The sequence below is a fragment of the Gracilibacillus sp. JCM 18966 genome (assembly GCF_055392695.1).
Map to the genome: position 1 here is coordinate 2537547 of NZ_AP043883.1, position 57671 is coordinate 2595217.

General features: G+C 36.3%; 62 protein-coding genes, 1 pseudogene and 1 riboswitch (1 of these 64 only partly in view). Of the genes and pseudogenes, 48 read left to right on the forward strand and 15 right to left on the reverse strand.

The genetic code is table 11. The annotated features are described in order from the left end of the window. Positions 1-336, reverse strand: partial view of a TetR/AcrR family transcriptional regulator gene (locus ACZ5N5_RS12130; RefSeq protein ID WP_277679141.1) — the 5' portion only. Its footprint begins 240 nt before the window's first position; 336 of the gene's 576 nt are visible here — the first part of the coding sequence; its start codon is at positions 334-336; the stop codon falls past the left edge of the window. A 615-nt stretch (positions 337-951) separates the two neighbouring features. Between ACZ5N5_RS12130 and ACZ5N5_RS12135 the strand changes: the two genes are divergently transcribed. The 7 genes from ACZ5N5_RS12135 (at position 952) to ACZ5N5_RS12165 (ending at position 6554) form a co-directional block, all read left to right on the forward strand. Next, the gene (locus ACZ5N5_RS12135) at positions 952-1539 is read left to right on the forward strand and encodes a PadR family transcriptional regulator (protein WP_464372556.1); all 588 of its coding nucleotides are present in this window, start codon (positions 952-954) and stop codon (positions 1537-1539) included. After that, on the forward strand, positions 1496-2416 hold the full coding sequence (locus ACZ5N5_RS12140) for an alpha/beta fold hydrolase (RefSeq protein WP_277679143.1): 921 nt from the start codon (positions 1496-1498) through the stop codon (positions 2414-2416). Before ACZ5N5_RS12135 ends, ACZ5N5_RS12140 begins: the two co-directional genes overlap by 44 nt. Positions 2417-2824: 408 nt before the next feature. After that, complete coding sequence (locus ACZ5N5_RS12145) at positions 2825-4327, forward strand: malate:quinone oxidoreductase (RefSeq protein WP_464372557.1); 1503 nt, start codon at positions 2825-2827, stop codon at positions 4325-4327. Positions 4328-4568: 241 nt separating this feature from the next. Next, the gene (locus tag ACZ5N5_RS12150) at positions 4569-4805 is read left to right on the forward strand and encodes a YozQ family protein (protein ID WP_054787380.1); all 237 of its coding nucleotides are present in this window, start codon (positions 4569-4571) and stop codon (positions 4803-4805) included. 1 nt (position 4806) lies between these two features. Continuing rightward, positions 4807-5073 (forward strand): small, acid-soluble spore protein, alpha/beta type, encoded by a 267-nt coding sequence (locus tag ACZ5N5_RS12155; protein WP_054787381.1) that lies wholly within the window; start codon positions 4807-4809, stop codon positions 5071-5073. Between the two features lie 116 nt (positions 5074-5189). Continuing rightward, positions 5190-5918, forward strand: a complete 729-nt coding sequence (locus ACZ5N5_RS12160) for a YqcI/YcgG family protein (RefSeq protein ID WP_277679146.1) — start codon at positions 5190-5192, stop codon at positions 5916-5918. Positions 5919-5993: 75 nt separating this feature from the next. Then, positions 5994-6554, forward strand: coding sequence for a thioredoxin family protein (locus ACZ5N5_RS12165; RefSeq protein ID WP_109984981.1), 561 nt, complete (start codon positions 5994-5996; stop codon positions 6552-6554). 29 nt (positions 6555-6583) lie between these two features. Here ACZ5N5_RS12165 and ilvB read toward each other — a convergent pair whose 3' ends face one another. Continuing rightward, positions 6584-8227 (reverse strand): biosynthetic-type acetolactate synthase large subunit, encoded by a 1644-nt coding sequence (gene ilvB / locus ACZ5N5_RS12170; protein ID WP_464372558.1) that lies wholly within the window; start codon positions 8225-8227, stop codon positions 6584-6586. A gap of 188 nt (positions 8228-8415) precedes the next feature. Between ilvB and ACZ5N5_RS12175 the strand changes: the two genes are divergently transcribed. From ACZ5N5_RS12175 to ACZ5N5_RS12185, 3 genes are read left to right on the forward strand one after another with little or no spacing between them, the layout of a single operon-like run. Continuing rightward, complete coding sequence (locus tag ACZ5N5_RS12175) at positions 8416-8670, forward strand: thioredoxin family protein (RefSeq protein WP_245902354.1); 255 nt, start codon at positions 8416-8418, stop codon at positions 8668-8670. Further along, positions 8663-10606 carry an anaerobic ribonucleoside-triphosphate reductase gene (gene nrdD / locus ACZ5N5_RS12180; protein WP_464372559.1) on the forward strand — a complete coding sequence of 648 codons (1944 nt, stop codon included), beginning with the start codon at positions 8663-8665 and terminating at the stop codon, positions 10604-10606. The genes ACZ5N5_RS12175 and nrdD overlap by 8 nt, the downstream gene beginning before the upstream one ends. A gap of 13 nt (positions 10607-10619) precedes the next feature. Further along, positions 10620-11273 (forward strand): 4Fe-4S cluster-binding domain-containing protein, encoded by a 654-nt coding sequence (locus ACZ5N5_RS12185; RefSeq protein ID WP_109984978.1) that lies wholly within the window; start codon positions 10620-10622, stop codon positions 11271-11273. A gap of 95 nt (positions 11274-11368) precedes the next feature. On the opposite strand, the gene ACZ5N5_RS12190 is transcribed toward ACZ5N5_RS12185, so the two are convergent. Further along, positions 11369-12058, reverse strand: a complete 690-nt coding sequence (locus ACZ5N5_RS12190) for a Crp/Fnr family transcriptional regulator (protein ID WP_464372560.1) — start codon at positions 12056-12058, stop codon at positions 11369-11371. Between the two features lie 228 nt (positions 12059-12286). Here ACZ5N5_RS12190 and ACZ5N5_RS12195 point away from each other — a divergent pair, with 228 nt between their 5' ends. Next, the gene (locus tag ACZ5N5_RS12195; RefSeq protein WP_054860615.1) at positions 12287-12820 is read left to right on the forward strand and encodes a hemerythrin domain-containing protein; all 534 of its coding nucleotides are present in this window, start codon (positions 12287-12289) and stop codon (positions 12818-12820) included. A 42-nt stretch (positions 12821-12862) separates the two neighbouring features. On the opposite strand, the gene ACZ5N5_RS12200 is transcribed toward ACZ5N5_RS12195, so the two are convergent. Then, positions 12863-13588 (reverse strand): YwiC-like family protein, encoded by a 726-nt coding sequence (locus tag ACZ5N5_RS12200; protein WP_109984976.1) that lies wholly within the window; start codon positions 13586-13588, stop codon positions 12863-12865. 43 nt (positions 13589-13631) lie between these two features. After that, positions 13632-14306, reverse strand: coding sequence for an iron-sulfur cluster repair di-iron protein (gene ric, locus ACZ5N5_RS12205; protein WP_277679151.1), 675 nt, complete (start codon positions 14304-14306; stop codon positions 13632-13634). 198 nt (positions 14307-14504) lie between these two features. Here ric and ACZ5N5_RS12210 point away from each other — a divergent pair, with 198 nt between their 5' ends. The 5 genes from ACZ5N5_RS12210 to ACZ5N5_RS12230 are packed head-to-tail and all read left to right on the forward strand — an operon-like array spanning position 14505 to position 18022. Continuing rightward, positions 14505-14633, forward strand: coding sequence for a cytochrome c oxidase subunit 2A (locus tag ACZ5N5_RS12210; RefSeq protein WP_245902349.1), 129 nt, complete (start codon positions 14505-14507; stop codon positions 14631-14633). Positions 14634-14688: 55 nt separating this feature from the next. After that, positions 14689-15108 carry a cytochrome c oxidase subunit II gene (locus ACZ5N5_RS12215; RefSeq protein WP_277679157.1) on the forward strand — a complete coding sequence of 140 codons (420 nt, stop codon included), beginning with the start codon at positions 14689-14691 and terminating at the stop codon, positions 15106-15108. Positions 15109-15146: 38 nt separating this feature from the next. Beyond that, a complete protein-coding gene (locus ACZ5N5_RS12220; RefSeq protein ID WP_109985104.1) occupies positions 15147-16802 on the forward strand; it encodes a cbb3-type cytochrome c oxidase subunit I in 1656 nt (551 codons plus the stop codon). Positions 16803-16835: 33 nt separating this feature from the next. After that, the gene (locus ACZ5N5_RS12225) at positions 16836-17468 is read left to right on the forward strand and encodes an SCO family protein (protein WP_347403257.1); all 633 of its coding nucleotides are present in this window, start codon (positions 16836-16838) and stop codon (positions 17466-17468) included. After that, the gene (locus ACZ5N5_RS12230) at positions 17465-18022 is read left to right on the forward strand and encodes a hypothetical protein (protein WP_464372561.1); all 558 of its coding nucleotides are present in this window, start codon (positions 17465-17467) and stop codon (positions 18020-18022) included. Before ACZ5N5_RS12225 ends, ACZ5N5_RS12230 begins: the two co-directional genes overlap by 4 nt. Before the next feature lie 107 nt (positions 18023-18129). On the opposite strand, the gene ACZ5N5_RS12235 is transcribed toward ACZ5N5_RS12230, so the two are convergent. After that, the gene (locus ACZ5N5_RS12235; protein ID WP_109984972.1) at positions 18130-19248 is read right to left on the reverse strand and encodes a TIGR04053 family radical SAM/SPASM domain-containing protein; all 1119 of its coding nucleotides are present in this window, start codon (positions 19246-19248) and stop codon (positions 18130-18132) included. Positions 19249-19506: 258 nt separating this feature from the next. On the opposite strand from ACZ5N5_RS12235, the gene ACZ5N5_RS12240 reads away from it, so the two are divergent. From ACZ5N5_RS12240 to ACZ5N5_RS12285, 10 genes and pseudogenes are all read left to right on the forward strand, one after another. After that, positions 19507-20199 carry a Crp/Fnr family transcriptional regulator gene (locus ACZ5N5_RS12240; protein WP_464372562.1) on the forward strand — a complete coding sequence of 231 codons (693 nt, stop codon included), beginning with the start codon at positions 19507-19509 and terminating at the stop codon, positions 20197-20199. 96 nt (positions 20200-20295) lie between these two features. After that, positions 20296-21330 (forward strand): annotated as a pseudogene (locus ACZ5N5_RS12245) (IS3 family transposase). Between the two features lie 132 nt (positions 21331-21462). Further along, entirely contained in the window at positions 21463-22083 is a 621-nt protein-coding gene (locus tag ACZ5N5_RS12250; RefSeq protein WP_109984970.1) for an NUDIX hydrolase, read from the forward strand. Positions 22084-22164: 81 nt separating this feature from the next. Beyond that, positions 22165-22377 (forward strand): DUF6366 family protein, encoded by a 213-nt coding sequence (locus ACZ5N5_RS12255; protein ID WP_054787393.1) that lies wholly within the window; start codon positions 22165-22167, stop codon positions 22375-22377. Positions 22378-22455: 78 nt separating this feature from the next. Beyond that, entirely contained in the window at positions 22456-23208 is a 753-nt protein-coding gene (locus ACZ5N5_RS12260; RefSeq protein ID WP_464372563.1) for a lysostaphin resistance A-like protein, read from the forward strand. A gap of 96 nt (positions 23209-23304) precedes the next feature. Further along, positions 23305-23523, forward strand: a complete 219-nt coding sequence (locus ACZ5N5_RS12265; RefSeq protein ID WP_054860623.1) for a hypothetical protein — start codon at positions 23305-23307, stop codon at positions 23521-23523. A 228-nt stretch (positions 23524-23751) separates the two neighbouring features. Then, positions 23752-24006 (forward strand): DUF2249 domain-containing protein, encoded by a 255-nt coding sequence (locus ACZ5N5_RS12270; RefSeq protein WP_109984968.1) that lies wholly within the window; start codon positions 23752-23754, stop codon positions 24004-24006. Continuing rightward, entirely contained in the window at positions 24006-24212 is a 207-nt protein-coding gene (locus ACZ5N5_RS12275) for a DUF2249 domain-containing protein (RefSeq protein ID WP_054787469.1), read from the forward strand. The genes ACZ5N5_RS12270 and ACZ5N5_RS12275 overlap by 1 nt, the downstream gene beginning before the upstream one ends. 12 nt (positions 24213-24224) lie before the next feature. Next, positions 24225-25460, forward strand: a complete 1236-nt coding sequence (locus ACZ5N5_RS12280) for a hypothetical protein (protein ID WP_109984967.1) — start codon at positions 24225-24227, stop codon at positions 25458-25460. A 17-nt stretch (positions 25461-25477) separates the two neighbouring features. Beyond that, a complete protein-coding gene (locus ACZ5N5_RS12285; RefSeq protein WP_054787398.1) occupies positions 25478-25777 on the forward strand; it encodes a metal-sulfur cluster assembly factor in 300 nt (99 codons plus the stop codon). Between the two features lie 52 nt (positions 25778-25829). Here ACZ5N5_RS12285 and ACZ5N5_RS12290 read toward each other — a convergent pair whose 3' ends face one another. Beyond that, entirely contained in the window at positions 25830-26807 is a 978-nt protein-coding gene (locus ACZ5N5_RS12290) for a family 43 glycosylhydrolase (protein WP_054787399.1), read from the reverse strand. Positions 26808-26997: 190 nt separating this feature from the next. On the opposite strand from ACZ5N5_RS12290, the gene ACZ5N5_RS12295 reads away from it, so the two are divergent. Together ACZ5N5_RS12295 and ACZ5N5_RS12300 are read left to right on the forward strand one after the other, a co-directional pair. Next, a complete protein-coding gene (locus ACZ5N5_RS12295; protein ID WP_109984965.1) occupies positions 26998-27357 on the forward strand; it encodes a VOC family protein in 360 nt (119 codons plus the stop codon). Continuing rightward, positions 27358-27927, forward strand: coding sequence for a winged helix-turn-helix transcriptional regulator (locus tag ACZ5N5_RS12300; protein WP_464372564.1), 570 nt, complete (start codon positions 27358-27360; stop codon positions 27925-27927). 72 nt (positions 27928-27999) lie between these two features. On the opposite strand, the gene panF is transcribed toward ACZ5N5_RS12300, so the two are convergent. Both panF and ACZ5N5_RS12310 read right to left on the reverse strand, forming a co-directional pair. Continuing rightward, the gene (gene panF, locus ACZ5N5_RS12305; protein WP_054860627.1) at positions 28000-29427 is read right to left on the reverse strand and encodes a sodium/pantothenate symporter; all 1428 of its coding nucleotides are present in this window, start codon (positions 29425-29427) and stop codon (positions 28000-28002) included. Beyond that, entirely contained in the window at positions 29424-29711 is a 288-nt protein-coding gene (locus tag ACZ5N5_RS12310) for a DUF997 family protein (RefSeq protein WP_054860628.1), read from the reverse strand. Before ACZ5N5_RS12310 ends, panF begins: the two co-directional genes overlap by 4 nt. Before the next feature lie 193 nt (positions 29712-29904). Next, positions 29905-30006, forward strand: a riboswitch (purine riboswitch). A 141-nt stretch (positions 30007-30147) separates the two neighbouring features. On the opposite strand from ACZ5N5_RS12310, the gene ACZ5N5_RS12315 reads away from it, so the two are divergent. From ACZ5N5_RS12315 to ACZ5N5_RS12370, 12 genes are all read left to right on the forward strand, one after another. Continuing rightward, positions 30148-30735, forward strand: coding sequence for a xanthine phosphoribosyltransferase (locus ACZ5N5_RS12315; protein ID WP_109984963.1), 588 nt, complete (start codon positions 30148-30150; stop codon positions 30733-30735). Further along, positions 30732-32030, forward strand: coding sequence for a nucleobase:cation symporter-2 family protein (locus ACZ5N5_RS12320; protein WP_109984962.1), 1299 nt, complete (start codon positions 30732-30734; stop codon positions 32028-32030). The genes ACZ5N5_RS12315 and ACZ5N5_RS12320 overlap by 4 nt, the downstream gene beginning before the upstream one ends. Positions 32031-32218: 188 nt before the next feature. Then, entirely contained in the window at positions 32219-33568 is a 1350-nt protein-coding gene (locus ACZ5N5_RS12325) for a VWA domain-containing protein (RefSeq protein ID WP_464372565.1), read from the forward strand. A 154-nt stretch (positions 33569-33722) separates the two neighbouring features. Continuing rightward, positions 33723-34346, forward strand: a complete 624-nt coding sequence (locus ACZ5N5_RS12330) for a TetR/AcrR family transcriptional regulator (RefSeq protein WP_464372566.1) — start codon at positions 33723-33725, stop codon at positions 34344-34346. Next, positions 34343-34750, forward strand: a complete 408-nt coding sequence (locus ACZ5N5_RS12335; protein ID WP_054860633.1) for an OsmC family protein — start codon at positions 34343-34345, stop codon at positions 34748-34750. The genes ACZ5N5_RS12330 and ACZ5N5_RS12335 overlap by 4 nt, the downstream gene beginning before the upstream one ends. Next, a complete protein-coding gene (locus tag ACZ5N5_RS12340; RefSeq protein WP_464372567.1) occupies positions 34743-36080 on the forward strand; it encodes a purine-cytosine permease family protein in 1338 nt (445 codons plus the stop codon). Before ACZ5N5_RS12335 ends, ACZ5N5_RS12340 begins: the two co-directional genes overlap by 8 nt. 13 nt (positions 36081-36093) lie before the next feature. Further along, entirely contained in the window at positions 36094-38190 is a 2097-nt protein-coding gene (locus ACZ5N5_RS12345; RefSeq protein WP_109984960.1) for a hydantoinase/oxoprolinase family protein, read from the forward strand. Further along, positions 38187-39653, forward strand: a complete 1467-nt coding sequence (locus ACZ5N5_RS12350; protein ID WP_109984959.1) for a hydantoinase B/oxoprolinase family protein — start codon at positions 38187-38189, stop codon at positions 39651-39653. Before ACZ5N5_RS12345 ends, ACZ5N5_RS12350 begins: the two co-directional genes overlap by 4 nt. 2 nt (positions 39654-39655) lie before the next feature. Then, on the forward strand, positions 39656-41380 hold the full coding sequence (locus ACZ5N5_RS12355) for a hydantoinase B/oxoprolinase family protein (protein ID WP_464372568.1): 1725 nt from the start codon (positions 39656-39658) through the stop codon (positions 41378-41380). Between the two features lie 221 nt (positions 41381-41601). Next, positions 41602-42621 (forward strand): ABC transporter ATP-binding protein, encoded by a 1020-nt coding sequence (locus tag ACZ5N5_RS12360; RefSeq protein WP_464368204.1) that lies wholly within the window; start codon positions 41602-41604, stop codon positions 42619-42621. Then, positions 42621-43406: an ABC transporter permease gene (locus tag ACZ5N5_RS12365; protein ID WP_277678925.1), complete on the forward strand. Its 786-nt coding sequence runs from the start codon at positions 42621-42623 to the stop codon at positions 43404-43406. The genes ACZ5N5_RS12360 and ACZ5N5_RS12365 overlap by 1 nt, the downstream gene beginning before the upstream one ends. A gap of 28 nt (positions 43407-43434) precedes the next feature. Beyond that, complete coding sequence (locus tag ACZ5N5_RS12370; protein WP_464372569.1) at positions 43435-44223, forward strand: ABC transporter permease; 789 nt, start codon at positions 43435-43437, stop codon at positions 44221-44223. 65 nt (positions 44224-44288) lie between these two features. Here ACZ5N5_RS12370 and nagB read toward each other — a convergent pair whose 3' ends face one another. Then, entirely contained in the window at positions 44289-45026 is a 738-nt protein-coding gene (nagB, locus tag ACZ5N5_RS12375) for a glucosamine-6-phosphate deaminase (RefSeq protein ID WP_464372570.1), read from the reverse strand. Positions 45027-45477: 451 nt separating this feature from the next. Here nagB and ACZ5N5_RS12380 point away from each other — a divergent pair, with 451 nt between their 5' ends. Next, positions 45478-48621 (forward strand): rhamnogalacturonan lyase family protein, encoded by a 3144-nt coding sequence (locus ACZ5N5_RS12380; protein ID WP_464372571.1) that lies wholly within the window; start codon positions 45478-45480, stop codon positions 48619-48621. Between the two features lie 134 nt (positions 48622-48755). Here the strand turns inward: ACZ5N5_RS12380 and ACZ5N5_RS12385 are convergent, their stop codons facing one another. Further along, on the reverse strand, positions 48756-49310 hold the full coding sequence (locus ACZ5N5_RS12385; RefSeq protein ID WP_054860638.1) for a hypothetical protein: 555 nt from the start codon (positions 49308-49310) through the stop codon (positions 48756-48758). 93 nt (positions 49311-49403) lie between these two features. Between ACZ5N5_RS12385 and ACZ5N5_RS12390 the strand changes: the two genes are divergently transcribed. Then, entirely contained in the window at positions 49404-50318 is a 915-nt protein-coding gene (locus ACZ5N5_RS12390) for a phosphatidate cytidylyltransferase (protein WP_109984953.1), read from the forward strand. Between the two features lie 66 nt (positions 50319-50384). On the opposite strand, the gene ACZ5N5_RS12395 is transcribed toward ACZ5N5_RS12390, so the two are convergent. Continuing rightward, positions 50385-50870: a universal stress protein gene (locus ACZ5N5_RS12395; RefSeq protein ID WP_054787413.1), complete on the reverse strand. Its 486-nt coding sequence runs from the start codon at positions 50868-50870 to the stop codon at positions 50385-50387. Positions 50871-50889: 19 nt separating this feature from the next. After that, entirely contained in the window at positions 50890-51180 is a 291-nt protein-coding gene (locus tag ACZ5N5_RS12400; protein WP_109984951.1) for an HPr family phosphocarrier protein, read from the reverse strand. A gap of 228 nt (positions 51181-51408) precedes the next feature. On the opposite strand from ACZ5N5_RS12400, the gene ACZ5N5_RS12405 reads away from it, so the two are divergent. The 5 genes from ACZ5N5_RS12405 to ACZ5N5_RS12425 all read left to right on the forward strand — a co-directional run bounded on the left by ACZ5N5_RS12405 (position 51409) and on the right by ACZ5N5_RS12425 (position 54236). After that, positions 51409-51894 carry a hypothetical protein gene (locus tag ACZ5N5_RS12405; RefSeq protein ID WP_054787415.1) on the forward strand — a complete coding sequence of 162 codons (486 nt, stop codon included), beginning with the start codon at positions 51409-51411 and terminating at the stop codon, positions 51892-51894. Positions 51895-51912: 18 nt separating this feature from the next. Then, positions 51913-52941 carry a DUF3231 family protein gene (locus ACZ5N5_RS12410; RefSeq protein WP_464372572.1) on the forward strand — a complete coding sequence of 343 codons (1029 nt, stop codon included), beginning with the start codon at positions 51913-51915 and terminating at the stop codon, positions 52939-52941. Positions 52942-52950: 9 nt separating this feature from the next. Beyond that, a complete protein-coding gene (locus ACZ5N5_RS12415) occupies positions 52951-53451 on the forward strand; it encodes a fluoride efflux transporter FluC (RefSeq protein WP_464368201.1) in 501 nt (166 codons plus the stop codon). Continuing rightward, positions 53448-53834, forward strand: coding sequence for a fluoride efflux transporter CrcB (gene crcB / locus ACZ5N5_RS12420; RefSeq protein ID WP_464372573.1), 387 nt, complete (start codon positions 53448-53450; stop codon positions 53832-53834). Before ACZ5N5_RS12415 ends, crcB begins: the two co-directional genes overlap by 4 nt. Positions 53835-54047: 213 nt before the next feature. Next, positions 54048-54236 (forward strand): aspartyl-phosphate phosphatase Spo0E family protein, encoded by a 189-nt coding sequence (locus tag ACZ5N5_RS12425; RefSeq protein ID WP_109984947.1) that lies wholly within the window; start codon positions 54048-54050, stop codon positions 54234-54236. Between the two features lie 262 nt (positions 54237-54498). Here ACZ5N5_RS12425 and ACZ5N5_RS12430 read toward each other — a convergent pair whose 3' ends face one another. Further along, the gene (locus ACZ5N5_RS12430; RefSeq protein ID WP_109984946.1) at positions 54499-55365 is read right to left on the reverse strand and encodes a Cof-type HAD-IIB family hydrolase; all 867 of its coding nucleotides are present in this window, start codon (positions 55363-55365) and stop codon (positions 54499-54501) included. A gap of 188 nt (positions 55366-55553) precedes the next feature. Between ACZ5N5_RS12430 and ACZ5N5_RS12435 the strand changes: the two genes are divergently transcribed. Beyond that, the gene (locus ACZ5N5_RS12435) at positions 55554-56351 is read left to right on the forward strand and encodes a methyltransferase domain-containing protein (protein ID WP_054787419.1); all 798 of its coding nucleotides are present in this window, start codon (positions 55554-55556) and stop codon (positions 56349-56351) included. A gap of 96 nt (positions 56352-56447) precedes the next feature. Here ACZ5N5_RS12435 and guaC read toward each other — a convergent pair whose 3' ends face one another. Next, on the reverse strand, positions 56448-57431 hold the full coding sequence (gene guaC / locus ACZ5N5_RS12440; RefSeq protein ID WP_109984944.1) for a GMP reductase: 984 nt from the start codon (positions 57429-57431) through the stop codon (positions 56448-56450). Positions 57432-57671 lie beyond the last annotated feature (240 nt).

Consider the following 57671-nt stretch of genomic DNA (forward strand, 5'->3'; position numbering starts at 1 on the left):
GTAATGTTTCTCTAGCTCCTTATAGAAATCTTGTTTGTACCACTCTCTTAGGATAGGATTTGCATGGATCGCTTCTTGATTCTCTTTGAGCAATTGACTGATTAGAATAACCGGCTCCTGGTTTAAATCCAACGATTCGATCAGCCGGTTCTTAAGTTTCTCATTTTCTTGCTTATAGATTTCAATAAATAATTGTTCTTTAGAATCGTAGTAATTATAAAACGTTCCAACACCTATTCCGGCTTGCTCAGCTATTTCTTTAATATTTGTTTTTTTAAATCCCTTTGTACAGAACAGTTCCTTACCGCATGTGAAAATTGTGAATTTTATGTCCACATATCTCAATCCTTTATGAATGAATTAAATTATATTCATTCATATTTAAACACAAAAATATATTACTGTCAACAGGGCGGGCAAAAATCTCCTTTGCTACAGCGATCCGTATAAAACGAACTGCTTCGTATCCAAAATATCCCGACGTCCCAAAAACTCGTCAAACCCGACCGCATAGCTATCGTGATGACTCGTGTCACTTTTCGAACATCGACTGAAACACTCATGGTGTAAGGAGGTGGGAGGTTGAGGTAACTACACCCGCGGAAATATTTCTGTTAGCTGCAAACAAGAAACTCGAAAAAGATATTCGGAACCTTTGAGCGGAGGGGGGCACTACAGAGGCAAGCAGTGTAGTCGAGTGTTTGACCTCTGCTGTGGCGAAAAGGAAGAGAACATCGAATATTGTGTAGTGGATAAAAGAGGTAACGTAGTGGTAGTGGAACAGGTAATTATTTGAAATAAAATTATGTCAAAATCTCGAATCATTTTGTTTTTTCGTTGACGATTGTTGAATACGGATAATACCTTCTTGGCCTTTCTTATTGAATCATAATACCGTTCATGATAACATGTCTATAAAATATATCTTAAAGATATGTTAGGAGATTAAAAATGAAAACTGAAACGAAATTTATCATTCTTGGGATGTTAACAATTGGATGTAAAACTGGATATGAGATTAAGAAATTAATAGATACGAGTTTCAGTTATTTCTGGAAGATGAGCTATGGTCAAATATATCCGGCTCTGAAAAAACTTGTTGATGAAAATCTTGCAATCGTTATTCAAGTTGATGGTGATCCATTAGAACGAAAACATCATGAAATTACGGAAAAAGGGAGCGAAAAGCTTTTGCAATGGCTTGAAATGCCTGTTTTAGAAACAGACATTCAACGAAAAGAACTTCTTGTAAAAATATTTTTTGGGAGGCATCTTTCCTTTGAAAAAGTATTGGCACATCTTGACATGCAAAAAGAACTTCTGAAAGCGAAGCAAGTCATCTTTATGGAGATCGAAGAAAGTATTTTGGAACAAAAAGAAAGTGCCGATACACCCTATTGGCTGTATACATTGGACTATGGTAAACGCGTGAATGAAACAGCACTTGCATGGTGTGAGGACACAAAAAGAGCTATTTTAGAGAGGAGAAATAGGGTTGGTTCAAAAAAGAGAACAACTACAAATAACGAAGAGTGCTGAACAGAAAAATACTGTTGGACATTTTATTAATAAAGAAGCAGAGATAAAGTTCCTAAGAATTTATGACAAAGCAATGGAACAATGGCCTGATTCACGTCAGGAAATAAACATAGGAACAAGTTACGGTCCGACACTTGTATATCGTTTTGGGGCACAGGACGGGATTCCCATTGTTTTACTTCATGGAGCGAACGGCACTTCCGCATCCTGGGCAAATTTTGTTGTAGAATTGGGAAAAAATCATCCAGTTTTTGCTGTGGACACAATTGGCGATGCAGGGAAAAGTATACAAAAATTACCTATTCAACGTGCAGAAGATTATAGTTCTTGGTTAGACGAAGTATTGAATGCTCTTGATGTGACAAAGGTGCATTTAATTGGTGCATCCTATGGTGGCTGGATAACCCTGAATCAAGCAGTGCATTCACCACAGTTGCTTCAATCTATTACACTAATCGAACCAGCTCGTGCACTCGCCGGTTTAAAGTTTATAGCGTGGCCGTTTATGATTTGGGCAAGTATGATTGGACCTGACTTTGTTCGTCGAGCATTTATCTATTGGAGCAGTGTAGGTTCGTCTTCCAACGAACTACAGCAGCAGTTAGTGGTTTCAGCTATGCGAGATTACAAGATGCAACGCATTCCTCCGCAATATATCAGTGATGAGGAGCTTCAATCTGTGAAAGTACCAACTCTAGTGCTTTTAGGAGAGAAAAGTCCTATGCACAATTCCAAACGTGCAGCCAACCGAGCAAAAAAGCTATTGCAAAATGTTGAAGTAGCAATTCTACCAAAGGCAGGACATCAGTTGCCAGCGGATTTAGTTACTGATCGAATTTTGAGGTTCGTTGAATATGAAAAGAAATCTTCCAAATGAAAATCTGTTCCCGTGTTCCACAATGAAAAGGTTATCCATAAGGTGGATGGCGCTTTAGTTTTATATCAAGGGATGGTTCCCTGGATCATGTCGCTTCTCGGTATCCTATCAAAAAATGCGACCCTCACACTTTCGCATAAAACTCATGTCCCTAGAGGCTTCGTGTCAAGCCAAGAACAATTTATTAAGTTTGTAAAAAAACCTATTTTATTAAGTTTCTCCTGTGTCTTTTAAATAATTTTCATCTATTATATAATATTAGGTAAGCATTTTAATTTCGAAAACATAGTGTTACACTATGACAAGATAAACCGGTCCAGAAACGATGTGTGACTAGATACCATCTTAGCGAGACATGGCGCTTCATGCATCCTTTCTGCAATTTAATAGGGGATAAGGAAGGTAAAAATGAGTAACACACAGACAAAAACAGACGTTATCTTAATTGGTGCAGGAATCATGAGTGCAACTTTAGGTGCTTTATTAAAAGAGCTAGCACCAGACTGGAAAATCAAAGTATTTGAAAAGCTTGGCAAGGCAGGAGAAGAAAGCTCGAATGAATGGAATAATGCAGGTACAGGTCATTCTGCACTTTGTGAGCTTAATTACACTTCGGAAAAACCCGATGGTTCCATAGATATGACAAAAGCAATCAAGGTAAATGAGCAGTTTCAGGTTTCGAAACAGTTCTGGTCTCATCTTGTTAATAGCAATTTGATCGAAAATCCACAAGATTTTATTGTGTCCCTACCTCACATGAGCTTCGTACAAGGGAAAAGCAATGTCGAATTTTTAAAAAAACGTTATGAAGCGCTTTCTGAAAATCCTTTGTTTTATGGGATGGAATATACTGATGACCCAGTCAAATTGATGGAATGGATTCCATTAATGATGCAAGAGCGTAAGGTGGATCAACCTATAGCTGCTACCAAAATCGAATCTGGTACGGATGTTAATTTTGGTGCCTTAACCCGTAAATTATTCGAACATTTAGAAGCAAATGATGTTGATTTAAAATACAAGCATAGTGTTGAATCATTGAAACGGACGGAAGATGGGGCCTGGGAAGTAAAGGTTAGGGATTTAGAGACTGGTACGACTGAGCGACAAACTGCGAAATTTGTCTTTATTGGAGCAGGAGGCGGAAGTCTACATCTACTCCAAAAATCTGGTATTCCTGAAGGGAAACATATGGGTGGTTTTCCTGTAAGTGGTATATTTATGGTCTGTAAAAACCCTGAGGTCATTGCCAAACATCATGCTAAAGTATACGGAAAGGCAAAGGTTGGTGCACCACCGATGTCCGTTCCACACCTTGATACACGCTTCATCAATAACAAAAAATCATTATTGTTTGGACCTTTTGCAGGCTTTTCGCCTAAGTTCTTGAAGACGGGATCCATGTTTGATTTGATCACCTCAGTAAAACCAGATAATCTTTTCACCATGCTATCAGCAGGTGCGAAAAACTTGTCATTGACTAAATATCTGATTCAACAAGTGTTGCTATCTAAAGAACAACGAATGGAAGAATTACGTGAATTTATTCCAGATGCAAAAAGTGAAGATTGGGATTTAGTTATTGCAGGCCAACGAGTACAGGTGATAAAAGATACGGAAGCAGGAGGGAAAGGAACGCTCCAATTCGGTACGGAAGTAGTAAGTGCAGAAGATGGTTCGATAGCGGCCTTACTAGGGGCTTCACCTGGTGCATCAACGGCGGTTTCCGTGATGCTACAGGTTTTGGAAAATTGTTTCCCTCAACAAATCAAACAATGGGAGCCAAGGATCAAAGAAATGATCCCATCCTATGGAGTGAGATTGTTGGATCATCCCGAGTTGATTCAAGATATTCATCTAAAGACGTCAAAAGCACTTGGATTAGTAAAGGAAATGGAAAGTCTAGAATAACGGCGTCTAGATTACATTCAAGAAGTTTACTATAAAAAACACAGATGAAACCCCATCAGAATTTATTGGATGGGGTTTGTTTTCTGCCTTTATTAAAATCTTGTAGACACTTCTATCAGTTCAAATATCTGATCGGTTATTTTTGCCTGTTCTTTATTTAACTATTCCTTTAAATTTTTTCTTCCAAATAATCATTCATAATTTTAGTCTAATTGCAAATGCTAATTATGGAGGGATTGATATGTCGAAAAATAAAAGGAAGCCAATATCAAGTAGTGAAAAAGTAGCGAACAATCATTATAATGTTAACCATTACAATAGCCAGGATCAAACAGAAAAAGGGTTAGCAATTACTCATGAACAAGCATCTGACAATTACATGGAAGGTACAATAGACGCTAAGATTGACGAAACTAATGAAAACGATGAAGTAACAAGTCATGATGGGGAAGAAATTCCTAGAAAAGGATATGAATAAAATGGCTAAAAGAAATAAAATTTTAGTTCCAGAAGCCCGTCAAGGTTTAGATCTGCTCAAAGCAAAGGTTGCCAATACAAATGATCCTCAACGAGCGAAATATGAAATAGCGGAAGAACAGCATGTTGAGCTTAATCAAGGATACAATGGTAATATAAAAGCTAAGGATGCTGGGAAGGTCGGAGGTCAGCTTGGTGGTAAGATGGTCAAGGAATTAATTAAAATGGGCCAAGAACAGCTCCAACAGAAACAAAATGATTCTAAATAATATTAGAAAAAGATCGGTTTAACTGGAATAAGCTAAACTGGTCTTTTTATTATTTTCGAGACATTCACCCAAACGAACTTGCACGAATATAGTGGAGTATGCGTGAGGTGATCTAAATGAAGCAATTAAATTGTCAGGATATTGCTGTAGAAGAGTCCCTTTCCACTTGGCAAAAAGAAGTGCTCGAACAATTTAAAGCGAAAATGACTGATAAGAACGATCTTTTCCCATGTATTCCTGCTACAATAGGATTCTCATTGAATCAGTTAAGATATGGCTTTTTAAAAGATTCAATTAAGCACAATACGGTGCAGGAACTGGCAAAACTATTAGGGAATTTTACTGAACATGCAGATGAATACGGGGATTATACATCACTGATTGTTTTTTATGATTTACCAGAAGAAGTAAAGAAAACATATACGGTGGAGCAATATGAACAATTATTTTGGCAGCAGCTTAACGAGCTAGTAGAATATGATGAGATAGAGTGGCCAAATGAAATTCCGAGAGAAGCTCAGCATCCACTGTGGGAGTTTTGTTTTCATGGAGAAAGATATTTCATGTATTGTGCAACCCCAGCGCATAGTAATAGAAATAGTCGATCCTTCCCTACACTAATGCTGGCAATTACTCCAAGATGGGTTTTCCAAAAGTTTAATAAAACAAAACATGCAGATAAGATCATTCATCAAGTAAGAACAAGATTACAAGAATATGATACGATTTCAAGACATCCGGAATTAAGAACTTATGGAGATGAAGACAATTTTGAATGGAAGCAATATTTTCTGCGAGATGAGAACATTACTTTAGCAAAATGTCCATTTCATAATAAAAAATAGTAACAGGCATCCCTCTGTACTTTTTCGCTTGAATGTGCTACTTTTTGGACATAACGATCGGAAAGGGATGGAATGATGAAAACAGAAGAGCAATATTTTCAAGAAGGTAGAACCATTCAAGCATATATGAATGAAATGAGTAAATTAAAAGAGGAAAGCTTTTACGTATATGAAAATTTCCAGCTACCAAATGACGGATTAATCGAACAATTAAAAGGGAGTAGTATTCATTTTTTAACGATTACCGAGGATTGGTGCGGAGATGCGATGATGATTAATCCAGTTATTCGCAAAATTGCAGAAGAAGCTGATATTGATTCAAGAGTTACTTTAAGAGACCAAGACACAGCATTAATTGACCGTCATTTAACAAATGGTGGGAGGGCGATTCCAATTGTTTTAATACTAGATGCTAAGGGTGAACTAATTGGTAAATGGGGGCCAAGAGCACCAGAAGTACAGAAATTAGTCGATCAATTAAGAGCACCATTACCACCAAAGGATGATCCGACCTTTCAGGAAAAAAACAAGGAAGTAATCACTATATTAACAGAAAAATATCAGCATGATGAATCTCTTTGGTTGTATGTGTATCAAAGCTTTATGAATGAAGTGTTATCCTTGTTAAGGAAATAAATAGGTGGGGTCAGTGCTAGACCCCAGCTCTATTCTCCACTGATCGCATCCGTGTTATTTCCCCCAGGAGGTACGATCGGATAAACATTGACCTCTTCTTCTATAAGAAAATCCAATAGTACAGGTCCATCGATTTGAAAAGCTTCTTCCATTATTTTTTCCAGATTATCTTTAGCTGTTATTTGAAAGGCCTTAATCCCGAAGCTTTTCGCTAATAAAAGAAAATCTGGTGAAGCTATTTTTACTTGAGAATATTTATGCTTATAAAATAATTGCTGCCACTGGCGAACCATGCCGAGATAGCCATTTCTTAGAATCGCAATTTTGATATTTAATCGGTACTTTGCAACAGTGAGAAGCTCTTGGATATTCATCTGGATACTTCCATCACCAGATACACACACAACAGGTTGGTTTGGTTGGCAAACTGCTGCCCCTATTGCTGCTGGTAATCCATAGCCCATTGTCCCAAAACCACCAGAGGTAAGGAAATGTCTTGGCTGCTGGAAAGGAAAATGAAGTGCTGTCCACATTTGATGCTGCCCGACATCTGTTGTAACGATGACATGATCCTCCGCATTTTTGTACAAACACTGGATAATGCTATCTGGCTTTAACTCACTCGTCGAATAACTAAATTGAGGAGAGGTTTTTTTCCAAGTTACTACCTCTTCTTGCCAATGCCCAGCTTTCAAGGTGGATAGTTGTTGATTAACGGCTTCTAAAACTTCTTTAACATCCCCAATGATAGGTAGATCGACCATAATATTTTTATTCACTTCAACCGGATCTATTTCAATTTGAATTTTCGTTGAATGGGGAGAGAATCCTTTGGTCTTGCCGGTGATTCTGTCACTAAAACGGACACCGAGACAAATAAGAAGATCACATTGATGGACAGCTTTGTTTGCTGCAAAGGTTCCGTGCATTCCCACCATTCCTAGATGAAGGCGGTTTCCCACATCTATTGCACCTAATCCCATAAGCGTACTGACAAAGGGAATTTCCGTCAAGGTTAGAAATTCATTTAATGCTTTGCTAGCACCAGATATTATGGTACCACCTCCGACCAATAGGACTGGTTTTTTCGCTTTTTTTATCTCCTCAACTATCCGTTTGATTTGATGATTTTGTATAGTGAGTGATTTAGGTGGTATTATGTGCATTTGTTTAATCGCACCATTTTCCTTCCATTCTTGCTGAAAAAGCTTGTTATCGTATTCGACAATAACGACTCCAGGTCTACCAGCATTGGCAAGCGTACATGCTTTTTCTACAATAGGGGGAAGCTCAGTTAATTGTTGGAGCTTAAAATAGTGCTTGCAAATAGGATTCATTATTGCTTCTACATCTAGAGCATGTTCCTGCTGAATAAATACGACCATTGGTACACTATCTAATTGAGCAGTTGCTATACCCGTCACAGCATTGGTGATTCCGTATTTTGTTGGGATAAAAGCAATACCTACTTTACCTGTAGCTCTTGCATAACCATCACCGGCATGAAGAATGGCTTGCTCATGTGTTAACAAATATTGTGTGAAATCCTTCTTATTAGAAGTAAACATTGGATGGCTTCTTGATCCAAAAATTGTATCGACATGTTGTTTCTCTAAGGATTGTATGAAGAGTTCTTCCCATTTTTGATATTGTCTTTCCTCCACTCGTTGCATCCTATTTCGACTCCTTTAATGATTTCATTTCATTCTATATCCTTCCTTTTCGATCTTGCAGTGATTTTTGTCACTTCCTATCTATTATGAATCGTCTATTATATCTATATATAGTTATTTATTTGTTTTAAAATACTATATATTGTGTTTATATTATGCTATAGAAAGGGGTTCTAGGATTGAAGCTAATGTTGCTAAAGACAAAGGCCTGTCCAAAATGTGAAGTAGTCTATCGATTTTTAAGCCAAATGGATGTGCCATTTCAAGTCATCGATTTGGTAGATCAACAAGAAATGGCAGAAAGCTATAAAGTAATGTCTGTACCAACTACCATTTTATTGGACAATCTCAATAGGGAGTTGAACAGATGTATAGGTGTTAATCCTATGGAGCTAGAAGAAATGGTACATATAATGAAAAAAGGAGAAGAGAGTCATGTTTAAAAATTCCAAACAAATCATCCAAAAATTCACCATGAATGGGGAGGATAAGCAAACCGATTTCTTGAAACATGAAAATAGCAATTATGTGTATTCCCTCCCATTACTCCGACATAATTTAAACAATTATGCTGAGGAGGAGTATTTGTTCACACATATTTTACCGAAAGAAATAAAAACACTCTATGATGATGGGGTAGTATATGTTCATGACAAACAGCTTGCCCCGTATTGTGTATCGATTAGCTGTTTAGATATCGCAACGAAAGGTATTCCATCTCTTGCTAAGAATATGATTTCATCAAAACCAACAAAACGATTAGCCACATTACTTCGCCACTTTAGCAATGTTGTCACTTTAATTTCACAGCAAGTGTCAGGTGCAGTGATGCTAGCACAGTTATCCACGATTGCCGCATCTTATTTACATGATGAAGCGCTACGTGGAGTAAATTATTCAGATGATGAATTAAAGCAATTGTTTCAAGGGTTAATCTGGGAATTGAATATGCCTCTTCGTTCAGGGGCTCAAAGTAGTTTCTCTAATATAACATTGGAATTTGGAAAGCCTTCAGAAGAAATTAAAGAAGAATATATTATCATTGGTGGGGAAATAAGATTTATCCAGTACAAGGACATTCCAAGCAGCTATTTTGATAGAATCAATCAAGCCATCATCGATGTGATGAGTGAGGGAACAGGTAGTGAGGGTATTCCATTTACTTTTCCTTTATTAACCGTACAAATAGATGATGCATTCAATTATCAAAATCCTCTGTTTCTCGAGCTATTGGACAAGATGTACAACTGGGGTGGAGTTTATTTTGAAAATTTTAAAACTAGTCCGTTCCAGGATCCTTATTATAAAAAGTTCAATCCATTGATTCAACCGAAGGATCAAGAGGTTAGTCGTAGTCTCTGTTGCCGTCTTCAGATTAACCTTGAGACATTGTCCAAGGCCGGTGGGGGTGTCTTTGGTTCCTCTACTGGATCTACTGGAGCAGTTCAAGTATTAAACTTAAATATGAATCGAATGCTAATAGAGTTTGGTCATGATCATGATTTGTTGAAGAAGAAAATGAGGGACTATTTAGAAATTATGCAAGCGGCCCATATGGCAAAACGCCATTGGATTGAACAGAATAAAGAGTTATATCCTACCTTTTTTGCTTACAATGATAATCTGAAAAACTATTTTAATGTTTTTGCTATAACAGGCATGAATGAAGGGCTGATAAACTTTGGATTTACAGAAGGAATAAAAGACGAAGACGGGAAGATGCTTGCCCATGAATGGATGCAATATATGACAGAGATCATTAATGAATTTATTGTACGGGATAAGGTTGCATGTGGAATCGAATACGCACCAGCGGAAAATGCGGCAATCAAATTGGCACGTCATGATGTGAAGTGGGCAGCTAAACATGACCGTGAAATTTTTGTTCAAGGAGAAGGGGAGAATCCATACTTAACGAGTGGGTGTATGACTCCATTTTCTGAGGAGAATTTTCTAGCTCAATTGGAAAATAGTGCGGAATTCCAAGGCTATGCTACATCGGGAAGTGTGCTTCACCATTTCCTAGAATCAAAGGTAACACCTGAACGTTTAGCCACTTATCTCGATAAAATTTTTCAAAAGCCCATTAACTATATTACATTAACTCCAACCATTACTTCTTGCATGAGCTGTGGTCAAAAGATTATTGCAGATGATGCGAAGAATATAAAGAAATGTCCTACATGTCATTCCGTTGATATTGCTACATTTAGTCGAGTTATTGGATATTTGAAAATGATTGCACGTAATAATATCCATGTTGATCAAAAAGGGTATTATGAAGGGAAATATAATTTTTGGTCTAAAGCGAGAAGACATGACTGGACTGTACGAAACCGTGTAAAAGACCATACATTGGAAGAGGTTGTCCGTCAATAGTAGGGGGAACACTATGAAATTTTATCAGAATTTTATCCGAACCTTTTCGGATTTACCAAATCATACGACATTACTCGTTCATTCTTTATCTGGTTGTCCACTGCATTGCTTTGGATGTCATAACTATGACGAAATCATAGCCCAGACACCGAGTGTGTATAAAACTACCGATGATTATTTTCTATACTTGAAAAAAAGTGGGTTTTTGTTTGATGCAGTTATGTTTAGCGGAGGAGAATTTTTAATCGATAGTATGAAGGAGATTCGTCCATTGCTTCTGGAAACTAGAAAGCTATTTGATGGCAAGATTATTGTGACAACAAGCGGTATCTATCAAAAGAAGGTTCAACAATTATATGATGAAAATCTTGTAGATGGCATTCATATAGATATGAAGCTTCCCTATCATGCTCTTGATGTGAAAAAGGACAAGCAAATCTATCAAGATATTATGGGAATATCTCCTTCTAAGAAAATAATAGAGAATTTACTTACCAGTATTGATTTAGTAATTGCTCATAATTCCTATCTTGATCAACTTCGAACCGTTAAATATCCCATATTAGATGATGGTTTTTTTAAGAGTATTCGAGATTATATTGAAGAACGAAAAGCATATTTTCAAAGTGAAGTCCCCTATTTCTTAAATGAATTTTTGCCCCATTAGGGCAAGTATCAGTAAGAGGCCCTGAAAAAGCATTTGGATATAGAGGTGCTTGAAAGGGCCTCTTTAGTTTGAAAGCTCTTGCTGCAAACGAACCACTAATCTTGAAGATACTGCTTCAATTGCCAAAAATCATAGATTAGTATTTCCTTTCGATTGTAAGTCATTATCCCGGTTTTTTTTAATTGGTTAAAGACTCGATTAACGCTTTCTCTCGAAACACCGATCATATTGGCTAATTCAGAATTTGTAATTGGTAGATGAAGTTGAATCGTATCTTCCTTCTGCCTAATCCCGAGATCACAGACAAACTGGACTAGTATGAGCACAACTTGATGAAAGACATCCTGAGTTTGCCTATATAGTAATCGATCCTGTGTTTCTTGATAATTTTTTTCTATTATACGAATCACTTTTATTAATAGCCCTGGTTTTTGAATAAGTAAAAGCTCGAATTCCATTATCGGAATAGATAACACATGCACATTGGTAAGAGCAATAGCAGATGATGGATATGGAACATTCTCAAAAAAACCTACATATGGAAACATATCATTAGTGTGAAGAACATGTAGTATCTGTTCATGGCCGTTTCTATTTATTTTAATCATCTTGACTAATCCTGATAAGATAAAATATACATTGGTTCGGGATTCGTCTTGGTGAAACAAAATTTTGCCTTGATTATAGCTGCGTTCCATTGAAATCTCGCTCAAATGAATTAATTCATCTTCTGTAAGATTTTGAAATAAAGGAAAATGGATATAAGGCGTGCTTGTTTGTGACATCTATACTCCCACCTCGATCGAAAATTCTAAAATGAATTCTTTGTTACCATCCTAGCAAATAATTCATCATAAAATAATGAGGAGAATCCCTAATTTGTTTTAAATGAAATAGATAAAAAGGAAAATTAGAGAGAATAAAATCATTAAATCAAGGGAATTCCCCAATGTTGTATTAGGTCTTTCTTTCTTATAATAGTGTTGACAAATGATACAGAAGTAGGTGTTTACATGTGGACAGAAAGAGATCTGAATAGTCGTAATAAAGCAATGAAAATGCTCGAAAATGAACACCACTATTTAAGATATTTAATGGAAGAATGGCATCCGATTGTATTAGACTTTGAGAATGATCGATTTGAAGAAAAAGAGGATGCTGTGCTAGCGTTTCAAGCTTTGAGAAACAAATTAAAGGATTTCATTGAGCCATGGAAAAAACATACGGATAAAGAAGAGAAGTATTTTTTTCCTGCTCTTGGCATGTATATAGGTAAAGAACAAGGTCCGATTGTATCGATCGAAGAAGAGCATCAAGAAATTGATGGTTATATTGGACATTTCTTCTATCATTCCCGAGGAAATATAGAGGAGATGTCATATCAGGAGCTGAAAAAAGTGGTCCAGGATGCTGGTGAAGCGTTTGAGGTGATCATGATTCATTTTGTTAAAGAAGAAACCGTTTTGTTTCCAATGGTCGATAAAGTCATGAAGATAGACGACCTTCAGCAATTAACAGCTAATCTCCATTCACTTATTACAAAATAAATGCAAACAAAAAAGAGGAGTCGTCCCTGTGACAGCTCCTCTTTACATTATTAGAACGAGAATAAAGAATAGAATGGAATTAACAATTTCAACAATTCCAGAATGGATCGGCTTGACTTGGCCATCTCTAGGTGTCAGCCAATCCTTAAGTACTCCAGGAAGAAAAGCAATCGCTAAGGACTTCCAATTTAGGAGTATCGGTAGAAGTAATAACAGGGCGTGGTAAATATTAGATTTGTATTGAAAGGATCGATTTTTTAACTCACGAATCAATGATTTCACATAAAAGGCACTACCCATAAAATAAGCAGTGATTATGAACAAAAGGATCAATAGGTCCATAGTGAACTGTTCAATCCCGATGTAGTAGCTCGCCATACCCCCAATCGCAAAAATAATGATCCCACTTAAGTCATTCCACAGTGATCGTTCATTTTTAGTCTTAATAAAATACACATTAACTGCAAAGAGTGGGAGCATAAACGAACCAAATAGTAGAAGACTTGGCATAATGATCACTAATGGAATCAAACATAGTAAGGATGGTATACCATACCACAGCATCCATGGAAGCATCTTTTTCTTCTTGCGTTTATTCCTTACCACATTAAGTAATGGGGTTGACATTAAATATAGAAAAAACCAGCCAATCAAAAAGACAACATGTAGCCCTCTAGGGTTAGATAAAAAGATGCCAAGTAATGTGGGAAGAAGGAACATGGCCCACGAACCATGTTCTTTTGGTAAAATTATTTTTGTTTTTGCCATTGTTATCACCTTATCTCTAGATTGCCCTGCTATATATCGTCTTTTATGAAGCAGTAAAACGTGGGAAGAGTATATTGTTCTCTAGATGAATATGCTGAAATAGATCTGACTCTAATTCATCTAATTTTAAATAAGTTAGCTGGTACGTATTACATGCCCCTGTTGGAATAGCGTAATCGTCTGTTACTTCACGCATCAGCTCTAGCAATCTGCCCTCATGCTCATGTTCTTCCTCGAAATGATGAATGATTGCAGCTGCTGCCTCTACATCATTATCCATTAATTTAGGAAATAGCGTGCTTTCTTCCTTTTCAAGATGTGATTCTAGTTCACTTTTTAATTGATGGAATACGGTGTAAACGGTCGTAAGCTCTGGATGTGCTTCTCCATGCACGCGTTGAACCTTTGTCACATATTTGCTTAATTCAGGTAGAACTTGTTTCAAATAACCATGATGTTTTTCCACTATATGTTCAATGAGCTCTAGATTGCTTTTGCTTGTCCAATCGATTTCATCTTGATTATTTGTTTCCTCATATAGCTGGTTTATTTCAGTCAAAACCGCTTCTTTGTCGAGCTTTCTTTTTTCTAGAGCCTCTCCAATCGGACGATTCCCTCCACAACAAAAATCTATTTTATACTGTTTGAATAGGGAACTAGCCTTTGGGAATTGTGTAACTATGTCTCCTGTCTTCATTTCTAAATCAAATCTATTCATGAAAATCCCTCCAATTTAATTGTTCATGCTAACTATATCGTTATCCAATAGTAGACTCTGTGAGAAAAATCACATTTAAATATATTATCCTAATTCTTTGTCTAAAAAATGAACATTAGAGGAAAGTGATTTACCTCACTGCGAATGATTATCAGTGAAAATACAATGAAGCTAAATAAGAAAAAGGAGGCAAATACGGTGGGAAAACAAGTGGAGAATAATAAAGAAGCTTCATTAAAAGGTGCATTCGTATCTGTATTATTTTTAGGTAGTTTCATTGCATTATTATGGTTAGGTATTTGGAGCTTATTTATGGCAAGAGTTTAGAGGAGGGAATCTCGTGCATCGTTATGAAAAAATATGGTTAATTTTAAGTTCTGTTATGATTTTAGGGTTTATGTTTATTATCGGTTATCAAGCCTTTGCAGATGAGCTTGGTCCTCCCAGCAATCAAGAGACGATTGATCCACAAAAAGTCGAGCAACAAGAGCCCTTTAATAATCCTGGCGTAAAAAAAATCGGGGAAAAGGAATATGAAGTTGTCATGACTTTAGAAATTTTTAGCTTTGACCCCATGGAATTAGAGTTTCCAGCTGGTTCAACCGTGCATTTTGTCATGACATCTAAGGATGTGGTTCACGGAATAGAGATTGCCAATACCAATGTTAATACAATGGTGGTTCCAGGTTATATCCAGAGAATCACGCAAACCTTTGATAAACCAGGAAATTATTTAGTGCTTTGTAATGAATATTGTGGAGCTGGCCATCAAGTGATGTCAACAACGATTCAGATTAGTTAGTAGAGAGGGTGAGAGGATTGACTGTACTTAAAAAAAGTATGATAGAAAGAGTAGAGAACAAGCTTGGTGCAATTCCAGAAGATGTTAAAATATCAAAATCCTACATGGTGGTCACATTCATTGCCTTGCTTGTAGGTGGAATACTCGGATTAGTGCAAGGCTTAAATCGTGCAGGTTTACTCGAAATACCGAATGGATTCAATTATTATCAAATTCTCACAGCACACGGTATTTTATTAATTCTCATTTTTACTGCATTTTTTACTATTGGTTACTTTTATGCTGGTTTGTCTCATACTTTAGGTGGTTTATCACCAAAGGTAAGAAAAATGGCTTGGATCGCCTTTGGATTAAAGATAATCGGCTTTATTATCGCTCTAATTCCTATTCTGCAAAATGAAGCATCTGTTTTGTATACCTTTTATCCACCAATGGCTGCATCTCCGATTTTTTATATTGGGCTTGTATTGATTGTATTAGGAATTTGGGTCAGTGCATTTGGCGTATTTATTAGTGTGGCAAAATGGAGAAAACAACACAAAGGTCAAAACATACCGATCTTAGCTTTTTTTGCTACAGGTGTTTTTGTTTTATTATTTTTCTCCAGTATTTTTGTTGCAGTCGAAGTATTCATGATTATCCCATGGGCTATCGGATGGGTAGAAACCATCAATGTCATGCTAAGTCGGACACTGTTTTGGGCGTTTGGACATACACTCGTTAATATTTGGTATATCACGGCTATATCTGCATGGTATGTGATCATTCCCAAAATTATTGGAGGAAAAAGATTTAGTGATACGTTAACTAGAGTTGTAGTTATTTTACTTGTTATTTTAAATATTCCAGGTGGATTTCACCATCAAATTGTGGATCCGGGAATATCAGAACCAATTAAATATATGCATGTATTTATGAGTCTTGCGATAGGATTTCCATCATTAATGACCGCCTTTGCGATGTTTGCCGTTTTCGAGCGCACAGGCCGGAAGAAAGGTGGTAGAGGGCTATTTGGCTGGTTCACCAAGCTGCCATGGAAGGATGTTCGCTTTTTTGCACCGTTTGTAGCAATGGTTGCTTTTATAGCTGGTGGAGCTGGTGGGATTGTGCAGACGATGCATCAATTAAATCAAGTGATCCATAACACACTTTGGGTTGTTGGACATTTTCATCTAACGCTTGGGATGACGGTTGCTTTAACCTTCTTTGGAATTAGTTACTGGCTTATACCCTATTTATCTGGTAGAAAGTTAACCGCAAAAGTTAATACATTAGGGATCTTGCAAACTATTCTATGGACTGTCGGTATGTCACTCATGTCTATAGCCATGCATTTAGTTGGATTGATTGGCTCACCAAGGCGTACTTCATTTTCTAATTATGGGGAACATGAGGTGGCCTTATCCTGGGATCCTTATTTAATTATTCTAGCTATTGGAGGAACCTTATTAATTATTGCGGTAATCATTCAGGTCTATGCTGTATTTCATATGATGTTTCTCTCACCTAGAGGAGAGGAAGGGTTTCCAATCGCTGAAGAGGAAGAACATGCAACACCTACGCCTTATTGGACGGAAAGATGGGGAACATGGGTATTCCTGTTATTAATAACAGTAGCCATGGGCTATGTAATTCCACTCGTTGAATTTATTGTCAATGCACCACCAGGCTCACCCCCTTTTAAAACATGGTAAGAGCGACTCCGAAAATCAGGAGGCGAATTATATTTGAAATCAAAAAACACTTTCTCCTATGTGATAGTTCTTATTGTTTGTTTCCTTATTTATTTTTTAGGAACGGATGGCTTTCGTGCTTTCACTGCCGAGACCGCAAGGGTGAATCAATTAAAGGATCAACAACCAAAATTGCCGGAGGTTATGTTAGAGGATCATCTGAATCGAGTTTATGGATTTGATCAGTTTGAGGGAAAATACTTATTTATCACCTTTTTTTATGCATCATGTTCTTCCATATGTATTGAATTGGAAGGGAATATGGCAAAGGTTTATGAGGCAATTCCTAAAACGTACTTAGGTAAGGATATCGTTTTTCTAAGCATTACCTTTGATCCAACAAGAGATCTACCAGCAAGATTAAAATCGTATCATGATTATTTTACCGATGAACACGACTCATGGCGAATGGCCCGAATTAATAATCATGAAGAGCAAGAGCGATTATTGGAGAGGTTGGGTGTGATTGTCATTCCAGATAATCAAGGAAATTTTGCACACAATTCGGCTTTTTATTTGATAGATCAACATGGTGAGTTACTAGATGTATTGGATTATAAAAATGTCGAACAAGCGATACAAAAGGTAAAGCATATCTTGAATAGTGAAGGTGGGGAACAAGTATGACTCAACCATTCATTGGTATGTTGTTATTTATATTTTTAATTATACCGCCAATTGCTCGTTTTTTTGAATCGATTATGATCCTACACATGCATATGCAGATGCCCTTATTTATCCTATCAGGATTTTTAATGTATCCATTCCTGCGTGAGAAGGCTCCAAATTTTTTTTTAGAATGGAACAAAAATGGTAAGCCAGGACTGTTATTGTTTTTATTGATTACTGTATATTGGACAATTCCTCGCACAATGGATGATGCGTTACAAAACTATTTGGTCGAGTGGTTTAAATTTGTTAGTTTAACCTTTTTTGCAGGAATCCCACTTCGAGACAGCTGGTCCAAGGTCCCTTCATCAGCTAAACAATGGTTGTTTGTTCTTATATTAGTATTGTTTACAGTAATGGGAGTTCTTTATATTCTATCCCCTGTTCAGCTTTGTAATAATTATTTGCTAGTAGAACAAGTTACACTAGGATGGGGCTTTATAACAATGGGAATATGTATCATGATTTATTTAATCCAGAAATGGTTCATCAATCCAGGAGATTATGAATGAAGATTTTGATGAAAGCCTGCTCTTAGTCGAACAGGGCTGGTGCTCGTTTACTTAAAGGAAATAGCTCTACTATAATCAAAAAAGCTCGGCTTTTCACCGAGCTTTTTTTAGATGGGTTTTTTCTTTCTCATTGCTTTGGGAATATATACACAATATGGCTCACTTTCCAAATAGTCTCCGGTGGCAGCATACGCTCGAGAGCGTGATCCTCCACATACATGTCGAAATTCGCAAACACCGCATTTCCCCTTGTAAAGGTCAGGATCTCGTAATTCTTTGAAAATGGTGGAATTCTGATAGATATTTGCAAGAGATGATGATCTAACATTTCCAGCTTTTATCGGCAATAAACCGCTTGGGTAAACATCTCCAATATGGCTAACAAAAACAAAGCCATTTCCATCATTTACTCCCTTAGGTGCACGTCCAAGACCATCAATTGTACCAGTTGCCCCTTTTATTAAGGCATCCTCATAATCAATATGGTCATGCCGATTTTTATGTTCCCTCATTTTTTGCTGGATTACAACTCGTCGGTAATGCTGTGCTGCTGTTGTTTTAATATCAAAATCCACTCTTTTACTTAACTGGTATAGCCAGCGCAAAACCTTTTCATGCTCTGCAGGAGAGATCATATCCTTCGCTTGTCCCCTTCCAATCGGGACAAGAAAAAAGACACTCCAAAGCACACATTGCAGTTTTTTTACTAATTCTGCCATCTCATCTAGTACCTCATAATTATATTTGGAGATAACCGTGTTGATCTGAACAGGTATTTCTAATTCATGTAAGTATTGAATACTTTGTATCGTTAAGTCAAATGAGCCATTTGTTCCTCTAAAATGGTCATGAATTTTTGCAGTTGGACCATCTAAACTAAATGCCCATCTTGATAAGCCGACCACCTTTGCTTTTTGAATAGCTTCTTTCGTCACGTTTGGTGTTGCACTTGGTGTCATCGACACTCTGACACCCTTCTTTACGGCATATTCTGCTAGAGCATAAACATCGTTACGCATTAAGGGATCACCACCAGTAAATACCAAAAGTGGATTATCCATCAAGTGAATCTGATCAATTAGATTTATACCTTCCTCATAGCTGAGTTCAAGAGGATGGCGTTTATATTGTGCTTCTGCTCGGCAATGAAGACATTTTAGTTCACAGGCGCGAGTTAGTTCCCATATAACGATAAATGGATTTTTATGATAATCTCGAGTAAACATTGATGAACTCCTTCTTGTGAAAAATTTAAAATATAGATGCAGTGTAATCCGAAATGGATGTCATAATAGTGAAAAAAATCACTTTTAAAGGAAAACTTTATGACAATTTATTGAATTAGCCCTAAGAATCGATAATAATAGTGTTAGATTGTGATTTGAATCACAAAGTTATTTGATAAACTTTTCTACAATAAAGAAGAGATCTCCATCAATTGGTTACTTAGCTAAGACAATGTCTGTGGGAAGGAGCAGGTTTGGATGTCTACAAATATCATTCAGGATGTTTTATGGAATGTGCCATTATTTAAAGAATTGACCAGAGAAGAAATTGGGGCTATAACGGAAATTGCTAAAATTAAACAATATGCAACCAATAGTTATGTTTTTATGCAGGGCGAGTCCTTAGAACGAGTTCATTTCATCCATAAAGGTAAAGTCAAAATATATAAAACAGATATTAATGGAAAAGAACAAATTGTATCGATCCTCAAATCTGAGGATATGTTTCCACATGCTGGTTTCTTTAGAAAAGGTAATTATCCGGCACATGCCGAGATTATAGAGCCAGCTACTTTAGTGGAAATACCAATTCTTGCATTTGAGCAATTACTATTACAATACCCATCATTAAGCATTAAATTGTTCCGAGTAATGGGTGATATTATTGTAGATTTACAAAAACGCTTAGAAGAACTAGTACTCCATAATACGGAAGAACAAATTATCATGCTATTAATTCGCCTTTCCAAGACACATGGGAAGCAATGTACGGATAAAAATATGATCCTCACCACTCGTTTTACGAATCAAGAACTAGCGAACATGATCGGTTCCTCAAGGGAAACCGTCAGTCGAACAATTAATAAATTGAAAAGAGAGGGACTCGTCAAAGGCACGAAAGGAGGCTATCTATTATTAGATATGGATTGTCTACAATATTACGATTGTTAAATAGAAGGAGTAAAAAGTCGATCAATAAATGATATGCTCCCCTTAAGGTAGACAGATTAAAAAATATAAATCTGTTTTGCCTTAAGGGGAGTTTCTATGTCAAATAAATCTTATTCAAGTAAATTTAAATATGAAGTAATAAAGGACTATCAAAACGAAAATTATACATTGAAGGAATTATGCTCAAGATATCAAATTTCAAAATATACTCTTTATAAATGGATACAGAAATTTGAAAAGGAAGGTATAAGAGGGTTAAAAAACTCAAAAACATGGAAAAGGTATTCTAAAGAATTAAAGGTAAGAGCTATAAAGAGTTACGTATCCGGAGAGTTTTCCCAAGAAGAGATTGTTCGAAAATTTGAAATTTCGAGTCGGTCGGTATTACGTAGATGGATAAAGCAGTATAATGGTCATAGGGAATTAAAAGATACGGGAAAAAGAAGGACGAGCTCTATGACCAAAGGAAGAAAAACGACTTGGGAAGAACGTATTGAAATTGTACAAGACACTTTAGCGAACGGGAAGAGCTATCAACAAACAGCGGAGAAATATCGAGTTTCTTATTAACAAGTTTATCAATGGGTACGTAAATACGAAAATGGTGGATGGGTGCTTTACAGGATAGACGAGGACGTTCTAAGAGCTGAAAAGCCGAATGAAAAATGGGGAACCGATGTCACCGAATTCAAATATGGTTCCTCAAAGAAAGCGTATTCAAGTGCCATACTAGATTTGTATGATGGTTCGATTGTCAGCTATGTTTTAGGTCATTCTAAAATAATAAACTTGTATTTAAAACCGTTGATCAAGCTATTAATCTATTAGATGGGGAACATCCTCTAATTCATAGTGACCGTGGATTTCAGTATACCTCACAAGGGTTTAAAAGAAGGATAGATAATGCAGAGATGACACATAGTATGTCTCGAGTTGGAAAGTGTATTGATAATGGTCCGATGGAATCATTTTGGGGAACTCTTAAATGCGAGAAGTATTATATACATAAGTATGAGACATTTGAGGATCTCTCAAAGCAATTGATGAATATATTCACTTTTATAACAATGAAAGATATCAAGAACGACTAAACGGCCTTAGCCCTAGGAATATAGAGCTAAAGCCGCTTAGGTCAGTTTTTATTATTTCCGCTGTCTACTTGACAGGGGGCAGTTCAAAATTTGATTGGCTTTTCCTATGTCTTTTGTTGGAATATTATGTTAACCTTTATATGAAATTCCGTAAGCTCAAGGAGGAAATAGCTTGGAAGAAGAACAGCTTAAAATCTTTGATATGAATAAAAATGAGATAGGTATCGCTACTCGAGACAATGTACATAAATTCGGCTATTGGCATGAGGTATTCCACTGTTGGTTTGTCAGTAAGGAAGAAGATACCTACTATATTCATTTGCAACGAAGGAGTAAAGAAAAGAAGGACTATCCTAACCTTTTAGATATTACAGCAGCTGGTCATTTATTGGCAGATGAAACCGTTCAGGATGGAGTAAGGGAGATAAAGGAAGAGCTAGGTATGGATATAGCTTATGAAAAATTGGTTCCATTAGGCGTATTTTCCTATAGTGTCAAGCATGGAAACCTAATCGATAACGAATTTGCTAATATTTTTTTATATAATAGCGAACATCATCTGAATGATTTTATTCTGCAAGCTGAAGAGGTGTCCGGTATGGTGAAAGCTAGAATAAAAGATTTTGAACAATTCTGGTTAGGTAAAAAAGAGAAAATTAAAATTACAGGATTTGTTTTTACTAAAGGAGAAAAGGAATGGATGGAAAAATATGTAGGAAGAGATCAGTTCGTTCCACATCAAGATTCTTTTTATCGATTCATTATTGAGAAAATAAAAGCTCAATTAACTTAACTTCGTATCCCAATAATAATGATCTTTATAATTATATAATGAAAATGATATAAATCAGAATTAAGTAAAGGGGAGGACTTGATGAGCAATAGAGAAACAGCTGAACAAAAAAGAGAAAGGCTAAGGCAATCGGAATTAAAGAATAATCCAACAACTAATGTGAGTGATGGTTTTAGTAGAGCGCAGAATGGAAGTTTGGTTGATTTGGTCGGAAGCTTGGGCTGGAAAGGGACTGGTATTCTTCTTATTATTATGGTCGTGGGTTTTATTATTTTTCTAGTCTTCTTCCGTTAACTTTGTTAGGAGTAATTCTTCCAATTGTAGGAGTAGAGGCTGATGTATAAATAAAGCAGGGGAGCAGGTGTCTATTTCATGAAAAATGCATGGATTATCTCATTTATTCGAATTCCGTTGTTGATTGTTACGTTATTTTTTGTTTTCATACTATTAAAAATATTTGGCTTTGAACCTAATTTTTTCTTTTTACCTGATTTATCGGTCATTTACTTTACTGTTGTCAATTTGATTTGCTACGTGCTTTTATATCGAATACTTAAAAAAGAAGGACGTTCTATAAAAAATTTATTAGATTTTCATCCAAATCGTATAGGGAAAGATATTTTGTACGGTTTATTTTGGCTTTTTATTTTGTATATTCCATTTGTGATAGCTGTTATTGGAACCATGTTTATTATGTATGGCACTGAGTTTATCCACCATTTTCAAACGGTTTTTGCTGGAAATGTGGAGAATTATTCTTTCACACGACCAAGATGGCTTATATGGTTTGCCGCATGTATATCATTAATTTTCCCTTTTCTAAATGCACCGATTGAAGAGCTAATGTACCGTGGATATGCACAACGAAAGTTTATAATAAAATATAAAAGAGTATGGATTAGTATTATAATTCCTTCCATTGGTTTTGCATTACAGCACGTTATGCTAGCAGCAAGTATACAGGGTGCTATTGTCTATGCAGTGGCATTCTTTGTATGGGGATTAGGCAGTGGGTTTATTTACCTTAAACAAAAAAGATTATTTCCTCTAATCATTTGTCATTTTATTGTAAACATCGCATTTAGTATACTTCCAATTATTTTTCTTATAACAGGAGTTTATTAACAATCAAGGATTTGTGCTCTTATGGACATATTTGTTGTGAAACCTGTTGCTTAGGCTACTCGTATGCAATAGTATAAATATTAAGGAGTGAAGTAAATGAGTATTGTATCTAGTCAAGGAGATTCTATAACTGTTGTATTTGTGTATCAAAAAAATGAACAAACTGAAGAGTTGACACTTCATTCTGCCCAACTATTAGCATTATTAAACTCAAAACAAGTTTGGATTGAAGCATTTCATGCTAACTTAAAAGTAGAAAACACTGTTTGGTCTTACGCCAATGGAAAGGTTTCATTACAAGTTTATCTAAAATAAATACTAAGTATTTTAGCAAGTAAATGATAAAAAACCGTGTTGGTAGAATATCTCGATTTATTTAAAAAGTTTACTGGAAATGTGTTATCAAGAGACTGTTCCCTTTAGGAAAGTCTCTTTTTTCTTTAGAAGTATGATGATATTGATGTCATCTTTAAGTGACAAAAATCACATCGAATTTCATCGAGAATGATTATCATTAATGAAAGAACTTCTGGAGGAATAATGATGAGGGAAAATCAAAATAGCTATATTGAACTGGATGTTAGAGAAGATCTTCGATTAAATAAAGAACCCTTTCAAAAGATTATGAATGCCGTCAAGTCGTTAGATCACGACCAGGCTTTTATTTTACATGCCCCATTTAAACCATTTCCTCTCTTTAAGATAATGGAGAGAAGAGGTTTTACCTATGAGGCAGAAAAAATCGGTCATAAGCATTGGGTTGTCACATTTCGTCATAGGGGAGGTGAAGGGGAATGATTCAATTAGATAACAGAGGTCTTCAACCACCTCAGCCGATGATTCGAACATTGGAAAAATTAGAGGAATTAACATCTGGTGAAAAGCTTATGATCATCAATGATCGCAGACCAATGTTTTTGTTTCAAGAATTGGATGAACAAGGAATCCATTATGAATGTGAAGCACAATCGGATGGTAGCTACATTATCACGATTTATAAATAAAGGTGATGAACGATGAATAATTCCTTTTCTCATGTAAATATAAAACTAGCACTAGCCTTTATTCTAACAAGTTTACTAGGACTGGTAGCTTCGCAATTTATTTTATTTTGGAATTCAGAATGGTTGATCCATGGCTATTTTCGAATTCCGAGCTTATGGATGGCGTTTCATTTATTAATATTAGGCTTTGCTGTAATGGTTGTCATGGGCGCTATGTATCAAATGATTCCAGTGGTACTGTTGACGCCCATTTGGAATGAACGTTTCGGATTTTATCAATACATTATCACTATATCCGGTATCCTAATATTAAGTATTCAGCTTGGTCTTAAGCCTAGTATCGCTTTCTATGGCGGGGCAATAACGATAATTGGAATTCTAATGTTTTTATTTCAAATGTACCTGACAATAAAAGCACAGAAACAAAAAAATAGGATAACAGGGCTAGTGGTCGGGGCACTAACTTTCCTTTTTCTCACGATAATAGCTGGATTCCTGCTTGCTTGGAATATTGGCAATGGGGAGATTCTACGTCATGAAAGTATTTTTTCGTCCCATTTATTGTTTGGGCTTACCGGGTGGTTTACTCTATTAATTATTGGTTTTTCCTATAAGCTTGTTCCGATGTTTAGCCTTGCTCACGGGTTTTCGATGAGGTGGATAAAAAAAGCTTATTTTATCTATCTTCTTGGTATGTTCTTTTTAATTCTATCCTTTTGGATGAATGATTCAACCTTAAGCCAAATCGGTTGGTTATTACTATGGATCGGCTTTACGTTATTTTTATTAGATATTCGAGAAATGCTTGCAAAAAGATTACGAAGACAATTAGATAGATCCTTTCGATTTGCTTTAATGGCAATATATTTTGGCTCGGTTATTCATTTCCTAGCATTTATAGTTAGTTTAATGAAAGCAAATGCCGTTATATGGGGAGTGCTTATTTATCTATATATAATGACATGGATTATTTTTAGTATATTAGGTTATTTAAAGAAAATCGTTCCCGTTCTATGGTGGACATTAAAATATGATAAAAAAATAGGCAAAGAACAAGTTCCAGCCTTAAAAGATTTAATAAATGAAAAGAATGACATCATCATCTATTGTAGCTTTCTCATTGGAATAGTTGGAACAGTAATAGCTTTCTTGACTGAAAATATTCTGCTTATGCAGGTTTTTCAAGGTTTATTATTTGTGTCCATTGTTTTATATGGTATCACAATTATTCAAATTTTGAGGAAATAGTAGAAAGGACAGAAGCGATGAGCATAAAAGATAAGGTAGAAGCAGCCCTTTATGAGGTCATCGATCCAGAATTGAATATTAATATCATGGATCTTGGTCTCGTGTACGATATCAGTGTAGAGAGTAAAAATGTCTCAATAAGAATGACACTTACTACACCAGGCTGTCCTCTCCATGCAACCATTGTTACAGGGGTAAAGACAGCTATCGAAAAAGTAAATGAAGTGGAAAATGTCGAGGTAGACTTAGTTTGGACACCAGCATGGTCACCAGCTAACATGAGTGATTACGCGAGAGTGCAGTTAATGCATCGGTAGTTGGTACAAAAACACCCTGTTCCAGTAAATGGACAGGGTGTAATCATTGGAATTAGTCTTCTGGATAGGGATCAATGGTTTGGATCGTTCCATCCTCATTATAAGTCAATTCAGTAAATTTAACAGAGCGCTGATGATTCAATCCTTTAGATAAGGAGCTGTCATGATAGAACAGATACCACTTTCCTTTAAACTCTACAATAGAGTGGTGAGTGGTCCAACCAATGACAGGCTTCAGAATCGTTCCTTTAAAGACAAACGGTCCTAGAGGATTTTCACTAACAGCATAAACTATTTTATGTGTCGTTCCTGTTGAATAGGAAAGATAATAGAGGCCATTATATTGATGCACCCATGGTCCCTCGAAAAATCTTCGATCCTCATCGCCTGCAAGAATTGGATGACCATCTTCATCGACGATGGAAATTTCTTTCGGTTCTTCTTTAAATGTAAGCATATCCTCACTTAATTCTGCAACTTGTGGCCCTAAAGCAGGTTCAGTAGGTGCTGGCCCTTCCGCATCAGGATTAAAGCTTCCTGTTTGCCATTTTTCTAGCTGACCGCCCCATAATCCCCCGAAATAAACATATGCTTTCTCATCGTTATCAATAAAGACAGCTGGATCAATGCTGAAACTTCCAGGAATATAATTATCTTCTGCCTTAAAAGGTCCAGCAGGGCTAGAGCTTGTGGCAACACCAATTCTGAAAATGTTCTCATGATCTCTAGCAGGAAAGACAAGATAATATTTGCCATTTTTGTAGGCAGCATCTGGTGCCCATAGCTGTTTGCTTGCCCATGGTATATCTTTAACATGAAGTACCTCTCCATGGTCCTCACATGCAGCGCTTACATCATTCATTGACAAAACATGATAATCTTCCATCGCATATTGATCACCATTATCATTAGATGGACGATCATGCTCCAAATCATGTGAAGGATAAATATAGAGTTTTCCCTCAAAAACATGTGCAGAAGGATCTGCTGTATAAATATGTGTCACAATAGGTTTATTAGGCTTTGTCATCGTATTCCTCCTGTTTCATAAATAATTAGATATAATGCTAGTATACTAGAGGATTAGAACTTTGTATAGTCGAAAAACAAACTTTTCAGAAGAATAATAGTGGAATGGTATTTCATTTATCAATTTTATTCATTGACTTCCGTTTTTATAGTTAATATAATATAGGTATTAACTATGAGGAGTGGGAAATATGTATAAGCCTGGTCTAACGATTTGGTACAATGTCAAAAGTTTTGAGCGATCTGTAAAATATTTTACAGAAGGTTTGGGATTTTCATTAGACTTTAAGGATGAGGATCAAGGAATAGCGATAGTAACAACTAATACAAAGGATTGTTGTATTGGCTTTGCTGAGTCAGAGACAGTTGTTCCTGTTACTTCTTCCGCCGTTTTTGAAGTAGAAGACATTGATTTAGCATTTTCTGAGTTGAAAAAGAAGGGTATTCAGTTCACAGGGGACATAGAAGTAATTCCTGGTTTTGTAAAGCTTGCTACTTTTCAGGATCCAGATGGTCATAGTTTTGAATTATCCCAGACGATAGTGGATTAAATGAATTTAGAAGAGGCGATTCAACATACACAACAACTATCTGGACGGTGGATAATGCCCATTTTACTTCATCTAAAGTCATCAGGAGGGCGTTTTACTCCTTTGCAAAAACAGTTACAAATATCGCCATCTCGATTAAGTGATAATTTTTCTAGACTTGTTTCGAAACAAATTGTGAAGCGGTTATCTCCATATGAAAGGCGACATCCTTTGTTACCTGAATATGAATTGACAGAATATGGGGAATTATTATTTGTGATTACACAATGCCTTCAAAAAGCAGAGGAGGCTATAGAAGCTGGTCCATTACACCGCAAATCCTGGACATGGCCACTAATGATTTCCTTATACCACGATTACACCCGCTTTCAAGCTTTACAAAGACTTTTAGGTAACCCTTCACCACGAATCTTATCGATGAGATTAAATGAGCTTTGTGATCTAAAACTAGTAAAAAAAGAGATAACAGAACAACCGAGCCTTCGCTATACCTATCAATTAGAGGATAGATTGTATCCGATTGTTGATATGCTATGGGGAGAATTATTAAAAATAGAAATTATTCAATAGAGCATAACGAATAAATCTATAGGTAAATGACAAAGAACCCTGTTGAAAAATACAAGGTTCTTTGTCTGTTTATCATTGAATACGGTTTTTCATCACTAAACTAAACCCAATATAAGACACAAATGATAAAACAATAGAACTTACCACTGTATGCATCCCAAATGGATCAGGGTAGTAGGCCTGAAATAAAATATAAGAGCTAATCCCCACTATCATCGAAGCAAGTGCCCCAAAACGATTTCCTTTATCCCAATAAAGTCCCATAACGATTGGCCAAATAAAAGCAGCCTCCAGTCCACCTATTGCAAATAGATTTAACCATATAATTAAATCAGGTGGATTTATAGCAAGTAAAAAAACGATAATACCTAAAATTGCTGTGATCGACATACTTAGTATTTGAACTTTTTTTCTAGTTACATTGGGATTTATGTAGTTGATATAAATGTCCTTTACGATGGTTGAGCTAACTAATAATAACAGTGAATCTACCGTAGACATAATGGCAGCGAGTGGTGCGGCTAATACAAACCCTGCTACCCAAGGTGGCAATACATCTAAAGCGATTAATGGCATCACCTTATCTCCAACTTCGATGCCAGGTAATACAGCACGTGCAAAGACACCAATTAAGTGCATATTCAACATAATAAAACCAACAACAATTGTTCCAATAATTAATGCTCGGTGAAACGATTTCGTTGACCGATAGGACATAGCACGAACGGCGATTTGTGGTAAAGCAACGACACCGACCCCTACTAAAACCCAATAGGAGGAGACATATGCCTTGGTCAGGGTTCCATCAGCTCCAAAAGGTGTAATTAAATTTGGATTCTCTACTTGAAGCTTTGTCATAATTTCTGTTACTCCTCCGCCAGCAATAATCACAGCGATTAACAAGACTAGTGTACCGATAAACATAATCGTTCCTTGGATCGAGTCTGTTAAAGTAACCGCACGGAACCCACCAAATGTAACATAAATAAGTACAGTGATAACAAAAATAAATAACGCTCCATCGTAAGAGAGTCCTGTAAGGGATTGAATTAGACGTCCACCACCGATCCATTGAGCTGCCATTGCAGAGAATAAGAATATTACGATACTAAAAGACGATAATACAACCACCCACTTTGATTGATAGCGTTCCTTCAGAAAATCGACCATGGTGACCGCATTATATTGTTTGGTGATAATCGCGAATTTTTTTCCTAGTATCATTAAGGTAAAATAACCGGTTGCTACTTGTGTAACGGAAAGCAATACCCATCCTAGTCCTTCATTATAGGCGACACCAGGACCTCCGATGAAACTACTGGCACTTCCATAGGTTGCAGTCATTGTCATGGCAAGCACAAACCCACCTAAACTACGGCCACCTAAATAGTAATCTTGTATAAAAGATGTACTTGTTTTACTTTTTCTGCTAGCAAATAATCCGATGATAAAAATAATAGCAACAGAACCAAATAATGAAATAGTCGCATGCCAATTCATTTATCTTCAAACCCTTCCTCATCAAATGACACATCCACGAAAAAAAATTTTACCATAATAAATACAAGTATTGCCATGATGGTTACCCCGATAATACAGCTGTAAAAAAACCAAGCTGGGAAACCAAAGACATAGTTATACTCATTAACATCTTGGCTTCCTAATCCATAAGCAAAGCCATACCACCAGATAAAATTAAAAAGTACTAGTCCAATTCCTACCAGTGCTTCTCTGTTGGCGATTTTAAACCGAGGATCTTTTTTGTTTAGGTTAGGCTTATTCAAAAAAATACCTCCCTTATTGAAAAAAATATATAAGAATAAATTACATGATCCTCCATTGCAATTCAAATGATCGCAATTATAAATGGCGTACATCATAAAAAAATTAAATGAGACTAGTATCTAGAATTCTAATAAACCACATAAATCTTACAAAAAATCGCTTGTCAACAGCTGATAACATGTTACAATATAGAATATCATTATACAAATCACTCGTATAATCGTAGGGATATGGCCTACAAGTTTCTACCAGATTACCGTAAATGATCTGACTATGAGTGAGCAATGAAGGTTTTACTAGTATAGCTATGCTGTTCTATTCGAATCGATGCCCAAAGATCATTGCTCATCACATAGGATGAGTTTTCGATCTTTGGGTTTTTTGTCGTTCTATTTTGCAAGAATTTAAGGAAAAAATATAGAAGAGGTGAGCATCGTGGAAAAACTACAACAAAAGATTTTAACAGAAGGGATAGCATTGTCTAATACTGTTTTAAAAGTCGATAGATTTCTTAATCATCAAATAGATCCTCATTTAATGAAAGAAATTGGGGAGGAGTTTGCTAATCGATTCAAGAATGAAAAGTTAACCAAAATTGTCACACTGGAATCATCTGGTATTGCGCCAGCTGTGATGACAGGCTTAATCCTAGATGTACCCGTGATTTTTGCTCGAAAGAAAAAGTCATTAACTTTAACAGAAGGTTTGATTACTTCGAAAGTTTATTCCTATACGAAGCAAGAAACGAATGATATTTCGATATCGAGTAAATTTTTAAACAAAGATGATCGAGTTTTAATCATTGATGATTTTCTAGCAAACGGACAGGCAGCACTTGCCCTAATTGACATTATCGCTAAAGCGGAAGCAGAAGCTGTGGGACTTGGAATTGTCATCGAAAAGGCATTCCAGGACGGAGGAGAGCTCTTAAGAAAGAAAGGATATCGGGTGGAGTCATTAGCAAGAATCAAATCCTTAGAAAACAACACGATTCAATTCATCAATGAGGAGGAAAAAATATGAATTTATCAAAAGGTAAAATGGCCTCACTAGGCTTTCAGCATGTATTGGCAATGTATGCTGGTGCTGTTATTGTTCCATTAATTGTTGGTGCAGGTATTGGGCTGACAAATGAACAGCTTACTTATCTAATTTCTATTGATATTTTAATGTGTGGAGTAGCAAGTATTCTGCAGGTATGGAAAAATCGCTTTTCTGGTATTGGACTACCAGTGGTACTCGGTTGTACCTTTACAGCGGTTGGACCAATCATTGCAATAGGAAATGAATATGGGGTTACATCTGTATATGGTTCCATTCTCGTTTCAGGGCTAGTAGTGGTTGTTATTGCAAAGTTTTTTAGTAAACTAATTAAGTTCTTCCCACCTGTCGTAACAGGAAGTGTTGTGACAATTATTGGGATTACATTAATACCTGTTGCCATGAATGATTTAGCAGGCGGAGAAGGAAGCGAGAACTTTGGTAGTTTGACGAACTTAGCACTAGGCTTTGGGACATTACTGATTATCTTACTTATCTTTCGTTTTGGTAAAGGTTTTGTTCAAGCGATTGCGATTCTAATCGGTATCCTCCTAGGAACGATAGTAGCATCCTTCTTTGGACAGGTCGATTTAAGTCCAGTGGCGGAAAGCTCCTGGTTCCATATGCCAACACCGTTTCACTTTGGTGTTCCAGAATTCCATCTTACCCCAATCCTAACAATGATCTTAGTTGCGATAGTTAGTTTAGTAGAATCTACTGGTGTATACTTTGCATTAAGTGATATTTGTGATAAAAAGATTGAAGATAAAGATTTGGAAAGAGGTTATCGAGCAGAAGGGTTAGCGATTATTTTTGGTGGAATCTTTAATTCTTTTCCATATACTACCTTTTCTCAAAATGTTGGCTTAATCCAATTATCTGGTGTAAGAACGAATAATGTTATTTATACTGCCGGATTCATGCTTGTTCTACTTGGACTTGTTCCTAAAATCGGTGCCTTAACCTTAGTGATTCCCAAATCAGTACTAGGTGGAGCGATGATCGCGATGTTTGGTATGGTTATTTCTTACGGTATAAAGATGTTGAGTAAGGTGGACTTCTCGTCACAGGAGAATCTTCTCATCGTCGCTTGTTCTGTCGGAATGGGGCTAGGTGTAACCGTGGTTCCAGAAATCTTCGCAGATTTTCCTGAAAGTGTACAAATCCTGACAGATAGTGGGATCGTGCTTGGCAGTTTAACTGCTATATGTTTAAATATTGTTTTTAATGTCAGAAAATCAAAAAAAGCAATCCTAGCAGAAAAGAAAACAGCATAAATAGCTTATCACCAGTGGTTAGAGAACTCTGGTGATTTATTTTTGTTTCATAAGAATGCTTTTTCACAAATTATAGGTCTAATGACACCTAAAAAAGTAAAATGAAGGGAGATAAGAACCATTGAACAATATTACCAAGTTATGAGAAAATATGTTGGTATGTTAATTAAAGTGGAGGTTAGATTGGTGTGAAAAAGCATGTCAAATGGATTTCTCTTCTAATTGCTTTATTGCTAATGACAGGTTGTGGTGGTAAAGAAGATGCTTCCTCGGAGGAACAACCTAGTAAGAAAAACTCAGAAGAAGGAACGAACGAAGAGATCGATAATTTAAACTATGAAACATATTTAGTATCAACTGTTGAAGAAAGGATGCAATTAGAACCTGGTGACTATAGTGGAGAGAAATATAAGGAAGAAAAGATAAAAGATTTGATTAATCAGTTTCCTAAGGATTTATCTGGTGAGGAGTATTACTCTCGCTTACTAGCATTAACAGCTGAGGATTATCGGAATTATTATGAATTTTTCAATAATGTGGATACATCTTTTGAATCGGCAAGCTCACAGCCTGGCGAAATAGAGACACCAGACCAAGCGGAACAACACAAGGTAAATATAGAAATATTGTTTGACGCAAGTGGAAGTATGGGCGCATTAATTAATGGGAAAACAAAAATGGAGCTTGCCAAAAATGCGATTGACACCTTTGTTAGTGAACTACCAGAACAAGTAAATATTTCATTGCGAGTTTATGGACATAAGGGTACTGGAAGTGATGAGGATAAAGAGCTTTCCTGTAGTAGTACCGAAGAGATTTATCCATTGGGTCATTATGATGAAAAAACATTCAATCAAGCATTAGATAGTTTTTCGCCTGCTGGCTGGACTCCTCTTGCTAGTGCCATTCAAATAGCGAAAGAGGATTTAAGTAAGCAAACTGGTGAAAATGTTGAAAATATTATTTATGTCGTAAGTGACGGTGTAGAGACATGTGATGGAGATCCCGTAAAAGTAGCAAAAGATCTAAATGAATCAGACATTGAAGCAATCGTTAATATTATAGGCTTTGATGTTGACGATGAAGGACAACAGCAATTAAAAAAAGTTGCGGAAGCGGGAAAAGGGAAGTATTCCACGGTACGAAATGAACAAGAATTGAAGGATTACTTTGAAAAAGAAAAATCTAGCTTAATCAATGAATGGTTTGAATGGGAAAGTGAAAATGTTAATAAGTATTTTCAATCAGAATCCGAAAGAGTCAACAAGCTATTCGAAGTAGAAAATGAAATGGTGACATTAGCTCAAGAGGAAGAGAACCGCATTTTAGAGCTTTCCTATTATATGGAGGAAACTTTAGAAATTGATGGTTATGACATCCGAGAAATAGCACGCGATCTAGGCTATCAGCTGAGAGAATACGCACGTGATACTGCTTATCAGTATAGAGAAGAATTAAGAAACAAAGGTTATGAAAATCGCGAAAAGGTTCGAGACGAAGCATATGAAAAAAGAGAAAAATTACGCAATGATGAGTAAGATCCGATAAAGCATACTTCTTTGAAGTATGCTTTTTTTTATTTTCTAAAAGAAGCTTTGCAGATTGACAATTAGGAATCCAGAAACTATAGTAAATCTATCGGAATAGTTTTGTTCAAAACTGACTGAACTGTCAATCGAGGAGGATTGTTCTTTGAAAAAGGATACGAGGGATCTACTGTTAGAAGTGGCATTAGAGCTATTTGCGACCAAAGGATATCATGCGACTAAGGTATCTGATGTCGTAAAAAAAGCTGGAGTAGCACAAGGAACTTTTTACTGGTATTTCGAGAGCAAAGAGGAAATTGTCTTAAAAATTATGGCAGAAGGAAGAAAAAAATTACTAGAAGTTGTCCATAGTGGTTATCGTAAAGAAGAGGGTAACATCCGCGATATGGTGGATTCATCCAAAAGGTTAATGAAAAAGCTACTAAGCTTTGCGAGCAATAATCGTAATCTAATGATTTTACTACTTTTAAAAGGACAAGGTGGTGATGAAAAACTAAGAAATGCCATTTCGGAAACATTAGTCGCAATTGAAAAAGAATTTGCCAATAATATTCAAAGGGCGATTGAATTGCAAATGCTAGAAGATCGGGATTGTGTTGAATTTCAGGCACAAATGCTAACAAGCCTTGTAACCGGAACGATATCACGATGGTTATTTGGCCCAATGCATGAACTGAATTATCAACCAAGCCTTTCCATTGATAGGGTGGTGGATGAAATGGTCCGCTATGAATTTTTTGGTCTGATAGGACAAGGAGGCAGACAATGAAAACAACCGTTAGATCAACGAATCAAACAATGATTATCACTAATGATAATGGGACACAGATTAATGGGGGAACAACTTCAGATAAACATGGCTACACACCAATCCAGTTATTAACAAGCTCACTGGGACTATGTATGTTTATTACTATTTCCAAATTGTTTGAGCGAGACCAACTAGAATTAGAAGAAGAGGAATTTTCCGTTACGGTTGATGCAAAAAAAGCAACAACAGGTCCTTCTAGAGTGGAACAATTTATGATAGAAATAGAATGGCCAAAAGGCTTAGATAAGGCTTATCAAAATAAATTATCTAAACTAGCTGAAAGAGCTTGTACAATTGGTAATACATTAAAAAATAGTACGACCATATCCATTGTAGAGAAAGGAGAGACTAACAATGAGTAAGAGTCATAAGTCACAGCTAGAGGATTTTTCGATTCGTACGGTTCCAATCGAAGAAAGAAAAAATACATTCAATGTCTCTATTACAAGCTGTGCTTGGATTATTTCTTTATCCACATTATTTACTGGAGGGGCACTTGTTGCAGGAATGGACTTTCAAAGCGCTGTACTTGCGGCTGTCTTTGGTATGCTGATTCTTGCTATTTTAGGATTTTTTCAAGGATGGATGGGAGCAAAATACGGGGTTTCTACTACCATGCTAACAAGACAAGCCTTTGGTAGATATGGAGCGAATCTATTCGGTATCCTTTTGGCACTAACGATGGGTATAGGCTGGTTTGGCTGGCAGATTGCATTCTTTGGAATGACGGTTGCAGAAATGTTTCCTAATCAATGGTTTGCAGAGCCAAAGATTGCAATGGTTTGGGGTGGGATCTTGATGATCTTAACAGCATTTATTGGCTATAAAGGATTGTCCACCCTAAGTATGATTGCCGTACCACTAGTTGCTATTCTATCTATTTGGGGACTTGCAGAAGCAGTGAATCATTTAGGTAGCTGGGAAGCACTTCTTAGCACCAAGCCAACTGGAGAACCCTTATCCATATTTGCTGGTATTACAATTGTTGTCGGAAATGCTGCAGCAGGAGCAGTCGTATTTGCAGATGTCACTAGGTATGGAAAAACAGCAGCGAAAGGTGGATTTGGGGCAGCAGTCGGTTACTTTCTAGGAGGAGTGTTCTGTGTTATTGCGGGTGCAGCGATGACTTTAGCTGCTCAGGTACCAACGATTGGTTCGACACCAAATATTCCTGCAGCAATGAGTCAAATTGGACTTGGATTTTTTGCCTTTTTAATTTTAGTGTTTGCACAATGGACAACAAATGATAACAATTTATATACAGGTTCACTCGGACTTCGAAATGTGGTTAATCTATCGAAGACAGTAATTGTCATCGTTCTTGGAGTACTTGGATTAGGCATTGCTTTAATCGGCATTCAAGATTATTTCGTTCCATTTTTAAATGCGCTAGGGACCTATGTACCTCCGATTGCGGGTGTGATGATAGCTGATCATTGGATTGTAAAACCAAAGATTTTACACAAAAGCTACCAATTCGGTGAAGGGACGAAATATGCTAAATGGAATGTTGCTGCAATTATCGCTACCGTAGTAGCAGGAATTATTGGATCAAGGCTAATGTTTGGCATTACCGCAATTAATTCGATTGTCATTGGATTTGTCCTTTATGTCATCATTGCTTATCTTTTAACTAAATGGAATATTCAATTTGAAATTGGTGAAAAATCAGAGGAATCAAATGGTTTTTAGGGAGGATATCAATATGAATCAAGATAAGGCAACAAAATGGGTGTTAGGTGTGGATGTGGGAGGTACTTTTACTGACCTTGTTGCTTCTACAGAGGATGGCCAACTAGTCTCAACAAAAACCCCCTCCACCCCCGATCAATCAGATGGTGTAATAAACGGAGTACAAAAAATTGCTGATTTACTGGATATTAGTATAGAAGATTTTCTAGCAAACTGTCCGTTAATTGTTCATGGGACCACTGTCGCAACAAACACCTTGTTAGAATATAGTGGGGCAAAGGTAGGCTTATTAACAACGGAAGGCTTTCGAGATGAAATTGAATTCCGTCGAGCATATAAGGAAAGTGTATTTTCCGTTAGACTAAAAGCACCACATCAAATTGTGCCAAGAAGATTCCGGATTGGAATAAGGGAAAGATTAGATAAAGACGGAAATATAATAAAAGAATTGGATGAACAAGCAGTTAGACAAGCTGTTCAACGCCTTGTTGAAGAAGGTATCGAAGCAATCGCGGTTTGCTTTTTATTTAGTTTTGTTAATCCGATGCATGAAAAAAGAGTGAAAGAGATCATAGAAGAAGAGGCACCTCACTTGTTTGTTTCTTTATCCAGTGAAGTACTACCTCAAATTCGTGAGTTTGAAAGAGTATCAACAACCATTGTGAATGCTTATACTGGTCCAAGCTTACAATCATATCTTAATCACCTTGAATCTAAATTACAGGAGCAAGGTTTTCGTGGAGAATTATTTGTCATGCAATCAAATGGTGGTGTCCAAAATGTGGAGCAGACAGGAAAATTAGCAGCAGGTAGCCTGTTATCAGGTCCAGCAGGTGGTGTATCAGCAGGTGCGTTCATCGGAGAAAAATCGGGGAATGATAATATTATTACAGTAGACATGGGCGGTACTAGCTACGATGTATCGGTTATTGAACAACTCCAACCGACCATTACAACAGAAAGCTGGATTAGTCGATATCGTGTGGCTCTACCGATGATGGATATTCACACCATTGGATCAGGTGGTGGAAGTATTGCTTGGATTGATAGCGGGGGCGCCTTACGAGTTGGGCCACAAAGTGCTGGTTCCTTTCCCGGCCCTGCTTGTTACGGTAGAGGTGGGACAGAACCAACTGTAACAGACGTGAATGTTTTATTAGGTTATATTAATCCAGACAATTTTCTTGGAGGAGAAATGAAACTTGATCGGAATTTAGCGGAGCAAGCGATAATGAAACATATTGCAGACCCGTTAGGAATTAGCCCGATAGAAGCAGCATTAGCGATATCTAGGATTGTCAATAGTGATATGTCCAATGCCGTACAGTATGTATCATCGCAAAGAGGCTACGATCCTCGTGATTTTGCCCTAATGGCAGTTGGTGGTGCAGGTGCTATTCATGCAGGAAGACAAGCCGAGGATTTGGGCATTAATACCGTTATTGTACCATCCTTAGCACCCGTATTCTCTGCGTTCGGTGATGTTGCGGCGAATTTAAAAGTAACAGAACTAAAAACAAGGTTCGAAGATCTTCCTTCATTAAATTTAGAGCAAGTAAATCAAGATTTTGAACAAATGGAGAAAATAGCCCGCGAAAAATTAGGTGGGGAAAGCATAGTCGATCATTTTGAAACACGTCGCTATATGGACATGCGTTATAAAGGGGAGGTACATGAAGTTACCGTGCCGGTTCGTTCTAGAACAAAACGAATTACTAGTCTTAATTTAGATGCGACGGTGAAGGATTTTCATGAAATGCATGAAAGGCTGTATGCCCATCAAGACCCGGAACAAACGATCGAAATACTAAACCTTCGTCTAGATCTAATTGGTGTTCGTAAAAAGCTTGTTATCACTGATGAATCATTTGGAGAGGAAGATCCATCCCTAGCAAAAATAGCGGAAAGAACGGTATATTTTGAAAATAATCCAATGACTATTCCTATATATGATGGTTCTTTATTAGCACCTGGTAATTTAATCGCAGGTCCTTCCGTCATAGAGGAATGGGGAACAACCATTGTTGTTTATCCAGGGCAAGAAGCATTAATTGATGCGAATCGGAATTGTATTATCGAAGTACAGCAGATGAGGGGGAATCAGCAATGATTGAAGCCCAAATCGTTTATTCTAAACTTCAAGCCGTTTGTCGCCAAATGGGTGAAGCCCTTCAAAGAATATCACGTTCCCCATTAGTTTCACAGGATCGAGCATTTGCTACAGCTATATTTACTAATGAACTGAAGCTTGCTATCCAGCATCAGTATGAGCCTGAGCATTTATATGCTATGAAAGATAGTGTTGATCATTTATTTGATTACTTTTCATTTGATATTTCCGATGGAGATATTTTACTTGTAGCAGACCCTTATAATGGAGGAACAAAAGGTCAAACATTAACAATGGTTGCACCACTTTTTTATCATGGAGAGCTTGTTCTGTTTCCGGCAGTTCGCGTTCAAATAGCTGATCTGGCAGGTGAATTCCCAGGTGGTTTTAATCCCGATGCATTCGAAATATGGCAGGAGAGCATGCGCATTACTCCAGTGAAATTATATAAGCAGGGACTATTACAACAGGATGTTCTACGTTTTTTATTAGCAAATAGTCGTGTCAAAAGCCTTTATCAATCAGAATTAGATGCAATGTATGCTTGCCTGCGCTATGCCCAGAAAGAACTTCAACGATTAATTAAGCAATATGGACAAAGGCTGATTGAATCAGTTTATACAATGACTAACTATTCAAACCGTAGAATAGTAGAACATATCAGTCAATATCCTAAGAAAACGATGGATTCTAAAATAACATTTGCGAGTAATGGGGAGAATATAACAATTTATGTCTCGATAAATACATCAACAAATCAAGTAGCAATAGATTTTAATGGAACAGGAATGCAAGTCAATACACCGGTCAATGCCTCTTTATCTACAACAAAGGCATTTGCTACTTGGCCAATTCTCGCACCATTAGCAGATGAAATAGCTATTAATGAAGGTGTATTAGAGGCTTTTGAGATTCATGTACCAAAAGGTAGCTTGCTAAATCCAGATTTCCCAGCTTCTGTAGGGTTTAGTACTTTTATAACAGGCCATTTTATATCTGGTGTAATCACAAAAGCATTACAACAAGGAAATACTTCTACCAAGCTTTATTCTAAGATACATGGACCTGGACCACAGGCCATTTTGTTTTCGCCCTTCGGAATGTTAAAAGAAACAGTTCCACTTTTTCTCGTACCTGGGTACCCCGAATCTAGTGAAGGCTGGGGGCCATCAGCATTGTTTGGCGATCGAGAACTTGTATCAGCAGAAGAACTTGAATTTAATTATGGATTTAAAATGGTAAAGCGGGAGAAAAAAGCAAATCAAATGATTGTGGAAATAATTAATGAGAATTTTGTCTTTAATGTGATTACCATAATTCCAGAAGTAGAGAATAACACTTATGGAAATATTACGATACAAACTAATGAAAACAGGAAAACCTTTCATAAGAGCAGTACGGGAATATCTATACGTCCAGGAAATAGATTGGAATTCGTATATGAGAGGACTGGAGGTCAATAGAAATGGATCAAAGTATGATTTTATCACAAGTAGTTGGTGGTTCTTTGGATGCAATTGCCCGGGAAATGAGTGCAACTGTAACGAGAACAGCACGATCTCCCCTTTTTAATGAAGCACATGATTTTACAACAGGAATCTTTGATTTATCTGGTAGGAAGTCTAGGCTTGTCGCACAAGCTCCAGGCTGTACACTCCATTTATATGCAGTCGTAGGAGCGGTGGATCATTTAATCGAAACATTCCGATATGACCTGCACCCTGGTGATATTCTACTTGTAAATGATCCTTACCATGGTGGATCTCATAGTTTGGATTGGACGATGGTGATGCCGGTATTCTATAATCGAAAACCAATACTACTTCCTGCAGTGAGAAGTCATATGGGGGATAATGGAGGGCCAGTAGCTGGTGGATATAATCCTAAATCAAAGGATATTTGGCATGATGGCTTGCGTATTCCTCCATTGAAGATTTATGAAAAAGGGGAAAAGCGTCAGGATGTTTTTGATATGATTGTCGCCAATAATCGTTTATCACATTGGCTGGAAGGTGATCTCGATGCCATGATTGGGGCATGTAAACTTGCTAGTAGAAGGATTCAGCAAATGCTAGATCAATATGGCTCTGAACCAATGATTGGTGCGATCGACGAACGTATTCAATATACAGAGAGAAGAGTACGAGATGAAATAGCCAGTTGGCCTGATGGTACTTACTCCGCTGAAACGTATGCAGATCATGACTTTCAAGGGAATCGTGATATAAAAATCAAAGCTACTGTCACAGTAGCAGGTAGTGATTTGAAAATTGATTTTACTGGTTCCTCTCCACAGGTTGATGGATTTATCAATAGTCCATTATCGAATACGACTTCATTTGCCTTCGTCGGCATATCTACTTGCTGTGATGAGGATATTCCGATTAATGAGGGATATATGAATCCTGTCACCGTTACTGCACCTTCTGGAACAGTAGTCAATCCAGAACTCCCGGCTCCATGTGGACATGCTACGGCATGTGTGGGTGCTGAAATTGCTGAAGCTGTTTTATTAGCTATTTCCAGGTGTGCTCCCAAAAGAGTAGGTGTCAATGCACACAAGCTACCATTAGCTTATACAAACGGTATTGATAAAGAAGGAAACCAATGGGTAAACTTGAATTTCTTTGGCTACACAGGTGGAGCGGGGGCAGCATATCAAACGGATGGATGGGGGTTATACCCTCCTGTGATGACAGGTGTTACCTTACCCTCTATTGAGATGAATGAGATTCAGTATCCAAGTAGAGTTTTGCTTCATGAATATGTGGAGGATTTCACCGGTGCAGGTAAGTGGCGAGGCACTCCCGGACTTGTCGTCCAAATTCAACATTTAGAGGATAGTTCGACAAGTGTCATGATGGCAGGTGTCCGCAATACGACAAAAGGATTTGCCGGTGGTCACGATGCCCCAAGTAATAAGATTATCGTAAATTACGGAACAAAAGATGCTCAAATTGTGGAGGAAACAGCATTTGGAGTTAAAATGCCTGCGGAAGGAATCATTCAGTTTTATCGAGCCGGTGGTGGAGGCTGGGGCAATCCTTTGGAACGGGATCCAGAGCTGGTACTAGAGGACGTGAAAAATGAATTTGTTTCCTCAGAAGCTGCTGAAAAAGAATATGGTGTCGTAATCCAAGATGGAGAGATCGATCAACGAAAAACGAAGAAAATAAGGGAACAAATTTAAACAATTACTTAGAATATAAAAGCAAGGACCTTTTCTCTTTATCCATTTCATTATGGGAAATTAAGGAGAAAGGTCTTTTTTATTTAATTATATGAACTACTAGAGTTTTTACGTGTTTTTATCTCTAAAAAGTATTGTATATTTTTGAAGCCGATAGTGTTAAGATTATCCTTATATTTACAAAAAAATGAAAGCGATTAAATAATAAAGGAGGACTGATAATGAATATTATTGAGGCTCAAAATCTGACTAAGGAATACAAAAGGTTCAAGCGATTTCCAGGTTTTTGGGGGGCAATGCGCACGTTAATGACACAACAGTATTCAAAAGTTCCGGCAGTAAATGATCTTTCCTTTAAAATTAATGCAGGTGAAACAGTGGGTTATTTAGGCCCTAACGGTGCTGGAAAATCAACAATGATAAAAATGTTAACAGGTATTTTAGTTCCCACTGCTGGCCAATTGTTTGTCAGAGGTAAAATTCCTCATCAATCTAGGATGGAGAACGCTAGGAAAATGGGGGTCGTTTTTGGACAGAGAAGTCAATTATGGTGGGAGTTACCTATGATCGATTCATTTGAGGTTCATCGACACGTGTACAAAATTGATGAAAAAACCTATAAAAAAAATCTTGATTTTTGTACAGAGTTATTAGATTTGGGTTCTTTTCTAAATAGTCCCGTTAGGCAGCTTAGTTTAGGCCAAAGAATGAGAGCAGAAATTGCCATTTCTTTATTACATGATCCAGAAATTTTATTCTTAGATGAGCCGACAATTGGATTAGATGTACTAGCGAAGGATAATATTCGCCAATTTTTAAGAAAGGTGAATCAAGAAAAAAATGTGACCATCTTATTAACTACACATGATCTACAAGATATTGAAGAAGTATGTTCCCGAATGTTAATCGTAAATAAAGGTAATCTAGTTTATGATGGTACCACCATGAAATTAAGAGAGAATTTAGGTAATCTACGAAAAATACGCGTAGAATTAAAAGAAAATCTGGATAAATTGGTGATAAATGATCTTACATTTCAAAATGGTGATGGAAATATAAAATATTTGATTTATGAAAGAGAATTAACAAATATTTTAGAGGTTATTGATTACCTTTCTCAGAAGTATACCGTTATCGACTTATCGATTGAAGCTGCTAGTATTGAGGATGTAATACGAAGGCTATATCATCAATTAGGTGCCTCAAATATGAATGAGCTAGATAGAGGTGTGATTAGCTGATGGGTTATATCTCTTATGGAATAAAGGCTTTCTTGCAACAAATATCGTACAGAACAGAAGTATGGTTGCAAGTGTTAGGTAATTTCTTACTGATCTTAATACAAGTATCTATCTGGAAGGCAGTGATAGGGAATGATCAAGTTGAAGGAATTTCTCTAGAACAGATGATTACGTATAGTGTAATAAATACACTTATCGCAACCTTATTATTAACAGAGGTATTTAAGTCTGTTGATAACGAACTGAAAACAGGGAAGATAGCGATATATTTAATTAAACCCGTTCTATATCCACTTTTTTTAATTGCTGAAAATATAGGACGTGCATTGTATCGATTTATTTTTACAGCTATTCCCACGATGATCATTTGTATATTTATTTTTGAGGTTCATACCCCGTTTTCATTCATGCATGGTTTCGCTTTTATCATTGCTCTTTTTCTCGGTATCATCATTTCTTTTTTGATAGGTTATTTCATTGCATTAGTTTCATTTTGGTTCTTGACAACTTTTGCACTTGATTGGTCTTTGGGTGCTTTAATGACGGTGTTCTCAGGATCTTTTTTTCCACTCTGGTTTTTCCCACCGACATGGAGATTCTTTGCGGAAATATTACCTTTTCAATTTTTAGGTTTTATTCCTGCAGCTATTTATCTTGGTGAAATTCCGAAGGAGCAATTGTTTCAGACGTTGTTTATTGGTTGCAGCTGGACAATACTGCTTGTCATAATGGTCATTCTATTATGGAAAAAAGCAATGAAGCGATTAATTATTCAAGGTGGTTAATAATGGTACATAGGGAGTTTGATATGAAGTGAAGCTGTTTTTTGTGTTTTTTAAATACCATATTAAAGAAAGAATGGAATATAGGAGTGCTTTTATTGTAGGTGTTTGTGCTCAAACATTAGCTTATGCAGCAAATTATTTGGTGGTTTGGATGTTGATGCAAAAATTTGGGGCAATTAATGGCTGGAGCTGGCCTGAGGTAGCATTTTTATATAGTATTGGTTTATTTGTATATGCAATTGGTGCTTCTTTTACTTTTGTTCAAATGCAGTCACTTGAAGAAATGGTTCGTGATGGAACGTTTGACATAATTTTAATTAAGCCAAGAAATCCTTTTTATTATTTTGTAACGAGTACTTTTAATAATGGTTATATTGCTCATTTACTATTATCAGGTACTATTCTTGTATGGTCTCTCTCTCAATTAAAAATAGAATGGAATCTATTGAAAGTGATCTATTTCTGCCTGAATATCGCAAGTGGTTCATTAGTAATTGCAGGATTATTAACTATTATAGGTTCTTTAACCTTTAGAGTAATTCGACTGCAATTTTTATTTCGGTTATTTAATCGTTTGAGAGAGTTTATATCCTATCCAATTTCTATATATAGTTTGTTTATTCAAATATTACTCGTGTTTATTATCCCCTTAGCTTTTGTTAATTTTGTTCCAAGTAGTTTTATTCTTGCAAAAGAATTTCAATACGATGGAAATATAACCTATATCCTATCTCCTTTTATCGGTCCTATTATATTTTATATTGCCTATTTATTTTGGATGTCGAATCTTAATCGTTATCAAGGAGCAGGGGGATAACTAGCTATACTACCAATACAATAGCCTGGGCTATATCGTAGTATTACGATATAGCCCAGGCTCGCTTATGACGATTCTAACTTCGACAAAGCTTCCTCATCGGCAATGATGGTAACATTCTCATGTTTTCGAAGAGCGGAGGCAGGGAAATCTTCACTGACCTCATTTGATTCAATTAGTCTCTTTAAAGCAGCTTGTTTACTTTTTCCTGTAACAAGTAGCAGTATTTCCTTGCTTTTTAGAATCGTCGCAATGCCAACAGTAATCGCTTTTCGAGGGACTTCATCGATACTGTCAAAAAAACGTGCATTTGCTTCAATAGTTGATTCGGTCAATGAAACAACATGGGTCCTTTGATTGAATGGAGTCCCTGGCTCATTAAATCCTATATGACCATTTTCTCCGATTCCAAGTAGTTGTAAGTCGATTCCACCATATTCCTTTATTTTTCTTTCATAGGATAAGCACTCATTTGCCAAGTCAGTGGCTAAACCATTAGGTAGAAAAATTTGATCCTTTGGAATATCAATTTTGCTAAACAGTTGCTTGTACATGTAATAATGATAGCTATTTGGATCTGATGGCGCTAACCCAATGTATTCATCAAGATTGAATGATGAGACTGTTTGATAAGAAGTGTGATTATTTTTGTAATCCTTTATCAAATACTCATATGTCCTTCGTGGTGTCCCGCCTGTTGCCAGCCCAAGTGTAAGTCGGTTGTTTTCATGAATTCGTTTAAGAATAAATTGGGCAGCTTTTTGACTGGTATCTTCGTAGTTTTTTCCTTTAATTATTTGCAATTGAACTGTCCTCCCTATAAGTAATACCTTATCTTTAATAAAGTGTTACCATTCTTTCTATTTCTAACAAAAAGAGTTTCTTTAATAATAGTCTATCAACTTTTAGTATAGTTGTCTATACCTTTAAGGCGAAAGAAAAGGCTTACTTATTGTATTTTAGATAAATTATTTTCTTGAATAATGTCTTTTTCCAATATTTTTGCTTGCAAAAATTATACCATTTTCCATTTTAAATCTTGTTATTACATGACTTTAAGGCACGATGCAAAAAAGTATTATAGACATTCTGGGCTAATAATTGCTAGGCTATATGTGAGAGCTATACTAAATCAATAAATTGTATACGCTTACAGTTAGAAGGAAGGAGGTAATGGTATAAAGACTTAGGAGATTAGTGGTCATTTAAAAACTAAACTTTTACGCAACTGGTCGATTAAAAGGAGGAAAATGAATGCAGGATACGCATAATAAGTTGAAGAGGTATTTTATATTAATGGCAGTATTTCTTTTGATTTTTGCGAATTTTCCAGTAATATCCACAATGGCAGCAACTGATATACCTGAGGTCGATGGCTATCAAGGTGTGTATTATAGCGATTTCGGTGATACTGAGGAATTATCTCCTGAAAATTGGGGCTTTACTACTTTTGGAGCAAACCTTTCTATTCATGATGAAGATATTGCAGGGAATGATTCACCGAAACTTGAATTTAATGTTTTAGATCAGTCAGGTGGTAGAGTTGCTACAAAGGAATTAGACCCTGAGGTAATGGGAAAACAGATCCTTGTATCCTTTGATTGGTATCCAGGAATAGTTAATGACAAAGGTGATCATTTATATGAGAATGGTGGAGAATTTCGAATTGCTGATAGTGAAGGAAAAACCATTTTTACCTTAAATAGTACAAATAAAGAGCCTATTACTTATTTTGCAGGAAAAAATGAACCTCAATCCACTTCCTTTACAGACCAGGAAGCATGGTATAGTATTTCTGTAATATTCAATTTAGCTACAAATGCTGTCACTCTTGAAATGAAAAATCAAGCTACAAATGTGAAGGAAACCTATCAGTCTTCACTTGATGAGGTTGATTTTGATGGCAGTGTTTCAATATTAAGATTAGTTGGAATCCGAACTTCTGGAAACAATCTTACATGGACAACTTATTTAGACAATGTTGGGATTTATCATGTACCGATAAACGATAATACGATTACTAGTATCCCAGCATTACCATATCAAAGAGTATATGTTGGAGAAACGACTGAGGATATAACTTCTATCGGACTACCGGAGATAATTCCAGTAGCTCTTGCAGACCATACGACAGTAGATGCTCCTGTCCAAGAATGGAAGCCAGTAGATAAGGATTGGAATCCGAACGAACCTGGTATATATGAATTCGAAGGAACGATTGCTGAATCAGAGGCAGTGGATAATGCTTTTAATCGAAAAGGAACGGTCTTTGTTTATAATCGATTAACACCACCGGAAACGAATCGGGCCACAGAATGGTTAGATAGGGGTGTAATAGCACTACAATCAGATGATGGTATCTTTGTTTCATGGAGGCTGTTAGCGGATGAATACGGCAAGGATGTAACATTTAACATTTATCGTGATGGAAAGAAATTAAATAAACAACCACTAAATGTTACTAATTTTACTGATAAAAATGGAACTCTAAACGCGACATACAAGGTAGAAACTATCGTTAATGGTAAGCCTTCAGAGCAAAATGAAGTAATGGTAGAAAAAAAGGATTATTTATCTTTACCTTTACAAAAGCCTTCTGGAGGAACTACGGCAACAGGAAATTATACGTATAGTGCAAATGACGCTAGTGTTGGTGATTTAGATGGGGACGGAGAATACGAAATCATCCTAAAATGGCGTCCATCTAATGCAATGACTGCACTAGAAGATGTTATTACAGGGCCGACTATTTTTGATGCTTATGAGTTAGATGGCACGATGCTTTGGAGAATGAATATGGGCATGAACTTAACCTCTGGTCCACAATATCATCAATTTGTAGTGGCAGATATGAATAGTGATGGAAAATCAGAATTTTTAATCAAAACTGCGGATGCTACTACCGTATATGGAGCGACTGATGGGAAATATGATAACAATAAGGTGATCAGTGTCATCGGAAATGCGGAAGATGATGGAAAGTGGATTAATGAGGGTGGACATGTTGTAGATGGTCCTGAGTATATTTCTGTTTTTGATGGAGAAACAGGTGAGGCGATTGATACCATTGACTTTGCTTTCCCTGTTGAAAAAGAAGAAGGAGATCAGGGCGCATCATGGGGTGATACATTCTACAATCGTTCGGACCGATTCTTATCAGGTGTAGCCTATATTGATGGGGAAAAACCAAGTGCTATTTATGGAAGGGGTTATTATGAGCGAACAGCATTCGCCGCCTATAGCTTAGAAAATGGTGAACTAATAGAGGATTGGACTTTTGACTCAGATGAAGCAGGTAGAGGAGGAGGTTTAGGTAATCATAACCTAGCAACAGGTGATGTAGATAATGACGGTTTTGACGAAATAATCGCCGGTTCACTAACACTTGATCATGATGGATCCATTCTTTATGCAATGGATGGTGAAATGGGTCGAGTAGCAGGCTCCCACGGTGATGCTTTACATGTTGGTGCTTTCGACCCCAATCGAGAAGGATTACATGTCTTTGGGGTAAGGGAATCTTCTGAAGTTGCATCACTCGAATATCATGATGGCGCTACTGGAGAAACGCTACAAGCATTTTATGCTTATAAAGATGCAGGACGTGGTGTAGCGGCAAATATCACATCAAGACCTGGTTACGAATTCTGGGGTACTGGAGGTTCGACTGTAGAAACTGGTGGGGGAGTATATAGTGTTCAAGGAGATGTTATAGCAGATAGCTTCCGAAATATTGGATTACCAGTCAATTTTGTCACATATTGGGATGGTGATTTGCTAAACGAACTTTTGGATGGCACAAGAATATCCAAATATGATGAAAAATCTGGTAGTGTTAATGTCATGGAAAGCTTTGAGGGTGTAGTGAGTAATAATGGGACTAAAGCAAACCCAACTTTACAAGCTGATATTTTGGGTGATTGGCGAGAGGAAGCAATCTATCCAACCGAGGATAGCTCTGAGCTTAGAATCTTTAGTACAACTATTCCGACTGAATATCGCTTACCAACCTTGATGCACGATTCTGTTTATCGAATGGGCATTGCTTGGCAAAATACGACTTATAATCAACCACCTCATTTAGGCTATTACTTAGGAGAAGACATCAGAGAAAAAGTGCTTTCCAATGATTTAGATTTACCAGAGGTTGACTATACACCTAATTTGGCGGCAATAAAGCATATGACAAACCTTGAAATTACAAAACAAAATCAAAAAGTTCTTTTAAATAAATTAAAACAAGTAGAGCATCATTTAAACAAGGAACGTCCTGCACAAGCAATTAAACACATGCGTGGATATCTTAAACACTTAGAAAGAAGTAGCTTCACTCAAACGATAAAAAGTAAATTAAAGCAAGATGCCCATGCCTTAATCAAAGGATGGCAAAACGAATAACATAACTTCCACAGAAATAGGTGAGCTTAAGGCAAATAAAACGAATGATTATAAACTGATCATTCGTTTTTGCCTATTGTATTTTATCTATTTTCCTTTTCGTGAAGATAGTTTTTTTACTAAAGAATTAAAGCTTATTTTAATCGCTTCTTAACTGGTTCAAATTCATAAAGCTTCCCTTCATAAATCAATTGCATTCGTTCATTTGTTCGAAAATCGTCTGGTGTTACCATTGCTGGTAGCTTATCCCAGAGATGAATTCCGGAACGTTTTAAAATTTCTGCAACAAATTGTGAACAGAAATAAGAATTACTAAATTCAATTGGTTCTTTGAGTGACACACCGATAACTCCTAAAATATTATATAAAAATTTATCATCATTTTTTATGAATATATGAAGGATACGTTTCATTTTCTCTATTTCTCGATTAGTTACTTTTAACTTATAGATAACACAGGTAGTATCTCGATATTGATTAAAGGTACCGGTTAAGACGTCCTCTTTTACAAAGCCTCCATAAAGTGGATTTTTGGGTTTTTTCCTGCCGAAGCTATACATCTCTTTTAATTCAGAATCAAATGAAATGGATGCATGATTGTATGGGGCTCTTGTATATTTTTTTATTACACTTGTAAATAGAGTACCTGTATCGGATAGCATAATATAAATATATTTCTGATCATTCATCGGTCTTCCCCACCTTACAAATTTCTTTCACCTTCTCATTATACACAAAATCTTGTAAAATGAAGGAAGCTTTTAAGAAAGTTAGGTGATGCTATGGAAGAAAAACTGTCCATATTAGCGATTATCTTTATCGTAATACTAGTTGCAACACTTTTATTAAAGTTTACTAGAATGAAGCAACCAAATAAAGATTTCTCTAATATTCATTCTCGCGTAAAGGCGTGGTGGGGAATGTATGTCGTATTTTGTTTTGCGACATTGTTTACACCTATTGTCTCTTTGCTTGCGGTCATGATCCTTTGTTTCTATTCGTTAAAAGAATACTTCTCCATGATGAAAACAAGAAAATCAGATCGACGTTTATTTCTTTGGTCTTATTTAATGATACCCTTACAGTTTTATTGGATTTACATTGGTTGGTATGGAATGTTTATTGTCTTTATTCCTGTCTACGTTTTCTTGTTTTTACCATTACCAAGAATCATTGGGAAGGGTACGATAGGTTTTCTTCGTTCTGTCAGCTTTGTTCAATGGGGATTAATGCTAATGGTCTTTGGTCTGAGTCATTTAGCCTTTTATCAAATTGCAACACCAGAATTTGGGTCGAATTTGGTCTTGTTTCTCATTGTTTTAACCCAAACGGGAGACGTGGTTCAATATTTAATCTCCTTGTATATAGGAAAGAAAAAATTAATACCATCTGCAAATCCCAATATTACATTAGAAGGTTTTGTTGGAGCATTAATCGTAACAACACTGGCGTCTTACTTACTCTATGAGTATTTAACACCATTTGATTTAATATTTGGAATTTTTTCAGGTGTCATTATAAGTGTGGCAGGTTTTGTAGGGATTTTGAGTATTTCTGTATTAAAACGAGATTTGTTAATTGGTAACACAGCAAAACAAAAACAGCTACAGGGACGTTATTTAAGTCGGATAGATAGTCTTACTTATACTTCTCCAGTCTTTTTTCATATCATTCGTTACTTTTTTGACTTTATGTAAAAAATTGTATCAGCCATTCGATGCTGATACAATTTTTCCTTATGAGAAACCAGGTGTAAAACGATATTACTTAACCACTAATACAGGACAATGGGCATTATTTGTTACTTTATTGCTTACACTTCCCATCATCATTTTTTTGATTTTACCTAGACCTCGACTACCGATTACAATCAAATCTACTTTCATGTTATTCGCGAAGTCACAAATTTCCTTCGCAGGATTGCCATAAAGTGTTTCGTAATCAGCATTGTATTGAATAGATTCTAATAAGTTTCTTGCTTTTTCCAATACTTTCTCAGGAGTATGATCCATCTGTTTAGAAGCTTCTCGTTCCATCCGATTAGGAGATGGTGCCGTACCAACAAAACCGTGAGAATGTGCTGGTATGACAGTTTGTTCACTAGCAAGTGGTGCAGCATAGTTCTCATCATGAACGTAAGCAATGGTTAAATTACTCTTACATTCAAAAGCCAATTCTTTTGCCTTCTGAAGGGCAAGTACACTATCCTCGGAACCATCAAAAGCGACTAAAATTTGGCTAAATACCATCAAAAATCACTCCTTATTTTTAAATCAAATTTCCTGCAACCTCGTTCCAATGACCTTGTAGACATTCCTCGATTTCTTCCATCGTCTTTTGGACTTCAGTACCTTCAACTACAACTTTGATTTCATTCATTTGGTGATAAGTAAGAAAAAATGATACTAGGTTTGTTATTTGATTTAAATGTACAATCTCATGGTTCGCTAAGAGTAAAATATTACCTTCGTAAGATTTTTCATATTGATAAAGGGTTAGGATTTCTTTTATGGTAAGCTTGCCTTCTATAGTAATGTTTTTGGATAATATTTCTTTCATTTTATAACCTCCTTCAAATTCTCTTCGCTTTTTATATTCACTTTAGAAAAGAATATAAACTTATTTTTATATTAAAAAATGATGACAAATGTAACATCATTCGTCATGAATATTTATTAATGCATATTATTTATCATTTATGTTAAACATATGAAATGTATTTGGGGGTGTTTGGATTGGGAAATGAAATGTCAAACGAAAAAACTTATGTAAGGTAAGAAATGAGGAATGGAAAATAATCAAAAGCAAAATTCATTAGAAAAGATTTTATGGAGTATAGCATTTCCAGGTTTTGGCCAACTTTTGAACGGAAGAATGATAAAAGGAATTATTCTTATTATATTGGAAGTGATAATTAACCTACAATCTAACTTTAATAAAGCTATTCTTTATAGTTTCTATGGAGAAATTGATCAAGCGATTACAATTACCAATTATCAATGGCTGATGTTCTATCCTTGTATTTATTTGTTTGCGATTTGGGATGCATACAAAGATTCTGGCGGAGGACAAAGCCCATTTGAATTCATTCCATTCGTGACATCCGCTTACTTTGTAACGATTGGGCTTATTTATTCCTCTACTTTAGAGATATTCGGGATATTAATGGGACCGATTTGGTTACCAATATTATTTGTAGGGGTAGGGGTCACAATTGGTTTGATAGTAAGAAAAATATTAATTATGCTTTTTATAAAAAGTAAAGGAACATAAATAACACGGAGGGAACCCATGGAACATTCTAAGATAAGCCTTACATCTTCAGAAATAGCGGCAATATGGACAGCTTATATGAATGATAGTATGGCAGTCTGTGTATTATCACATATGATAAAATATATGGAAGACGAAGATTTAAAAGGGCCAGTACAAACTAGCCTAAATATGGCTAAAAAACATGTGGAAGAATTAAAGCAATATTTTCAAAAAGAAAATCTGGCTACTCCAGTTGGTTTTACAGAAGACGATGTTGATTTAGATGCACCACAACTAAGTACGGATACCTTTGGTTTAACGTATGTTACACAAATGGCTCGGGTCGGAATGGTTGCTTACAGTGGGTATGTCTCAATGAGTGTGCGAGCAGATATACGCAATCACTTTATTGAAGGATTACGTGAAACATCATTACTCTACGATGAAGCGATTCAAGTTGCTTTAGAGAAAGGAATTCTTGGACGAGCTCCATATATTGAAACAACAAAGGAAATCGATTTTATCGATAATAAGAGCTATTTAAGTGGTCTTGGTATATTTAAACAAAAGCGACCTTTAAATGCTGTTGAAATATCCCATCTATACTTAAATTCGATGACAAATTCAGTCGGTGTAAAATTGTGTATCGCTTTTGCCCAAACAACGAATAATCCTGAAGTACGCGATTATATGCTAAAGGGGAAAGAGATCGCCAAAAAGCATCTTAAGAAATTCGCAGAAACGCTATTAGATGGAGACATCGAAACTCCACATTTACCCGATTATGCTATTATGAATTCGACTACACCTACTTTTTCAGATAAGCTGTTAATGTTTCAAATGTCGTTGCTTAGTGCTGCAGGTATTGGGAATTACTCTACAGCAGCATCGGCAAGTCAACGGAGTGATTTAGTTTTAAGCTATGAGAAACTTTCTATGGAGATAGCGTTATTTGCGAAAAAAGGGCTAGATATTATGATCAAAAATAATTGGTTAGAACAACCACCTGGGACATTAGATAGAAATAAAATATCAAAAAAAAGTACAAATCAGCCATCGAACTAATTTGCTTCGATGGTCTTTTTCTTTTTAGAGGATCGACTTGTAATCCTTTTGAAAATGGCTGTATACTATACCATAGTAAATAAAGAGAAGGTGAATCTATTGGGATCACAGGGCAAGAATCTTCTAGCTATAAGTATTGGTGCTTCTGTCGGTACGTATTGTCGATATAGTTTGAGTATATGGATGAATAATATCCTCTTTCCACTCGGGACACTAGTGGGCAATATCATGGGAAGCTTTCTGTTAGGTCTTTTTACATCAATCTTTACAAGAATCATTCCAAAAGAATGGTTGAAGCTTGGATTAGGTGTTGGGTTTTGTGGAGGTTTTACAACGATGTCCACTTTTTCGGCAGAGGTAGCTCATTTTTTTATCCACAACTCTACCATTATGATCATCGGCTATGTTACTCTTTCTGTGATAGGTGGAATTGGGAGTGCCTTACTTGGTTATTTAATTGGAAACCTATTTTGGAAAAACTCAGTTACAGAAGGCAGTGAAGCTGAATGAAAATACTATTATTAACAGTCGGAGGATCATTCGGTGCCGGGTGTCGTTATTGGCTTGGTTTACGCTTTGCAACATGGTGGAACAATTCCACATTTCCAATAGCGATGCTTCTTGTAAATATTCTCGGATCCTTTGGTTTGGGTGTATTTTATTATTTATCCTACCAAACCGTACTACCAATCGGTATCAATGATCGGTTATACATTTTTTTAGGTGTCGGTTTTTTTGGTGCTTTTACTACTTTTTCTACCTTCAGTGTAGAAGCTATGCAACTGTGGAAACAAAGGAATTATTCCCTAAGTATTGTTTATGTATTGTTAAGTATATTTGGGTCTATTCTATTTTTTTCTGTTGGCTTCTATATTGTAAGACTTTTTAATTAGGATGGAAAACATTAGTTTTATGCGGTTAGCTTGCCCTAACCTTATTTTTTGTAACCATTTGCCACATTTTTTAATATTCTGACAATAATTGTTGGCAAATGCAAAAAAAATAGGTATTATGTACATAATGACAATTTTTAACTAAAAAGGCGGACATAAACATTATCCCTCGAATCGAAGATATTGTTAGAGAACAAAAAGGGGCGACAGTATATGTTGCAAAACGATTATGAGAATAATTTAAAACATCAAATTCAACAGAAACGAGAAGAGTTAATTCAATCGGGGCTTCGAAAAGGGCTTGAGCATAGGGATACCATTATGATTAGTGAAGAAATGGACAAGTTAATTTATGAAATGCAAAAGAAATTATTAAAAGTAAAAAGTTCCTCAAAAAAATAATATAATTAATCCTTGAAAACGGATACTATAATCTGAATTATCTGTTACCATTCACGGGCATAACCTGAGCTGATAGGAACACATGATGATCATGTGTTCCTATCAGCTCAGGTTTTTTTATTTCCTTTCTAGAAAATTTTTTCTGAGGAAGTGTTTAAAATGTCGGTGGCAAGGACTAAAACAATACTTTTTAAAAAGCTGAGTTCTCCATTAATGGGGAACTCAGCAATATTCCTAATGTCATAAATTCCACTTTTCATTACTAGCTAAGCTCTTTAGATAGCAATGTTTGAATGGCATGGGCGACTCCATCTTCATGGTTAGTTTTCGTGGTGAAGTCTGCCATATCTTTAATGGCCTCTGCAGCATTTCCCATTGCTACGCCATAGCCTGCCATTTCGATCATGGATGCATCATTGAAATTGTCGCCAATTGCCATCACATCTTTCATTTCGATGCCAAGTTGTGCGGCAAATTCTTTTACTGCAATGCCTTTTTGCGCTTTTGGATGGTTAAATTCGAGGTTGGAAAAACCAGAGGAAGTAATGGCAATGCTTGCATCATCCTTAAGATTTTGCTCGACTTGCTCCAAGACCTCGTCGTCTAACGAGAACGCTAATATTTTATAGACATCGATATCTTCACGATCGAATAATTGATCAAAGTTGTCAATGATTTCGACCTCTTCATCTTGGAAACGATTTTTTGCTTGAGCTTCAACTTCTTCTCGTGTTAGTTGAGGAAAGGCTGACGCCATAATATCTACCATTACTTGGATAAACTTTTCTCTACTTTCTGAAAAAGTAGCTTTATTTGTAAACACTTCAAAATAAACATGCTGAGCTGTGCAAATCTGTTTGATTTTTTTACAAGTTGCCTTATCGAGTGGTGCAGAATTAAGGAGTTGTGCTCTCTCATTGTAAATTTTTCCGCCATTTAAGCAGATAATTGGAAAATTCAATCCTGCCTTATCAAGTGGAATTTTTGCTGCAGAGTAGGATCTGCCTGTTGCGACAATAATTTCCACGCCTTGTTCACTTGCAAGCTTAAGTGCTTCCTTGTTTGCATCACTAATTTCGTGATTTTTGCTAAGTAATGTTCCATCTAAATCTGTTGCAATTAATTTCATCGCATTATCCCCCAAACCATTTGGATCTATCTATATTCCTAATCTAATCATAATCGAAACAACGTATAATTGTAAGTAAAGTGTATCTAAATATTTGTAAACTATTTTTACTTAAAAATAAATTCAAGTTGAATTTATAAATGGAATCGAGTAGAATTTTGTGAAAATAGTGGAAGGAGAGAGCTGGATTGAATAATTTGGCAAAGAAGCGGGCGGAACTTCCGAAGACGACGATTATTGATAATCGAAAATTGTCTACATCCCATCAAAGATTAGCAGAAATACTTCAAGAAGGCATGGCAGTTTTGGATGTTGGTTGTGGTACTGGTGCGATAACTAGGGGAATAGCGGAGACTGTTGGTGAGAAAGGAAAGGTAATTGGTATTGATAATAATGAAGACATGATTCGAAAAGCTAACGAAAAGCACTCATTACCGAATCTTAGTTTTGAAGTAGCCGATATTTATGCATTACCATTTGATTCGGAGTTCGATATCGTTACCTCAGCTAGAGTACTACAATGGTTGGAAAATCCAACAAGAGCATTAAGCTCAATGAAGAATACTGTGAAATTAAACGGTAAAGTACTTGTTCTAGACTATAATCATAAAAAGATTATTTGGAAGCCTAAAATACCGAAAGAAATGGAAGCTTTTTATTCATCGTTTCTTAAGTGGAGGGAAGATGCAGGAATGGTAAATACCATAGCAGATCATTTAGCCTATCTGTTTGAGAAGATAGGTTTAGATAACATAGCTATCTACCCTCAGCATGAGCTTGTACGAAAAGGAGAGAAAACCTTTGAAAGTCAAATTAACATCTGGTCTGAAGTTGCTGAGATAAAAGGGAAGCAAATGGTTGAAGATGGGTACCTAACCGAAGAAGAACGAGTGATTGCTGAAAAGAAATATCGATCATGGACCCAAAATAAAGGAGAATATCTGTCTATGTATTTGCTTGCGGTAGAAGGGGTAAGACGAAATTAAAATTAGGTTAAGTTCTCCTACAAGCTGAGTGTTATAAATATCCCTTGCATATTTCCACGTAAAAATCCGGACATTTTGAAAGTCCGGATTTTTGTGTTAGTATACTTTATCTCCATTAAATATCGAATTTTTCACTATAACATAATCTACGGTTCTAATGACATCAAGACTTTTTCCGCCTGCATAAGAGATAGAGGATTGCAAGTCTTGCTCCATTTCTGTTAATGTATCTTGTAAAGAACCTTTATAATCGACATACATTTTTTTCCCTTCGACGTTTTTCTTTTCCCCTTTTTGAAATTCAGAGGCAGAGCCAAAGTATTCTTTATAAAGCTTTCCGTTCTTTTCAATAGTTGTTCCTGGTGATTCCTCATGACCAGCGAAGAGTGATCCAATCATTACCATAGATGCACCAAATCGAATCGATTTTGCGATATCCCCATGGGTACGTATACCGCCATCTGCAATGATAGGCTTAGTTGCTGCCTTCGCACACCATCTTAGAGCTGCAAGCTGCCAACCCCCTGTACCAAAACCTGTTTTGATCTTAGTAATACAAACCTTTCCTGGTCCAATCCCTACCTTAGTTGCGTCAGCACCTGCATTTTCGAGCTCACGAACAGCTTCAGGTGTACCGACATTCCCTGCAATGACAAAACTATCTGGTAAATGTCTTTTTAAGTGTTTAATCATATCAATGACAGCATTAGAATGTCCATGAGCAATATCAATCGTAATATAATCTGGGATAAGCTTTTCTTCTGCTAATTCTTCTACAAAACGATATTCTGGTTCTTTTACGCCAACGCTAATGGAAGCGATTAATTTACGATCCTGCATTTTTTTAATAAATGCCTTTCGTGTTTCTGGTTCAAATCGGTGCATAATATAAAAATAACGATTCTTTGCTAGAAATTCTGCTATATTTTCATCTATTATTGTTTGCATATTTGCTGGTACTACTGGTAATCGAAATCGATGTTTTCCAAAAGTAACAGAAGTGTCACATTCTGAACGACTATTTACAATACATTTTGCAGGAATTAATTGAATATCTTCATAATCAAATACGTTTTCCATTGTTTACACTCCTAAAGACGAATGATTTAATTGATTAAGGCGAAAATATTCGCCTCTAGTACTATAATACACATCCACCTAGATGTCAATTCAATCGTTTTTACATAAATAGAGGAATTAAAGTTATTTTGTCGAATTATTTAATAAATATAATATTTTTCTAAATATTATTGACCGAACATACATTCTGTGTTAATGTTAAGAGAGCGTGGTTTATCGTAGCACAATCACTTGCAACGA

Excerpts from the sequence above, each read along its gene's own strand:
- ACZ5N5_RS12135 (WP_464372556.1), top strand. The coding sequence starts at position 952 with ATGAAAACTGAAACGAAATTTATCATTCTTGGGATGTTAACAATTGGA.
- ACZ5N5_RS12145 (WP_464372557.1), top strand. The coding sequence starts at position 2,825 with ATGAGTAACACACAGACAAAAACAGACGTTATCTTAATTGGTGCAGGA.
- ACZ5N5_RS12150 (WP_054787380.1), top strand. The coding sequence starts at position 4,569 with ATGTCGAAAAATAAAAGGAAGCCAATATCAAGTAGTGAAAAAGTAGCG.
- ACZ5N5_RS12155 (WP_054787381.1), top strand. The coding sequence starts at position 4,807 with ATGGCTAAAAGAAATAAAATTTTAGTTCCAGAAGCCCGTCAAGGTTTA.
- ACZ5N5_RS12160 (WP_277679146.1), top strand. The coding sequence starts at position 5,190 with ATGAAGCAATTAAATTGTCAGGATATTGCTGTAGAAGAGTCCCTTTCC.
- ACZ5N5_RS12165 (WP_109984981.1), top strand. The coding sequence starts at position 5,994 with ATGAAAACAGAAGAGCAATATTTTCAAGAAGGTAGAACCATTCAAGCA.
- ilvB (WP_464372558.1), bottom strand. The coding sequence starts at position 8,227 with ATGCAACGAGTGGAGGAAAGACAATATCAAAAATGGGAAGAACTCTTC.
- ACZ5N5_RS12175 (WP_245902354.1), top strand. The coding sequence starts at position 8,416 with ATGTTGCTAAAGACAAAGGCCTGTCCAAAATGTGAAGTAGTCTATCGA.
- nrdD (WP_464372559.1), top strand. The coding sequence starts at position 8,663 with ATGTTTAAAAATTCCAAACAAATCATCCAAAAATTCACCATGAATGGG.
- ACZ5N5_RS12185 (WP_109984978.1), top strand. The coding sequence starts at position 10,620 with ATGAAATTTTATCAGAATTTTATCCGAACCTTTTCGGATTTACCAAAT.
- ACZ5N5_RS12190 (WP_464372560.1), bottom strand. The coding sequence starts at position 12,058 with ATGTCACAAACAAGCACGCCTTATATCCATTTTCCTTTATTTCAAAAT.
- ACZ5N5_RS12195 (WP_054860615.1), top strand. The coding sequence starts at position 12,287 with ATGTGGACAGAAAGAGATCTGAATAGTCGTAATAAAGCAATGAAAATG.
- ACZ5N5_RS12200 (WP_109984976.1), bottom strand. The coding sequence starts at position 13,588 with ATGGCAAAAACAAAAATAATTTTACCAAAAGAACATGGTTCGTGGGCC.
- ric (WP_277679151.1), bottom strand. The coding sequence starts at position 14,306 with ATGAATAGATTTGATTTAGAAATGAAGACAGGAGACATAGTTACACAA.
- ACZ5N5_RS12215 (WP_277679157.1), top strand. The coding sequence starts at position 14,689 with ATGATTTTAGGGTTTATGTTTATTATCGGTTATCAAGCCTTTGCAGAT.
- ACZ5N5_RS12220 (WP_109985104.1), top strand. The coding sequence starts at position 15,147 with ATGATAGAAAGAGTAGAGAACAAGCTTGGTGCAATTCCAGAAGATGTT.
- ACZ5N5_RS12230 (WP_464372561.1), top strand. The coding sequence starts at position 17,465 with ATGACTCAACCATTCATTGGTATGTTGTTATTTATATTTTTAATTATA.
- ACZ5N5_RS12235 (WP_109984972.1), bottom strand. The coding sequence starts at position 19,248 with ATGTTTACTCGAGATTATCATAAAAATCCATTTATCGTTATATGGGAA.
- ACZ5N5_RS12240 (WP_464372562.1), top strand. The coding sequence starts at position 19,507 with ATGTCTACAAATATCATTCAGGATGTTTTATGGAATGTGCCATTATTT.
- ACZ5N5_RS12255 (WP_054787393.1), top strand. The coding sequence starts at position 22,165 with ATGAGCAATAGAGAAACAGCTGAACAAAAAAGAGAAAGGCTAAGGCAA.
- ACZ5N5_RS12260 (WP_464372563.1), top strand. The coding sequence starts at position 22,456 with ATGAAAAATGCATGGATTATCTCATTTATTCGAATTCCGTTGTTGATT.
- ACZ5N5_RS12265 (WP_054860623.1), top strand. The coding sequence starts at position 23,305 with ATGAGTATTGTATCTAGTCAAGGAGATTCTATAACTGTTGTATTTGTG.
- ACZ5N5_RS12270 (WP_109984968.1), top strand. The coding sequence starts at position 23,752 with ATGAGGGAAAATCAAAATAGCTATATTGAACTGGATGTTAGAGAAGAT.
- ACZ5N5_RS12280 (WP_109984967.1), top strand. The coding sequence starts at position 24,225 with ATGAATAATTCCTTTTCTCATGTAAATATAAAACTAGCACTAGCCTTT.
- ACZ5N5_RS12285 (WP_054787398.1), top strand. The coding sequence starts at position 25,478 with ATGAGCATAAAAGATAAGGTAGAAGCAGCCCTTTATGAGGTCATCGAT.
- ACZ5N5_RS12290 (WP_054787399.1), bottom strand. The coding sequence starts at position 26,807 with ATGACAAAGCCTAATAAACCTATTGTGACACATATTTATACAGCAGAT.
- ACZ5N5_RS12295 (WP_109984965.1), top strand. The coding sequence starts at position 26,998 with ATGTATAAGCCTGGTCTAACGATTTGGTACAATGTCAAAAGTTTTGAG.
- ACZ5N5_RS12300 (WP_464372564.1), top strand. The coding sequence starts at position 27,358 with ATGAATTTAGAAGAGGCGATTCAACATACACAACAACTATCTGGACGG.
- panF (WP_054860627.1), bottom strand. The coding sequence starts at position 29,427 with ATGAATTGGCATGCGACTATTTCATTATTTGGTTCTGTTGCTATTATT.
- ACZ5N5_RS12320 (WP_109984962.1), top strand. The coding sequence starts at position 30,732 with ATGAATTTATCAAAAGGTAAAATGGCCTCACTAGGCTTTCAGCATGTA.
- ACZ5N5_RS12335 (WP_054860633.1), top strand. The coding sequence starts at position 34,343 with ATGAAAACAACCGTTAGATCAACGAATCAAACAATGATTATCACTAAT.
- ACZ5N5_RS12340 (WP_464372567.1), top strand. The coding sequence starts at position 34,743 with ATGAGTAAGAGTCATAAGTCACAGCTAGAGGATTTTTCGATTCGTACG.
- ACZ5N5_RS12345 (WP_109984960.1), top strand. The coding sequence starts at position 36,094 with ATGAATCAAGATAAGGCAACAAAATGGGTGTTAGGTGTGGATGTGGGA.
- ACZ5N5_RS12350 (WP_109984959.1), top strand. The coding sequence starts at position 38,187 with ATGATTGAAGCCCAAATCGTTTATTCTAAACTTCAAGCCGTTTGTCGC.
- ACZ5N5_RS12355 (WP_464372568.1), top strand. The coding sequence starts at position 39,656 with ATGGATCAAAGTATGATTTTATCACAAGTAGTTGGTGGTTCTTTGGAT.
- ACZ5N5_RS12360 (WP_464368204.1), top strand. The coding sequence starts at position 41,602 with ATGAATATTATTGAGGCTCAAAATCTGACTAAGGAATACAAAAGGTTC.
- ACZ5N5_RS12365 (WP_277678925.1), top strand. The coding sequence starts at position 42,621 with ATGGGTTATATCTCTTATGGAATAAAGGCTTTCTTGCAACAAATATCG.
- ACZ5N5_RS12380 (WP_464372571.1), top strand. The coding sequence starts at position 45,478 with ATGCAGGATACGCATAATAAGTTGAAGAGGTATTTTATATTAATGGCA.
- ACZ5N5_RS12385 (WP_054860638.1), bottom strand. The coding sequence starts at position 49,310 with ATGAATGATCAGAAATATATTTATATTATGCTATCCGATACAGGTACT.
- ACZ5N5_RS12390 (WP_109984953.1), top strand. The coding sequence starts at position 49,404 with ATGGAAGAAAAACTGTCCATATTAGCGATTATCTTTATCGTAATACTA.
- ACZ5N5_RS12395 (WP_054787413.1), bottom strand. The coding sequence starts at position 50,870 with ATGGTATTTAGCCAAATTTTAGTCGCTTTTGATGGTTCCGAGGATAGT.
- ACZ5N5_RS12400 (WP_109984951.1), bottom strand. The coding sequence starts at position 51,180 with ATGAAAGAAATATTATCCAAAAACATTACTATAGAAGGCAAGCTTACC.
- ACZ5N5_RS12405 (WP_054787415.1), top strand. The coding sequence starts at position 51,409 with ATGGAAAATAATCAAAAGCAAAATTCATTAGAAAAGATTTTATGGAGT.
- ACZ5N5_RS12410 (WP_464372572.1), top strand. The coding sequence starts at position 51,913 with ATGGAACATTCTAAGATAAGCCTTACATCTTCAGAAATAGCGGCAATA.
- ACZ5N5_RS12415 (WP_464368201.1), top strand. The coding sequence starts at position 52,951 with ATGGTCTTTTTCTTTTTAGAGGATCGACTTGTAATCCTTTTGAAAATG.
- crcB (WP_464372573.1), top strand. The coding sequence starts at position 53,448 with ATGAAAATACTATTATTAACAGTCGGAGGATCATTCGGTGCCGGGTGT.
- ACZ5N5_RS12425 (WP_109984947.1), top strand. The coding sequence starts at position 54,048 with ATGTTGCAAAACGATTATGAGAATAATTTAAAACATCAAATTCAACAG.
- ACZ5N5_RS12430 (WP_109984946.1), bottom strand. The coding sequence starts at position 55,365 with ATGAAATTAATTGCAACAGATTTAGATGGAACATTACTTAGCAAAAAT.
- guaC (WP_109984944.1), bottom strand. The coding sequence starts at position 57,431 with ATGGAAAACGTATTTGATTATGAAGATATTCAATTAATTCCTGCAAAA.